Below are 57,671 nucleotides of genomic sequence, written 5' to 3'. Positions count from 1 at the left end.
TGTTGTTTTGACATCGAGACTGATGCGTGACAGGCCAAAGGGTTCAGTCGGCTCTACGTTAAACCGCAAAATAGTTCTTTGCTTAGGAACTAGTTTGACATTGCGCTCTCCCTCGGCGATTTTCAATAGTTTATCAGCGGAGAGTTTGATGTTAATGCTCTGTTCGCCTTGCATCATATTCGTCACGTCGAGCGCGAATGTCGAGGTATCACCAGGGCCAATAAAGCGTGGCGTCGCGATCTCGGCAACGATAGGTGCACTGACTACGACTTCTTTATCGGCGCTACCATAAGCATCGTCGGTCGATGCAACAACCATGACGCGCAAAGTACCATTAAAGTCAGGAATATTGAGCGGCACATCGGCTTCGCCTTTATCGTTGAGCTGTATGGGGCCCGAGAAAATATCAACCAACTTCACTTTTTTAGGCATGCTCTTGATATCGCGTTTGCCTGCGTCGCCACCCCATTTTATTTTGCCTGGCGTACCGTCCATACGCTCAATCAATTTGCCGTAAATATCGGTCAACTCGGCGCTGAAGCGATGTTTGCCGAAGAAGAAATCAAATGGATCTGGCGTTTTAAAACTGGTGATATTCAGAATACCAACATCGACTGCGGAGACCGTCACCATCGCTTTTTTGCCCGCCGCATTCTCGACTTTCACTTTAGCGATCATGCGTTTTTCTGGCTCGACTTGCGCAGGCGTCGTCACACTTACTTTCAACTTGCGTGTTTCACGTGCCAGCGGTAACCAGGTTAAACCCACTGCGCGTGCAGGTGTTACTTTATCGCCCTGACTACCGGGACGGAATACCACAGTAGAGATGTACATGTCCGAACGATTCCAGGCTTTATCAATGGGAATACTCACCGTCGTTCCGTCAGTGCTGACAGAAACGCGCTTACTCCATAACACTTTATCAGCCTCGACTAAGACCAAGGCTTCCCCATCATGTGGCGGGATGATCTTGAGTGTGACATCGTTACCCGGTTTGGCTGGTGCGCCTTCTAATTGCATGCGTACCCGATCAGGACGATTGCCTACGCTTTCACTATCTTGGGCATTCCAACCAGCATAGAAGAAATAACGAGCGACTAGATTCGTTTCGGGATCGGTGATTTCTAAACGATAGCGTCCCCACTTCACCGGCACGGTGAGTTTGGCACGATTTTTTAATTCTAAAGCGCCTGCGTGTATGGTTTCTTCCGCTTCGGAATAGCCAGAATGCCATCCGCGGCCCGCGTCATAGCGCCAGTAATATTCGCGCTCTTCTCGTATTAATTTAAACGGTGCTTGTTTGAGTACAGAGAACTTGCCTGAAGTATTCACACGAATAATTTCAAACTCCGCCATACTGCCTTCTCGTGCTACGTTTTTTTCAAACAAGGGGCGTATGCCTATCATGTATTGCGCTGGCCACCAGACGCGTTCTATCGAGCGCACGACCGGACGACCACCAGATTCCAATAAACTAAAAGCGGCGCGCACTTTCAATGGTGATTTCGCATTCGCGGTAAAAGGCACATCGACTTCGGCCTTACCGCTGTCATCCAAAGCGGCTTCTTCTAATTCAGAACGATTCTTGTTGGTATCATCGGCAAAATCGCCAAAGATAAATCCCGGCCATTCTTTAGCAACAGGATTTTTGAAACGTTCTTGTGCCACGCTGCCGAGCAGACGATTGCCTGCGGCGGGCGCACCGTATAAATAATCGCCTTGCACCGCCACGCTAAAACTGCTGGTATCGGCCAACGGTGTGCTCTCCGATTTCAAACTCAGCTTCATGCGTTCTGGTAAAAATTCTTCGACTTGGAAAGTGTAGATTGAGTCCGGACGTTTCGCAGTTGGATCGGCTCGGAACTCCAAGCTCCATTTGCCTGTTGCAGCATCGGGCGGCAAATCTATCGTATTCTGCAAATAGCCCGGCGTCTTAGAATTGGGTTGCCAGATACTAGAGCTAACGACATCACCACTCGGCTTTTTCAAATCGACTTTGATAGGTGCTGGTGGTAAGGCGACACCTTCGGCGGTACGCGCCATCAAGGATGCGGTGAATTTTTCACCCGGACGATACAGATCACGACCCGACCAAGCGAAGAGTTTTACATCACGTGGCAAATGACCGCCGATATCAAATTCGGCTAAATCCAGGCCAGGCTCTTGCAGAGCAATGATAGAAGTTTCTTTGCCGCGCTTGGCTAATAACAATTTAGCGCCATTCGGCAAACCCGGTAAAACGCCATGACCATCGCCATCGGTTCTGCCGCGCAGTAGAACTTTGCCGTCGTCACCCAAGACTTCCAACTCAATACCACTCTGTGCTTTGCCATCTTTTAATGAAGTCGTGAATACATCTGTTTGTTTGAGCTGGCGACGTACGTGCAAGCCAATGTCACTCACGTAAAAATAAGTGACCTGGTAATCGTATTCATAGTAACCAGGGCGGCGCATGACAGCGACATAGATGCCTGGCTCTTTAAGCTCGGTAATTTTCTCTACCGGTAAGAAACTGATTTTGCGGCTGTTTGGCACCTCATTGGTGACAAAGCGATTTTGATACACGCTATGAGCTATTCCTTGTAAGGCATTGAGTTGCCAGCCTGAGGTTAGCCCTTTTAGTTTATTACGATTGCTGTAATAGTCGTAGTAATACTCACCATCGCCGTCTCCCTCGCTATCTCCCTCTTCACTTTGTTGTCCGCGATTTTTGCCGACGACCATATCAATGAACTTCGGCAAGTTTTCTGGCGAGATGCGCAAAAATTCCACGTCAACTTCGGGAATATTCACCGTCACCACTGGCAGTCCGCCATTCAAACCTGCGGGCAAAACCGTACCTTTGCTGGCGAAGAAATAAGAGGGTGCCATCTCGTCGCTGATCACTTCGCAAGTCTGCGCTTGATCTAATTTTTTACCGGCACTGGAGACTATTGCTGCGCTCAAATTCACTTTGTATTTGTGACCTGCTTTGACGAAAGGAAATAGCAAGACATGCGGATTATCTGAGACTATCCAACCACCTTTAACTAATTCAATTGGCTTAGATGCGGCGGTCGCTGACGCATCGACTTTTTCTGATTTTTTAGACGTCTCTTTATCTGATTTTGTATCGCCAAGATCAGATACTTCTATCAGTTTATCAAGCGCTTGATCTGCATCGACACTCTGCGAAAACATGACTGCCAATGCCGGTTTATCGTCATGTAAGCGCGCCGTACAACTGCCCATCGCGAATGGTGCACTGGGATTGGTAACAATCGCATCACCACCGACTGGAAGATGTTGTTTTTGTTTTTTCATCCACCAGGCTCCCGCGGCGCTTGCGCCTACGGCGGCGGCCAACAGAATTATGCCTATGGTTTTCGTTGAAAATTGCGCCATATCCCATCCCAATAAATTAGAAACTTACACAAATGACCATTCACGACCAAAATTTGCCGTTTCGCCACAAATCAGGGCCGTCGCGAAACCATAGCAATATAGCATTTTGTTCTCGCCTACAGTGACAATAGTAAAAAGATTGAATCTGTAGTTTTTAATTTTCCAGAAAGAAACATATATGTGCCTTTGCAACATTAAATTGCAATAAATGCACAGTAAAAACAACACTGTGTGCGTTCAGATTTGCTCGGAAACGATGTGCTCATGTAGTATGACTCAGCCAGTTTCAATGACGAAACCTGCATACCAGTTGTAAACGCACGTTGCATGACGCACCCCGTCTGTAGCGATTTCTAAATAAGTGGGAGAAAAAAATTGAACAAGAAATCAACTGAATCCAACAAAATCGGGAAAAAAGAGGTGTTTGTAAAGAGCGCTGTCCAGGTAGCGATTTTGTTATTAGCCACAGGCTCTATGGTGCACGCGCAAGAAGCGACACCAGCAAAAACAAGTGAAAAAGCCACCCCACCACAAGAAGTACAAGTGGTTGTGGTGACCTCAACTGGTACACGCGGCTCCCAACGTACCGTGATTGATACCCCAGTGCCAGTAGATATTTTGGCTGCGTCAGAATTAACAAAAACAGCGCAAGCCTCACTCGACAAAGCTTTAGCATTCCGCGTACCTTCTTTTAATACCGTACAAACACCCGTCAATGACGCAACTTCTTTGCTTGATCCTTACGAAATTCGTAATATGGGTCCTAGCCGTTCTTTGATTTTGATTAACGGTAAACGCAAAAACTCCAGTAGTTTGGTGTACACACAAACTTCGCCAGGTCGTGGTGAAAGTGGTGCGGACATTTCTGCGATCCCACAAGACGCGATTAAGCGTATTGAAGTCTTACGTGACGGCGCCTCTGCACAATACGGTTCAGACGCGATCTCGGGCGTGGTTAACATTATTTTGAAAGACAACCCAACAGGTACATCGATCACTGGCAGAACTGGCGTTACCCACGAAGGTGACGGCAAAATGCAAGCAATCAGTATCAATCATGGCTTGGCTTTGGGTGATAGTGGCTTCGTCAATATGACTGTCGATTTTTCTAAGAATGGCTTAGCGTCACGCTCTGGCATAGTCAGCGCGCGTGGTGAAGCAGCGACTTTCGGCGACGGCCCAAGTACCTTTGCAGCTGACTTAGCGAAAGTAAATGCCTTCTTGGCGAAGAAACCTGACGCTGGCAATATCAATGGCTCGCCGGATACTCGCGCCGCAAAATTCCTGATCAACACACGTTATGATTTTGCCGGCGGTGCATCCATGTATGCTAACGCAGCCTATATCGATAAGAAAATCGACAGCTACGCAAACTATCGTACGCCATACTGGCGTCCAACTGACTATGGTCTGTTGACCCCAAGTGGATCAGCATACCAAGGTTATGTCCCTGGTTTCTTAGGGGCGTTAAAGGATTACAATGCTACCGTCGGCGTTAAATTTGATGTGGCTGGCTGGTCATCTGACGTCAGCTTGACATTCGGCGGCAATGAACAAATGTACACGGTCACTAACTCCGTGAACCGTGGTATGGAAGATGCTTATCTAGCGGCAGTCGCTAACAAGACAACACCATTACCACCGCATGGTCAAACCCGCTTTGATGCCGGTGGTTCTAAATTTAACCATACCGTTTTCAATGCTGACTTCTCAAAAGATATTGCCAAAGGTGTGAGTGCTTATTTCGGTACTGAAATCCGTGCAGAACAATATACATTGCTCGCAGGCGAGCCTGCATCATGGTTGTATTCTGGCGCCGATTCTTATGCTGGTAACACACCAACCAACTCCTTCACATCAACCCGTTCCAACTACGGTGTATATGGCGGAACGATGTTTGACGTCAGCGACGCTTTGGTTGTCGATGCAACTGCACGTTTCGAACGCTACAGCGATTTCGGCAATGCGACGATTGGTAAGTTAAGCGCCAAGTACAAAGTGAGTGATGAAGTGACGTTGCGTGGCTCTTTGTCAACCGGCTTCCGTGCACCATCTTTGCATCAGATCTACACACAGAAAACACAGTATTCATTCTCTGGCGGCTCAATTCAAGTTTCTGGCTTGGCAAGTAACGTATCGGCAGAAGCAACAGCACTGGGCGTACCAAAACTAAAAGCAGAAAAATCCACCAGCGTCACGTTGGGTATCGGCTACAAGCCCAACAAAGATACCAGCATGACTTTGGACTACTACAATATTTCTCTCAAAGATCGCATTATTTTGGGTAAAGAAATCAAACCAAGTGGCGATGCGACAGCTGAATTGGATAAGATCCTGAAAGCAGCCAACATCGTTTCTTTGAGCTTCTTCGCGAATGCCTTAGATAGCAAGACTTCTGGTATTGATTATGTGTTCAATCACAGAAATATGAAGTTAGGCGATGGCAAATTAGCGTTCAATCTGTCAGGCAATTACTCTTTGCAAAATGAGCGTGATGGTGCGGTCAACAATCCTGCTGCCATTGCTAAAGCGAATCAATCTGTTTTGGATATCACGCAAGAAGCTTTGATGTTTACTTCACGTCCGAAGTTTAAGACTATCATCGGTTTTGATTATGATATCAACGACTTCAACTTCTCTTTGAACAACACAGTATTTGGTCCAACTAAATTCAGAAATGCCGATTTGGATCAAAATCTGGAAGTTGTATTCAAAACGAAAGCTGTGACGGATTTTTCTGTCAACTACCAAATCAGCAAAAACATGACTTTGGCGTTCGCTGTGAACAATATGTTTAACGTGACACCATCATGGAAATTGCAAGCCGCTGGTGACAAAGCAAAAGGTCAGGCGATTTTGGATAGTAAAACATTGGATTACTCTGGTCGTACACCAACTCAAATCCAATCTGACAACATCACATTTGACCAACGCTACTCTATGGTCACATATGATGGCTCTCATTTCAGTCAGTTAGGCCGTATGTACAATCTGTCTTTGAACTATCGTTTCTAAACATTTGCACTCAGCTTGCTAAGAGCTGGTTGACACAGAAATCTCTGTGTCAACATAAAAAAAGACCGTATTTTATGCGGTCTTTTTTTATGTTTCCTTTGTTTTCAGAGCAAACTATATCTCTAATTTCGCCAGGTAACTTAAGCCCTGAATCGCCCGGCTACCATACCAAGACAACATTTCACCATCCACTAAAATAACAGGCTTTTGAATTTCACGCTGTAAGGCTTCAGCATGCTGTACCGTAAAGCTATACGGTTCGGTAGATAACAAAACACCATCGACTTGCTGCAAGCTCGCATCACTCCAGTCAAAGATTGGATAACGTTGCTGCGACTGACCAGACTGCCATTGTTGCCAGCCACGAGCCTGTAACAAATGTGCGATATAGGTGTCGCGACTGACTGTCATCCATGGGTCTTTCCAGATGCAATACAACACCTGTCGCGCTTGTGCATTTAGTTTTTGAACGGTCTGCAATTGTATCCATTGATTTTCAAACGCATCGCACAATGCTTCAGCACGTTGGCTGACATTAAATATCGTCCCCAACAAACGAAACAAAGTCAGGTTATCGCGCGGCGTAATCGGATGCGTGACCACCACATGTGGAATAAATTCGGCTAATTGCTCGACCGTCGGCTTTTCATTTTCATCGATATTCACGATCAAATGCGTTGGTGCCAGTTTGCGGATTTTTTCTATATTCACATCCTTGGTACCACCGATTTTAGGAATCGTTTGTACTAAGTGTCTAGGATGTATGCAAAATCCGGTACGGCCAACCAGACTCTGATGCAGGCCCAGATCACACAATAATTCGGTAATCGAGGGCACCAGACAAACGATGCGCACAGTCTCACCTGAACGGATGGCACGATGAGAATTACCATAAGCATCAATTAAACCAGTCCTAGGATTAACATCAGAAAATTTTGTACTCATATCCGCTATTTGGTTTCACGCGCTTTGCGCGGCGCATTAGAAAACGCCATGTCGTAGACGAAGTTAGGCAATGCACGCAAAATTTTTGCCACTACCCCCATCTGCCATGGAATAACGCGGTAGCTAAGCCCTGTTGTGATGCTCGACACAGCCCTGCTGGCAAACTTATGTGCCGGCAATAAAAATGGCATAGCGTAAGTATTAATTTTCGTCATAGGCGTATCGATGTAACCTGGTGCAATTGTCACGACCTTGATACCACTGCTTCGTAACTCCACACGCAAAGATTCACAATAACTGATTACCGCCGCCTTGGATGCACTGTAAGCACTGGCTCCAGGCAAACCACGTATGCCAGCCACACTGGCAATCCCAACCAAACGACAAGGCTCTTGCTGTGCATGCTGCTTCATATGTTCAATAAATGGCATAAAAGTAGCGACTGTGGCTAACACATTAGTTTCCATTACGCGCCGGAACACAGGCAAATCCTCGCTCAATTCACTCAGTGTGCCAACCGAGATACCTGCGCTGGCAATTACTACATGTACTTTGCCAGCGTGCTGTATGAAATCATGGGCTGCGACTTGCAAGGTTTGATGTTCGTTGACATCGACTGCATACAAGACATGGCGCTCAGGCTGCGGCAAACTATCTCGCAATGCTTGTAAGCGTTCGAGATTGCGACCAACCAAACCCAAGATCGCACCTTGCTGCGCATACTCTCTGGCCAAGGCCTCACCTAAACCTGATGAAGCACCAGTAATAAAAACGGCTTGCATATTATTTCCATTTCATCTGCGATTTAGCATGTGCGTTATTGGCATCGACAAGCTTCGATACAAAAAAAATCCGCCAAAACGACGGATTTTTTTACTGGCAATTGCTATCAATTAATTGCTATCAATTGCTAGATTAAGAACCTACTTCTTCTTAGTGGCAGGCGCTGGTGCTGTCGGCGTAGCGGCAGGTGCAGCTTTGGCTGGATTTTTTTCTTGATAGACTCTTTCGACTACCCAATCCATCACTTTCAGGCCCGCGTGGGTAGCAGGATCAGTCGATGGATTGCGTGATTTTGCATGTAAGTCAGCAGGAGAAACGACGAAACGTCCATCGATCACGACGGTAGGCACGCCATTAATTTTATAGTCGCTCATCAATTGTGCCGCACGGCTTAGTTTCGATTGAATCGCAAATGAACTGTAGATATCGGCAAATTTTTTCTTGTCTAGACCCACTTTTTCCACATATTTCATCACTTCCGCATCGGTAGATAAACGGTTGCGATCTACGTGAAAAGCATTGAAGGTTTTTAATTGATAGTCATCTACCTTACCCATTGCTTCCAAGGTGTAATACAGCTTTTGTTGGGTAACCAGTTCGTGGAAATTAACGTGCACACGCTTTACAACAATACGATCACCTTGCTTCTTAATCCAGCCTTCCAGGTACGGTTCGAACGCATTACAGGCGGGGCAGAAGTAACCAAAAAATTCCGTGACCTCGACTTTTTTGCCCGCTTCAACTGGTTGCGGACGATCCAGTACCGTGTATTCTTGTCCCAAACGAGGTACATTTTGTGCACTGGCTGCGATGGCGATAAAACTTAAGCTGATCAATAACAACTGACGAAATAGACGCATAATTTCCTCTTAAAATAGACTGCAGAATCGATATTTACTTGGCACTGCGAACAATGACGGTATCCACGCCACTCTCTGACAACTTAGTACGCATTTTGTTCATTGCATCAACATGATCAAATGGGCCAACGCGCACTCTATGCAATACTGCACCTTCATTATTCTTTTCACTGACACTAGCCTCAACGCCAACCAGCGCTAACTTGGCACGAGCGCTTTCTGCTTCTGCGACTTCTTTAAATGCGCCAACCTGTAAGAAATAAATGTATTTATCATCGACAACATCCGGCTTAGATGCAGCAAGCGCCTGAGCTACTGGCGCAGAAGCAGTCACTGCTGGCACTGATGCAGGCGTAGCGGCCACCACAGCAGGTTTTAAAGCCTCGGCAGCTTTGCTATCTGCAACCTCTTTGGCGGCCTGATTCACGGCATCTTTACTCGCATACATAGGTTTGTTCGGATCTTGCATCTGCGCTACCGGCAGATCTACCTTATCGTTTTTACCATTTTTATTAGTAAATGGCGTGGACGTTTTGGTAATCACTAAAGCCACCACTACCGCGATACTTAATCCGATTACCAAACCAATAATGATGCCAGTCAAAGTATTGCCTAATTGGCGTCGTCCAAAAACTTTTTGCGAACTCATGTCTCTCCTATCCGAGGCTATTTTTTCTTTGTTTGTAAGGATTTCTACGCTGCCTATATCACCTGCTTACATTTGATTCGGCGCGGAAACTCCGATCAAACTCAAGCCATTACGCAAAACCTGACGGGTTGCCAAGATTAACGCTAAGCGTGCCAGTTTGGTTGGCTCATCATCGACCAGCACACGCTCCGCATTGTAATAGCTATGCAATTCACCGGCCAAATCACGTAGATAAAACGCCACCTGATGCGGGCCGAGCTCTTCCAAGGCTCTTTCCAGCATTTCAGGGTACTCAGCCAGCTTTTGCAATAATGAGGCTTCACGCGCTGCCATCAAAGGCGATAAATCCACGTCTTTTAAAGCAGCTAAATCGCTGTCGGACTCACTATACTGCGCCAACATACGGCAGATCCGTGCATGCGCATAATGCACATAGTACACAGGATTTTCATCGGACTTGGCCAAAGCAACGTCAACGTCAAATACAAATTCGGTATCCGCTTTACGTGAAATCAGGAAGAAGCGCACGGCATCACGCCCTTTTTGCACATCACCGCCGCCTGACCATTCGATCAAGTCACGCACCGTCACATAGGAACCCGCGCGCTTGGAAATTTTTACTTCCTCGCCGTCTTTCATCACGGTGACCATTTTGTGCAAGACATAATCTGGGTAGCCTTGCGGTATGCTCTGATTGACGGCTTGCAGACCGGCGCGCACACGAGCAATCGTACCGTGATGATCGCTGCCTTGCACATTAATCGCCTGGCTATAGCCACGCTGCCATTTCACGACATGGTAAGCCACATCTGGGACGAAATAGGTATAGGTGCCATCCGACTTCTTCATGACGCGATCTTTGTCATCGCCATATTCAGTCGTGCGCAACCATAAGGCACCGTCTTGCTCATAAGTTTTACCTGCCGCGATCAAAGCCGCGACTGCCGCTTCAACTTTGCCGTCGGTGTAAAGCGAAGATTCGAGATAATAGTTATCAAATTTTACACCAAATGCCAGCAGATCAATATCTTGCTCATTACGCAAATAGGTCACGCCAAATTGACGGATAGAATCAAGATCATCAACATCACCGCTACCGGTAACAGGCTCGCCATTGCTGGCAGACACTGTTTTTTTCGCTAAGAAATCTTGCGCAATTTCGGCTATATATTCACCGTTATAAGCCGACTCTGGCCAGCCGGCATCACCTGGCTTGAAACCTTTGGCACGCGCTTGCACCGACATCGCCAAATTACCAATCTGCACACCGGCATCGTTATAATAAAACTCACGTGTCACTTGATAACTTTGTGCTTCTAACAGCGCCGACAATGCATCGCCGAGTGCGCCTTGACGACCGTGACCAACATGCAGGGGCCCGGTTGGATTGGCAGACACAAATTCGACGATCACTTTCTTGCCAGAACCTTTAGTACCTCTACCGAACTGATCTTGTTGCTGCAAAATGGTTTTGACCACGGCTTGTTTGGCGGACGCCGTCACACGCAAATTAATAAAACCAGGACCGGCCAACTCTGCGCTAGCGATCAAAGGATTATTTTGTGCCAACAAGGCATCGACAATCTGTTGCGCTAGTTCACGTGGATTTTTTTTCAAAGGCTTAGCAATTTGCATCGCAATATTACAAGCGATATCACCGTGTGATGGATCACGCGGGCGCTCCAGCGCAATCGTAGGTTTAAGTTCAGTACCAGCAAGAACTGGCGCGACGGCGCCTTTTATTGCTTCGAGTATGTCTAATTTTTGCTGAGCTAACATGATGTTTGAATAGGTGTTTTTGCTGTGCGTGAAAATCACGATACATACAAATATTTTGGAGAAATGATCCAAGCATTATACCCGCAGGACTTGGGTTATCCTCAGATTGAGTATGGCGCATCCATTTTTTCCAGCAATTTTATAATTTGTTCTTGGATGAAATGGAGTTAATTTCTTTTAATGCAATCAAATGAAAGTGCACTTTGACCGCAAATCGACTTTCTTAATCCACTTTGGTAAAAACAAAAAAGAGATAAGTACGCCCTTATCTCTGCTTGATCTTATTATTTCTAAAATCGAAGATGTCTTTATTTTTCCGGATATTCTTTTAACCTACGCGCTGCCATCATATAGTCAATTCGATGCGCCATTCCCGATGCAGTCGCATTCTTCCAATATTCCCTTGCTTTTTTCAAGTCGCCATCTAATCGCATCTTCTCGCCAGCGAAAAAATAGATTTGACATAAGCTACCCAGGTTAATGTTCTGTGAGTCAAACTGTGCTTGCAATTGGGACATTGATGTTTTTCCTAAATAGTATTGCAGCAATGCGGCGACAATTTCATCGGAATACTTATCATCAATTTGTTGCTTGATGAGTGACTCATCATTAACACCAGAATCTCGATTTGCAAGGTAGCGAAGCAAACCCAAATAGGCATATTGTGTCTCGCGACTCCCAAGTTGTTCACCGCTCATCGACACTACATCGAGGAAATCCTTGCGAAGATAAGCCAAAATCACTTTCAACTCACCAATGTCTTTATCATGCGGCGCGACTTCAACAATTTGCTTAATAAAATCACTCGCAGCATCATCTCTTTCCTTTGCGATCGCTATCAAACTAGCCATCTTCAACACGGTTAAATCGGGTTCAGCACTAAGACCAAGTGCTTCATTAATATCCTTTACACTGTAGTCATATAAGCCTAAATTTAAAGTCGCCTCAGCACGCGCGGTCAGCGCTTGTTTTTTAAGTTCTGGGCTTAAGCGTCCTGAAGCAATCATCGCATTAATATACAAAACAAGAACCTTTGAAGACTCATGTAGTGGAATAGTCACCATACGGCTACTCGATTTGATCGACTTTATTTCCTTCTCCAAATCTTGCAAACTCTCTTTTGTTAAGGCATGCGCCTGCAAATTCCCAAAGAAACGAGGTCGTACCTGCTTGATTTTATCGCTATAGGAGCGCCACTGCGCGGGACTTACAGTGTTAGTCAAATAACGCAGTTCGCTGGACCACGTTGCCAGATTGGGCGTAGCGACATAACTACCATTCAAGGTAAAATTTGCTTGTCCATCCACAAATTTTTCCTCCTTATAAGCATCCATTAAGTCTTCGGAAAATTCAGAAATAATTTTATGCTGATAAACACCTGCAGAAGGAATTTTGTATGCGGTTTTTCGATTGACGTCTTTAGGCGGATTCAATTGTTCCTCCAAGCTCCAAAATGCTAATTCAGCCTTCAAGATGTCATATTTTTGAAACGCCCAAAATTCGCGCAACGTAAAAGCCTGAACCAATTGCACTGCATTCTGATCTTTCAGTTCAAGAATTTTCAATTCGTCATTGAAGCGTAATTTTGGATATGGTCGTAAATAGGGCTTAGCGTAGTTCGCCTGTACTTCTGAGATCGGTGTATGCGCTAAATAATCTCTCATACCTTCAGCTACAGCGCCATAATAAGTCGTGGTGGAAATTAGTACTGCGTCATTTTTCATCGTCTTTAAGGAAAATTTGTCTTCCACTACACTGTGCAGTTCCTTAATGGAGGAAGGTGTTAGCTGTAATTCGTTTGCCTGAGCATCTGCCAATAAGACTTTGCCGTAATCGCGCACCTCACGCGCTAATGCAGGCCCACTTTGCTGATCACGTGTCGCATCGAGCCAAATTCGTTTATCATCAAGCTCGACTTGAGCGATGACGTGGTTGAACGCCAATGGACTCGGCAAAAGCTCACCCGTATCTTCCCTAAATGTAGTGGACACAAGTACTGGCTTGGCGACTATATTCATCGCTTTCAACAAGGCAATGAGGAGCGTCGTTTTATCCTTACAATCACCATACCTTTGAGCAAGGACCTTATACGGTAAATTGGGTTTGTGACTGTTTACCCCAATTTCTGTGCCAAAGTAGCGCACATCTTTTTGCACAAAATTGAGTGCGGCATTTAACTTTTCTTCATTCGATGCTAATTGCATCCATGCATCAACATGTTGAGACAGCTTATCATTTTGCAAATAAGCAATACCAAATAATTGCTCTCCCCAACGTGCAACCTCAGCCCAGTCAGCAAATTCAGACAATTGCACCAGTTGAGGTATATAGGCGCTGACAGCCGCCCCTTCTTCGAAACTATTTTGTGGAATATTTTTGTGTGTAAGGATTAACTCGTTACCCAATTCAGTCTTAATGTTCTGCACTTGAATTGGCTTTGAAAAACGAGAGTATATGCGCCGCTCCTCTGGATAAATCACGCGCAACTGATACATCGCGGTTGGTCCAATAGAGCTTCCCGCATAGTCTACATAGGCAAATTTTGAATCAAAAACTGGATTACTTCCACGCACTGTGTACGAATATTCGATCACATCACCAATCCGGACATCATCTAAAACAATAGACGCTGTGACGCGTCCATCATACATCCGCGCTTCTAGTTGCTTTTCCCTCTGCAGCAGTTGGACGCGCTTCACGTCGAATTTATCGATTCTGGTCGAACCTCTAATCAACTCGAACTTATGCAATATCAGTTCTTGATATGAAGGGTCAAATTCAATTTGGATTTGAGATGCCAAACCCAATCCTGCGCTAGCGTTGATTTGCTTTACTACATGATTGAAATAAAGAGCACGATTCTTCTCGACTTTAATTTGTTCGTCGCTTAATAAGATCTGAATAGGCGCATTTACCAAAGCCTCGGCTTTTCCATTGGGAACCACTGCTTGAACCCACGTAGGTACCGCCTCCAGGGCATAGGAAAATCCGCTGGTATTGATTTTTTGGATGTTAGGTTCTTTAGTCGGTTTGCTTAGCGCCTTTTTATCCTTATTTATTCCTGCGTTCTGAGCCAATGCTATATCCGAACAAACAATACCAAACAGTATTGCGAACATTCCAAGTAGTTTCATTTACATATCCAAAAATAATTTGTACTTACTCAATTATATGACTTAAGCCTTGGTTTAATCATAAGATTAGCAAGGCGAATAGCATTTCGACTACAGGTCACAAAATTTATTTTAAAGTTTCGTAAATCCTGACATTTTGGATACAGAGAGCAGCACTGAACGTGTAGAATGAGCCGCTTTTCCTCTATCTGGATTGCACATGTGGTTTAAAAATTTACAAGTTTTCCGTCTTCCTGCGCCTTGGAAAGTCGATGTTGAACAATTGAATACACAATTGGGATCTCAATCTTTTTCTAATACAGGTTCGGGCGATATGCAAAGCGAAGGCTGGGCTTCTCCTCGAGGCAACGACCGCTTGATTCATAGCGTGAATCAACAATTGCTACTGCTATTACAAACCGAAAAGAAGCTATTGCCCTCTTCGGTAGTGAGTCAAGTGACCAAAGCACGCGCCAAAGAATTGGAAGAGCAACAAGGTTTTGCTCCTGGCCGTAAAGCCATGAAAGATTTAAAAGAGCGTGTCACGGATGAATTATTACCACGTGCGTTTGCCATTACCCGTCAAACTTGGGTGTGGATAGATCCAGTGAACGGCTGGCTCGTTGTCGATAGTTCTAGCCCAAGCAAAGCGGATGAAGTCATCAAATTACTCTTGAAGTGCGACAAAATTCCTATGGAAAGTTTGCGCACCAAGCTTTCTCCACAGACCGCGATGACCGATTGGTTAGCTGGCAACGAAGCGCCTAAGGGTTTCACCATTGATCAGGACACTGAGCTGCGCGCGCACACTGAAGACAAGGCAACGGTACGCTATGTGCGTCATTCGATTGATCCGGATGATGTGCAACGTCATATTGCAGCAGGTAAGCAATGCACGAAACTGGCGATGACCTGGGATGACAAAATTTCCTTCGTATTGTCAGAAAATCTGGCTATCAAACGTATCAAGCCTTTGGATATTTTGAATGAGGACAAAGATCAACGTACTGCGGATGAGAATGAACGCTTTGATGCGGACTTTTTGCTGATGACCTCGGAATTGGCGAAAATGATAGATGACATCGTTTATTCTCTGGGTGGTCAGTTGGCAGATCCTTTAGCTGCATAAAGCAAATTCAAGTGCCAAATAGAAAATGCCAGCAAATGCTGGCATTTTTTTTGCGCCGTCTATTTTGCACGGACGAAAAAAAACGCGCCTTAGCGCGTTTTTTATTACAACTTGGCGGAGCGGACGGGGCTCGAACCCGCGACCCCCGGCGTGACAGGCCGGTATTCTAACCAACTGAACTACCACTCCGTTTTTAAAACGTGTCTGCATCAAGCAGTTATTTGATGGTGGGTGCTGAGAGGCTCGAACTCCCGACCTACGCCTTGTAAGGGCGCCGCTCTACCAACTGAGCTAAGCACCCATATACTACTTGCTTAGTTCAAATAACCGTTCGTTTTGTCACCAACGAATACAGAAACAAGATTATAGGTAAGATTCTGAAGTTTGTCTAGGGGGACTAAGTGATTTTTCTGAATTTCCCTAAAAAATCTTTTCTTTGCTTAGATCTTGGCCGCTCGAATAAGTAGAGGCGCCACAAAAAATTTAAGCTACGCTAACTTCCTGAGCGGGGCCATTCACCACCGCAATTTCTATCATGCCTTGTTTAATCGCCGCAGAAAAATCCTTTTCCAATTCAGGCAATGCTTGCTGATAAGGAACGAGCAAGCTCAATAAACCATAAGCACGATTACGCCCATTCATTTTCCCGAGATACAAGGCCATATCGGCCAACTGCATCGCCTTTTCCCAGTTACAGGCTTCCTCTGGCACACCCGAGAACGGCAAGGAAATATAACCGGCACTAACCGTAACAGGAATTTTATTATCACCCACCATCACCGGAACTGAGCCTATAGAGCGCAGTACACGTTCAACCATAGGCGTTAATTGACTAGGCTTAGTCTTGGGTGCGAATATCAAAAACTCCTCACCGCCCCAACGTAGCGTCATGTCTGAATCACGCACCGCACTGCGCAAACGCTTTGCCACTTCGATCAAAACCGCATCTCCGGTTGAATGGCCCCAGGTATCATTGATATGTTTAAAATGATCGATATCCATAATCATTAAACAATCAGGATTATCGTCGTCATCTTCACGACGCTCTTCCGGCACTCTGGTATCACGCTGATGCATCAACTCCAGGAAGGAACGGCGGTTATAGAGTCCCGTTAAAGGATCCCGCACGGAATGGAATTCCAACTGCTGATTCACTTCTTCCAATTTGGCATTAGTTTGTTTCACTTTGCGATACAACATAAAGATAAACACACCAACCATAATCGTAACCATGGCGCCGAGCAAAGTAATGATTTGCTGCAAGCGACTGTTCTTAATGTCCGCGTCTTTGATTTCATTTTCACGCGCTAGTAATTCAATTTGCTTCTTTCTCTGATCCGCATCGAACTGTTCTTGCAAGGTCGCCACCGTCTTGGCGCGATCAGCACGGAATAATTCGTTGCTGATCTTTTGCTGCTCTCGAGTGTATTCCAACGCTTCTTTATACATTTTGGCATTTTCATACATACGGCTAATTTCGCCGACGGTAGCTTCAATGTCTGCCTTATCACCTAATTCCCTAGAGTGTTGCAAAACAGGATTCAAGTACTCCATCGCCTGAGCGACCTTGCCTTGACCGCCCAAAGCAAAGCCTATGTTTGCTTTGGCATTATTAATCGACAATTCATCATTAATGGCCTGCGCTTTGACCAATGCCTGGCGGGCTACTATTTCTGCTTTAGGAAAACTATGAGTACGCAAGTGCGAATCTGCGATATTGCTCAAAATCAGCGCTTCCAACTTAGGCAGATTCGCTTCTTGTGCCGCTTTTAAAGAACGCTCATAAGCAACCAAAGACTCTGGATAACGTTTCAAATCACCTAGTGCCATCGCTTGATTCAGTCTCAAACTAGCGATTAGTCTTGGCGAATCGACCTGTGCTGCAAGTACCAGGGCTTCATTAGTCACTATCAGTGTTTGCTCTGGGTTTTGCATGGTCAAGTACAGGCCAGCTAAAGTCTGTAAGCGACGTATTTTAGAAATTAACTTTTTTTGCGTCAGGCTTTCGGTAATCTGCAATGCTGCCAGATAGTGACGCAAAGCCAATTCAAATTTACTGGCAGCATGATATACAGCGCCATAAGACAACTCTAGACGCATCAAATTGTCAGGACGAACAGAGCCTTTCAAGACGCTAGCAATATCATCCAATTTAGCGATGGCCTGATCGAACTTACCTTCATCTCGCAGCTTATAGACTGCCGACAATTGCATTAATGCGATCACTTCTTTATCGTTATTGGCATTCGCCAGTTTGAGGATTTCTGCCTGAATTTGATCACCGGCCGCCAAATCCCCCGCATCATAGTAAGCCGACGACAGCTCGCGTAAGGTATCGACTTTTACGTAGTAATCAGTTTGTGGATTGAATTGTGCGTAGAACTCTTTCAACTGCTTTAAGGCAGCCTGATTATCTTTTTCCGATAAAATTTGAATTGCTTCCAGTCGCGCCATGTCGCTACGGACATCCGCCAGAGCGCTACAGGACAAACAAAATGCGCAGGCTACAACTAGGTATTTCATGGTATTCACGTACGGTATGGACATAAATAAACCTTCATCTCACTAGATTGGTTCCGCAGAAAGTAATTGCAATACAGAAATATGGAATTATCTTAACACTGAATAGGATTTGGCAAATACAAGTATCCGTGCGATTCACCGAAAAAACACGAAACGATCCCGCTTCAAATAATGATATAAATCCAAAATTACATCGAACTTACAAATTTCCATAGATAGACTAGTCAGCCCTTATTTTTAGATCTAAACCGCGCCATCATAAAGCGCATCCGGTATATAAATCTTAGACATAGGTATCGCGCTTTCCATCACAATACTCAGCGCCAACTGAGGTTCAATTAAGCCCTTGCTGGCAAACAGTATTTCTTGAATCGCGACGCCAAATACTACCGGCCAATCACTGGGACTTTTACAAAAACTTTGGGCCAGGGGGAATAACTTTGGCCACAAAAAACTCACATAATTTAGTGGCGTTTCTTTTGCACTATGGCTTGCCGCTGTACGTGGCAGGCCAAATTCTGCACTCCCTAAAGTATCAGTCACATGTTTAAAAATATCGTGCAAATCGATCAACTGCTGCAGCCCCAATTTTTGGGCGGCTCCCGATGCGAGCGACCAGACCGAATAACGGCTTTCGGCCAAAGGCTTATTCAGTAAGTCGCCAAAATAATAAGTCACGCCATTTTGCTTACTATTCACCACGATGAAGACTTCTTTCTCGGGTCGTCCCTGCTGCACGATAAATACTTCACGCACACTCATTTGACAGGCATAACCCGCCAATGCCCCTAAGGCGCTAAGTAGCGATTCCAGATGTATGCCATTATCGGTCGACATCGCTGCAAATAATTTGGAAGCAACTTCTTTACCGCCTTTTTTGACGCCGAATAAAGGATCCTGACTTTGCGTCAGATTGCCGGGCTGCACTAAGCCATCGTTAGAGGCAACTTTGGCGGTGCTTGATGTGGCAACGCCTTGTGATGTACCGAACACTTTACTAAGCAAATTCTTAAACACCACGCCCCCTTAATTGAATAAGCTCTCTCCAGTTTACATTTCACCCTAGTGGTGAGCGAGCTGTGATTTTGGATTCTACCTGATACTTGAAAAGCTGCGAGTCGGAGTCAACCGCCCAAAAAATGTTTTACTTAAACGCCCACAATTTACTACCGCCAAAATTCCAGCATAAGACCAATCCCGTGGTCAGCACTTGAGCGTACCAATGCCACCACTGCCAGTGCTCAACCAAAAGCGTCATTAAGCCCAGATTAATACACCAGCCCACACCCAACACGGTGAAATATTTACTGGCAGCTTCCATGTGGGATTTACCACTTGCAAAGGTCAGAAAATAATTCAAGATGTAATTGACCACCGATCCTAACAAATAACCAATGGCTGAACCGGTCACTGCCGCCGACTTATTGAATAAGCTCAATTGCAACATCACCGCGATTTGTATGCAGGCATATTGCACAGCTGTTCCGGACAAACCGACAGCGGCAAATTGTATAAATTGACGAATGGGGAGATTTTTCATTGCAAGGTATTGACCTCAAATTAACAGCCAATATTATAGCCGCAGCTGCAAAGCAGTCTTAGAAACTATCTAGCATCAGTTAAAATGATGAAGGTGTTCGCTATCGACCACCTGATTTGCGTAACCGGAGAAGCCATATGAGTGTAGAAGAACGCATCATCGATTTAGAAATTCGTTTGAGTCGCCAAGATGACTTGGTCGATACTTTAAATACCCAAGTCTATCAACAACAAAAGAAAATCGATGAGCTAGAAAAACTCTGTGTCGCACTGGCAGGACGACTGCGCGAATTGGCGATCACGGCGAATCAAAGGCAAAGCGTGGTAGATGAACGCCCACCACATTATTAAATCTGCTATGTAACCCCACTTTCAAGATCGACTACCTACACGACCCAGGCGCCATCGCGAAACACGACTTGTTCGCCTAAAGTAACGGATTCAGTCACAGCAAATACATCAACATGGTATTTGCCGTCCCCGCGCTTAAAATTGGGCTTGCCATAAATACCGTGTTTTGCGCCCAAAGAGAGATGGATGCCGCACATGCGCTCATAGGTACCAATATCGCTGACCAGACGTTCCCGATTGAAAGTCCGATTCAGGCCAAAACCTAATTCTCGCACCCACACTACCGATTCATCGGCTTTAATTTGTGCAATCACTTCATCAAAAGCGGGAGTCGAATCGATGACGTCAACGACTTGCCCTTGTTCAATCACGAGCGTAATCGGTTGGGGAGGTTTGTTCACGGAAAAACTGGTGTCACCAAACACAAAAATACGCACACGGCCATTCACTGCCTGAAGATCTTTTGCTTCAGTAAATACCTCACCGATAGGAAATTGGCCGCCCCAGTTTTTCATATCGCTGTAATCACCGATATTGAGCTTGGCCTCTTCGAACGGCGAAGCGTACACCAATTGTGCGCCCTCACCACTATCGACCATGCCACATGGTGCATTATCAATCAAACGTTTTAAGCCCCGCCCTACACCGCGATAGTAGTCAATGTCGTAAGCCAGAGCATCGATGTAAGCTAAAGCCTGCTCGCCGGGCATACGCCCCAGATGCGGATGCTCTATCACTTTCAAGTCGCGTTTGAATAATTCAACACGAATGCGGTAAGCGTCCATACGGAAATTCGTCGATTGCACCAAAACGACTAAGTCACCCGCGACCAAATTCTCAAAACTGGCCAACACTTGTTGCGGCGTGTTGTCATCAAAATTAATAAAGACTGCGTCTGGCAAACAGCGACGATAAGCTTGCATCAAAGCCGTCGATAAATCGGTACGGAGATCGAATACCACGACCGCAGCATGAGCAGAAGGATGTTGAAAACACAAACGCAATACATCACCTAAATGCCGTGCTGCGGTTGCTATTGCTGACTCTGGCAATGGAACTATGGACCCTGCTGTAGTCGCAGACACGGTCATGCTCTTGTTGCCAGACTGACGCTCAAACGAAGTGGAATTTATCATCCTGGAATCCTCAGTTGGACGAGTTCTAGTCTGTATTTCCGCATGATTCTGGCGAAGCGTGACGAGCAAGCAAACTTCACCTTGATAGTAGGAGCAACGAAGTTCAGAAAGGCAAAAAGGTACGCAATCGAATTGGTAGCACTGTCACCCAATTGGTAAACAGAAAAAGTACCGTAAAAGTTAATATTCATGCGCCTTCCAAGACGCCATTATGCGGTCAACTGAGGTTTTTAGGATCATAGTGCGTAGCGATTAAAGACGGCATTGGTTTTCTGAAACTGATCGAAAACGCTATGACGTAATCGCCTAAAAAATGGAGGCTGTTTGGGGGCGCATAACATCGATACTTATGCGTGCCAGCTTAGGCCTAAGCCTCCATTTTAGCGGAACAAGGCAAAATGCTTACAAATACTTTGTCATACCAAACTGAGATACACCAAAAAGAATTTATTTTTCCATACGTTCATGAGCACCACCTTGCATGCGTCCGTGCATACGATCGTGCATGCGCTCTTGCATTCTATGTTGCATGCCACGTTGCATGCGATGGCGCATGCGTTGATGGCTATCATCAAAGATTTTTTGCTGTTCTGGTGTCAATACGGCATAAAACGTTTTCAGTGCATCTAGATGTTTTTGCCTTTGTGCCAAGCGTTCTTTCGAATGCTCTAACATTTTTTCCATTCTGGCAGGCGTTGATAAGCCCTCCATTGCTTTTCTGTCAGCTCGCATTTCCTCACCATGCTCTATCATGGTGGGCTTGGTCGCTTCGATGAAAGTCTTCCAAGCGCCTTCTTGTGCAGCAGTGATCTTCAATTTGTCGTGCATCATGTTGTGATGCTTTTCCATACCTGCCTTCATTTTCTCCATCATCTTGGCTTGATCCATGGGGGGACGTGGCGTGGCACTCTGCTGTGCAAACACCGATGAGGCCAGGCTCAAAGAAATTACGGTTAAACCTAGATACAAACTATTTTTTATCGATTTCATGATGTTATCCTTTAAGTTTTAAATGCATAAAAAGACTGGCTGCGTTGAACTAGACCTAGTCATGTGCATTGCACATATCGCACATATTGCGCTTCAAATGTAAGTAAGAAGTGACAATCTAAGTTGAATGTGTATCGATCTGTAACCCGAACAAGCACTGTAGAAGTAATTCTGGCTCTGCATGTGTCATATTGTTTCAATCTCAATTTATGATAACAAGTCGATACAAAATCAAGCGCCCGGCAACATCCTCTTATCAGATAATAGAATCATGGATACACAAAATACTGTATTAATTGTTGACGATGACCGGGAAATCCGCAGCTTATTGGCGGACTATCTGGAAACACATGGTTACACTACCTTGATGGCGGCGGATGGTCACGCTATGTGGAGTTGCTTAGAAAAAAACCCTGTGCATCTGCTGGTATTAGACCTGAATTTACCGGGCGAAGATGGCCTGACCTTGTGTCGAAATTTGCGCGCCAAATCCAATCTGCCTGTCATTATGCTAACTGCCCGTGGTGAGCCTTTAGATAGGATTCTCGGCTTGGAGATGGGCGCCGATGACTATTTGCCTAAGCCTTTTGAGCCACGTGAACTATTGGCCCGAATTCGTAGTGTATTACGCCGTACGCAAAACAATGGCGGGAGCGAGCATGATGAGAGTCCCAAAAAATTACGTTTCGGTGAGTGGACACTGGATTTAGTCGCACGTCACTTAATCAGTCCGGATGAACGAGTAATCGCCTTGTCTGGCTCAGAATACCGTTTATTAAATATTTTTTTAGAACAACCCAATACTGTACTCAATCGCGATCAGCTATTGAATATGACACAAGGACGCGATGCCGATCCGTTTGATCGTTCTATCGATATTCAAATCAGTCGCTTACGCCAAAAACTCGGTGAAGACGCACGCTCTCCACAAATTATTAAAACAGTGCGCAATGGTGGCTATGTGCTATCCGTCAACGTCACTGCGGAAACCCACTAGCATTCACCGGATGATGTAATCTCATTATGGCAAGCTTCAATTTTCGATTCATTTCTCGCTTTGACTCCATCTCAGGTCGAATTTTTTCAGTACTTTTATTTGGCATTATTTGCTCAGCCGCGCTGACGTGGTGGCTGGCATTTGGCGAGCGTCAAAATACGATTAGCAATGAGCGTAATAATTATCGCGCCGACCGAGCCAAACATGCAGAACAATTAGTGCAGGCGATTGATGCACTACCGGCTGCAAATCGCGAAGGCTTGTTAAAAGCGATTCATCGTTTTGGATTGAAAGTAGTCCCCGTCCCAGCCAATGTGCCTGAGTATAAAGCGAGTACGCCTTATGGCATTGCACTCAGCGAGCGTCTGGGTAAATCATTCAAAATTATTCCGCTGCCGCCCGCGCCAGAAAACTGCCTGATGCGCAGCGATGATCGTGGCCCGGCCGAAGCTTGTGAAGCGCTGATTTTTGTATTGAATGATGGCAGCGGACTACATCAGACGATTTTCCCTGCGCGTCCGCCCACTGCCCCAATACAACCGGAAACCTACTTCTATCTCGGCCTGTTTTTAGCTTGCATCGCTGGTCTGGCATTGTTCGTATCACGCATGACCATACGTCCTTTGCAACAATTGGCGCAGGCAGCAACCGATTTAGGTCACGATATCAATCGTCCCGCACTGGCAGAGCACGGACCGAAAGAAATTCAACAGGCCACACGTGCTTTTAACTCCATGCAATTGCGAATTCGTGACCATATCCAGCAACGCACACAAATGCTAGCGGCAATTACCCACGACTTACAAACACCCTTGACGCGCTTACGGCTGCGCTTGGAGAAAGTGAACGACCAAGAGTTGCACGACAAGCTAGTGGGCGACTTATCCAGTATGCAAATGATGGTCAAAGAAGGATTAGATCTGGCTCGCAGTATGGATAGCAATGAAGCATTACAAGCGCTCGATATCGACTCTTTACTCGACAGTATTTGCGCGGATGCCAGCGATGCAGGACATGATGTCAGCTTACTCGACAAATCTAAAGCCACCGTCATGGCCAGACCTCAGGCCTTACGCCGCTGCCTGAATAACTTGTTAGACAATGCCATCAAATACGGACATAGCGCCAAACTGCACTTGATTCAAAGCACAGAAGCGAAGCAACAATGGTTGCATATTTGCGTGCGCGATCAAGGCAACGGCATTCCGGTCGATCAGCAAACCCGTGTCTTTGAACCTTTCTATCGCATGGAAACTTCGCGCTCGCGTGAAACCGGAGGGACCGGGCTGGGATTGACCATTGCACTGAATATCGCACGCCAGCATAACGGCAAACTAAGCTTAAGCAATTTGCCCGAGGGTGGCTTAGAAGTGCGCTTAAGCCTGCCAATAAAATCTTGATGCTTGGCGATAGCCGCTGAGAATGTGAAATTAAATCAGGCCAAGCCAACCCAGTATGGCACCGATCAGCAACAACCAAAGTAAATGCAATCGGGTGCGCCACACGACGATGGCGGACAAGGCGGTCACACACCATACTGGCCAGTCGATTCGCCAATTGCTATGCGCACTCGCCATAAGCCAACCCGTTGCCACCAGCAAACCAATAACAACAGGTGCCATACCCAATTTAAAACTGCGCACGGCAATTAAGTCGCGATTCTTATGACTCCAGTTTGCAAAGCACAAAGTCAAAGTTGCACTTGGCAAAATGATGCCCGCCATGGAAATCAATACGCCTAGCAGTCCTCCCCATAAACTTCCTGTATTCACACCAACATGCCATCCCATCAAGGCGACAAATAAGACATTCGGCCCAGGCGCTGCTTGCGCCAATGTGACAGAAGCATTAAATTGCGCCTCCGTGATCCAATGCTGCTGCATTACCAAGTACCTATGCATGTCAGGCAAAGTGGAAACAGCGCCGCCCACCGATAGCAAAGACAACAAAGTGAAATGCAAAAACAAGTTGCACCAATCCAACCAACTCAGTGTCAGAGCAATTTGACTGAACTCAGGCATCCGCGTCTCCCGCCGACTCTGCACCTGATTTAATTTGCTTAAGTTGACGGTAGACCAGTGCAGTGCTACCACCCCCTAATAGCAACAAAATAAGAACCAGGGGGAAATGAAAAAAAGCGATGCCGATAAAACACAATACGGCGATCAGAGCACATAAGACCCAGCCCAAAGGGTGCTTTTGCAAAGCGGAAATCAGACGCAAGCCGCTCGCGATTATCATGCCTGCGGCGACCGCGCTCATACCACGCAGGGCACCAACCACACCTGAATTTTGGGCGACTTGCGAATAGAAAATTGCCAGTAGCAAGAGCAAGATCAGTGGAAAAGTCAGCATACCTGCCAAGGCACACAAGGCACCACGCAAGCCGAAGAAGCGATTACCTAGAATCATGGCAAGATTAACGACATTCGGACCGGGCATGACTTGTGCAACAGCCCATTCTTCGACAAATTCAGCCGCACTCAACCATTGCTTTTTATCGACCAATTCACGCTGGACTATTGCTACCACACCGCCGAAGCCTTGCATGGCGAGCAAAGTAAAAGACCAAAACAACTCACTCAGAGACTTAGGTTGAGGTCGCACCGGTGGCGAAGCTGATGTTGGTGCAGTATCTGAAATAGGAACCGACATCATGCGACCAAGATCATTCAGGTCGGCTTATGGTGCTGCCGAATCCGTGCGCGCCATTCGCCGATTGCCGCTAAAGCAGCTTGAAATTCGCGTTCTATCAAATCTGCTTCAACATTGGTAATCACTCTGTCCAACATCGCTTCAGAAACCGCTTCTGCCGCATTGCCGACCTGGCTCATGACACGGCAAACTGTTTGTGATAAGTCGTCATCGGTAAACTCTTGCGGTTCTGGCACCAAAAAACCCGCCATGCCATGCCGCGCCAAAAAAGCATGCACCGGCAACAGAGCATCTTTCACACCAGCCGCTTGGCATAGGCTGATAATCACCGAGGTTTCTTCAAAAGAGGGGTAATGCGTTTCTATGCCTGGTGCTAATTTGTTGCGCAAGACATTGACAGACATCTGCATCTTCGCGGCTAAGGCATCTAAACCACCAGGATAAGCACGAGCCACTTTATATAAAGCGTCGTGCTGATTCATATCGGAGTATCGGCGTGTCATAAATTTATTTTCTTTCTTTGCGATCCGAGGCAACAGGCTATTTATTAAATGCAAACTCGAATCATTGATTAAAAAATGATTGTACCGAATCGATACAGAAATTACACTACTTTCCAATGCATGCCCATGCAAGTTGGAACCTAGAGTTAGTTCACGGAACCAATACGTTGAGTCAATAAGCGCAACCACCGATCAGAACCTTCTCCATCGCTCACCACCAAAGCGAAATCGGTGACAGTACGAGCTGCGCGTTCTAACAACTGAATGTCGGCTTCATGTTGGCGCGCCACATGCGGATCTTCCAAAAACAAAATACGCCGGATTTTCTTCTCCAAAACTAACTCTGCAATCTGTGCATCACCGCCCATAGGTCCTGACAAAAACGGCTGCACCCAATGTCGCCCTGCATCTTCACCTTTGATTTTTTGTGCCAATTGATTCAATAAAGAACCGGTGGTTCCTGTCGCATAACGGTGCGCGAATTGATCCAGTAATGCAAAATGTTTTTCGGCGATCTGCAACATGTTTTGTTTCAAAGCATCATGTGCGATCAGAGCAATGCTTTCCTGACTCAGGTCAAGGCCAAAATTCGTTGGCAACTTGTGTTGAGCGCCGACGGCAGTTGCTTCTAACTCCAGCCATTCACATGCTCCGGCCAAAGTGGATAAATAGGGCTTGCCATGGATCACACATTGGCGTTTCAAGGCTAATGCTTCAGGAAAAATCGATGAATGGTCAACTGGGTCTATCAAATAAATCACTGCGTCGACCGAGTTCTCAGGATCGTGATTTACCACATGCGCGACTAATTTCATCAAGCCACCATCTCGACCATAGGGAAATCGTTTGTGAGGATGGCAGATTTGCTGCAAACCATGGCTATGAATTGCATCCAGAGTTCTACCGACTACCACCCACTCAATATCCAAAGCCATAATAGCTTCGCGGGCACGTACAAATAACTGCACCAAAGCAGAATCGGCGGCATCTTGATGCGCTCGATTGGCAATCAAACCTATGCGCAAACGCCGGCGATTTTCAGAAAGAGTGACGGATAGACTTTGGGTGGACGGGCTAGAATCTGAACTCACTTTATACGTTTCCAATACTTAAATTTAAACACACAAAAAATACGGCACAAGCTCACGCACCGCGGTTTGCCACTCAAAAGCTTTACTTGTAATCCGCCTTTACAACCGTTCCATGCTAATTCTATGGAATTCTTCACACCAGGCCAAAAGTTTTTCCCCTGGCATAGGATGGGCGAAATAATAGCCCTGGATATCATCGCAGCCCATCAGGCGCAAAGTATTCAAGGTTTCCTCCTGCTCGACACCCTCTGCCACCACAGACAAGCCAAAGTTATGCGCTAATCCAATAATACTTTGCACGATCTGTTTATCTTGCGGCGAACTGCTCATACCTTGTACAAACAATTTATCGATTTTTAACTCATCAATGGGGAAACGACGCAGATACGCCAATGACGAATAACCAGTGCCGAAGTCATCAATTGAGAGACGAAAACCCAGACGTTTTAATTCAAATAGCAAGGCCGTCGTATGCTCAATATCATGAATGAAAGCGCTTTCAGTTACTTCTAGGCCAATGGCGGTAGCAGGCATATTCCACACATTCAGACTTCGTTCTAACATCTTCGGTAATTGTGGCAATGCTAACAGGCGTGCCGACAAATTGACCCAGACCACTACATGCAAACCCTTGCTCTCCCAGCTTGCTGCTTCTTGCAATACTTTATTGAAAACCTGCATGGTCAATTGTTCGATCAAACCATATTGTTCCGCGATATCAATTAACATATTGGTGGCCAGCACTTGCGCATGATCACCCGGCCAACGAACCAAGGCTTCTACCGACTTGATACTTTTAGAACGCAAATCTACCTTAGGTTGATAGCGCATTTCCAAGCCATTGTCATCTAACACTGCTTTGATCGCTTGTGGTAAATCATCGGGGCGACTACGCTGGTCACGTTGCACTTGCGCCATCTCGAAACGGAGATTATTCAGTTGCGCATTTTTCTTCGCCTGATCGGCAATACGCGCCAATTCATATGAATTTTTTGCGTGCAAAGGTGCGCAAGCAATGCCTATCGTGGGATGAAAAAAAATAGTCTGCGACTCAATGGTTAACGGCGAACTGAGTGCAGCGAGCAAACGATGTACCGCCAAGACAGCCAGCGCCTCGGAAGATAAATGCGGCAACAAAAACCAACACTCGTTTTCAGTTGCAAAAACAAATCTATCCTTATCGCGCAAGCTAGGATAAATACATTCACAAAAATGCTGTTGCACGATGTGCGCGTATTGCACTTGCAATAAGGCTTGGATCCGGTCAGAGCGTTGTAAGGACACGACCAACAAAGCCATCACGTGATGTTCATCGACTGTTGCAAGCTCGGCATCGACCAGGCGCATGAACTCACTTATTTGTGGTACGAATGCGTTTTTTTGCTGAGTAACCATCGCTGCATCTATACCTTATAAAAATCGTGACACACCAGACCGTAGGCGCCATCCGGCAAGCCACGCATAATACTGATACGCTCGCCATCCCCCAGTAAATCCTGCTGCATTAAATCTAACATGATGGGTTTTTCCAGCAAACTACGATCCGCCTTGGTCAATAACAACACTTTAGGGTCAAGGCGTTTCAGTTTATTGTGTTCCAACACAATCGCCACTTCGCCGGTGGTGAGTTGAATTAGGCTACCTACTGGAAAAATGCCAATCGCCTGCACAAATTCTTCAACCAAAGGCGCATGTAGCTGCCCTTCAGCCATCCTGAATAACTCCTTCATGGCATCAAACGAAGAACGGGTGGCGCCATAAGGGCGTGCCGACGTCATCGCCGCAAAACTATCAGCAATCGCAGCCATACGACCAAAAATACTGATTTCTGCTCCTGCCAAGCCACGCGGATAACCGCTGCCATCCATGCGTTCATGATGTTCGTTGATACCCAGTCGCACATTTTGACTCAAGGGCTCCTGCGCTTCCAATAACTGTATGCTGGCATTCACATGTCGACGCATGATGGAAGCCTCTTCCACCGACAGTTTGGCTGGCTTTTGTAGCAAAGCGGGAGGAATTTCTAACTTGCCGATATCCAATAGCAGACCAATAAAACCCAGTTCTATAAGCTGCTGCTTAGAAAAGCCAATATGGCGCCCCAGCGTCAGCATATACACCGCCACTTTCAAGGCATGCGACACCACGCCCATATTTTCTGAGCGCATACGCAATAACCACATCAGTGCAGAAGGATTGGAAATCACACTTTCAGAAAGTAGTTGAACTGTAGGCAGCACTTCCTTCAATTCCAGGGACTGCATATTTTGCAAATCGAGCTGGAGTTTTTTAATCAAGGCATCGGTTTGCTCAATTACCACGCGTGCGCGCGACAGTTCGTCAGGCATAGAAACCTGATCGCGGTAATGAACTAAATGTAGGTCTTCAGGCACATAATCAGGGCGTCGCCTGAGTTTGCTTGGTTTCGGTCGATTCCATAAAGAACGGTGCAGATGTCGCCCTTGCTCACCCCAGCGCAGCCATCTTTCCCACCAATTCAAATGCGACAGAGTCGCATCTCGTGGTTCTATACCTTGCATTTTGACGGCAAATTGTCGAACTGCTTCGGTATGGGTTCTATTTAAAGTATTCAAAGATTGATCGTGCGGATCCGCTTGCGCTTCTTGTTCAAAGCGGGCGAAATCTGCACTAGCATGTACTTGTGTTTTGGACTTGTGTGGATGCAGTGTTTTCTTTGCGGGGTGATGACGAGCACGTTGGGCGTGAGCATAATCCGATTTTGCAAACTTACTATGTAACCAGCTAACCACACGCTCCAGTTGATTTTGTTGCTGATCAAGGACTACCCGCAATTCCGCCGAAGATCGGGATACCAAGGTTTTCCCTATCGTTTCTACTTCTTTCACTTCGTACAAAATATCAAACGGTAAATGCAATAAGGCATGTGAACTACTACGATGTGGATCAATCACTAATTCTTTAACCAAGCCACGCAGTGTTTGCAAGTCCAAGTCTTCTATCAGCAAAAAGCCTTGTAGCAGAAATGGCGTCTGTACCCAAGGTCTATCCAACTCAGTGATAAACATTCCCAAACGTAAATCATCAACACGGATGCGTAAGGATTCACACAATTGATGCGTCTTATTTAACACTACATTAACACTTAAAAGAATCGTAGACAGGTACAAAAAAAGGAGTCTGCTTAAGCTTATAGTTATGCAGACTTGTATTTTCATATCATAACGAGTTTCTGTTCACTCGCGGGATAGGGACGAAAAAAAACCCGCAATGTGCGGGTTTTTTCCTACATTAAGTTTTCCGCAGCCAGACTATGGTTTTTCATCCATGGCGGGCAAGACCTGCACTTGCAAAGAACTTATCTTACTACCACCACGGTAAAGGCGATGATTGGCTTTAATGAAATCACTTTCCTTGGCTTCGAAAATATTATCAACAAATTTTTGAGGATTGCGATCAATGAAAGGGAACCAAGACGACTGCACTTGTATCATGATGCGATGGCCACGTTGGAAAGTATGCATCACGTCATTAATAGCAAATTTGACCTTAGTCGGCTCATTTGGCACGAAAGCTTTAGGATGTTCAAAACTATCGCGGAAGCGGGCTCGGAAAGGCTCGCCACGCACCAAGGTCTGCTGTGCACCACGATTAGGCTCGCCTGGCGCGGCGTCCATTTTGTTAGGATTAACATCAATCAGTTTCACCACAAAATCTGCGTCACTGCCCGTCGTACTGACAAACAAAGATGCTTCCAAAGGTCCTGCAAAAGTCACATCGCGATCCAAAATTTCCGTTTGATACGTTAAGACATCTGGACGACTGCTGGCGAAGCGTTGATCTGCAGCGACGTATTGATTACTCCAGCGATTCGTAATTTCGGTTGTATAGGGCACCGGTTTGGCCGGATCGCTGACATATTCATCATATGCACCTTCACCCGCCTTCGGCATCTCAAAACTAAGCTTGCCATCGGCATTAAAATATAGAGATTTTGTTTGCGTATTGGCGGGTGGCCACGCATCAAAACCGCGCCAGCGATTAGCGCCCGTTTCAAACACCCAGGCTTCTGGCAAAGCAGGTTTATCACCACCTTTTAAGTGATGTTTAAAGAAAGCAAATTCTAGCGGTTGATAGGTGTAGGCGGTCTTGAAGCCAAAATTTGTATTACCAATTTTTTCGCCCGTTGTGCCTGTCCAACCACCATGCACCCAGGGACCAATGACCAAAGTATTGCTGATACCAGGATTGTTTTTTTCTATTGCTTTGTACGTTTGTAATGGACCATACAAATCTTCAGTGTCATACCAACCACCTACCGTCATCACGGCCGCTTTGATATTTTTTAGATGCGGCAATAAGTTCTTCGCTTGCCAGTAGCTATCGTAATTCGGATGTTGGGTCAGCTCATTCCAAAATGGGATAGCATTTTTCAGATACTTAGAATTTGCATTCGATAAAGGACCTAATTCTAAGAAAAATTGATAGGCGTCTGGCGTGCCCCAATTGAACGGAGGCTCGTTATTGACATCGGTAGGCACAGGTCTTGGTTTACCAAAGCCACTGAAGAAACTGAACGCGAGTTGCACGTTGAAGGCACCATTTCTATGCATATCATCACCGCGAAACCAATCTGCGATTGGCGCTTGGGGCGACACTGCTTTTAAGGCAGGGTGTGAGTCAATCGCACCTGCAGAAGTATAAAACCCCGGATAGGAAATACCCCATTGACCGACTTTGCCGTTATTGTTTGGTAAATTTTTTATCAGCCAATCTATGCTGTCGAAAGTATCGCTACTTTCATCAAACTCGTTCTTACCCATCTTTTTATCAATGTGAGGGCGCATGTTAACGAACTCACCTTCCGACATATTTTTGCCACGTACATCTTGAAACGCAAAAATAAATCCTTCTTTTTCATACTGCTCAGTCGGACCTAAACGCGTCTTATATTTATCCGTACCATATGGTGCCACGGTATAAGGTGTGCGCACCAATAAGATAGGATAGCGCTTACTCGGGCTTGCATCATTCGGGACATAAATCGATGTGAACAACAAGGTGCCATCACGTGCCGGAATACGGTATTCAAATTTGGTATAGTTCTTACGAATGTATTCAGCGCGCTGTGCGGCCAAATCTTTCTCGTCCACGGCATTGGCTATCACAGCCACGTTGCCATTGGTCGACGTCGCGGCAACGCTCGACTGTATACCACCCAAGCTTGCCAACATGAGTGAAGCAAATAACAGACTAGGGACACGAGCATTCATAGAAGTGCTACCTTTCAAAGGATTTTTTGTTAGAGAAAATAGACTGCTGATTGGCGTTTATTAAAGTTTGATTTAAAGTCTGATCCTGCGCAGACAAGTTAGCGTCAGACTCAATAACAGGTGAATAAGTTCCGATAGAATGAGACTGCTAGGCCTAGGCTTGATTGGGGTCGTAATCAGGGATCTCGGCATCAACCTGCACCAAAGAATCCACACCTTTGTCTCGTGCTTTTTGTAAGGCATCCTGCGCCCTTGTTAGGACTTTTTCTGCTAGATCGCCGGGTGCATTGGGCGTTAGCCCAGTACAAAAAGTCACCTGCAAATTATCGGCAATCTCATCCCATGCATAAGCCTGCAAATTTTCTTTGATGCGTCGAATCGCGACGATGCTTTGATCCAGCCAAGTGGTAGGCATTACAATCGCAAATTCCGTAGCACCTATACGTCCAAAAGAGTCCAAACTACGCAGAACGTGAATGGCCTCCTTAGTCACGATTTGCAAAATACGTTTAGTGACATCTTGCCCGTGCGTTTCCATAATTTCAGGTAGACGATCTATACCAATCAAGGCCACACTAAAGGTATGTCCGGTGCGTTTAGAGCGCTGTAGCTCGCCGTCGAGTCGTTCTAGCAAAGTGTTGCGGTTTAAGGCGCCGGTCAAATGATCATGCGTTGCAAGCGTTTGCAAATGTGACATTACCGCCTCTAATTTCGGCAACACATCATTCCGGTCACTACCATCCTTAATCTGAGCAATCGCTTCCAGCAGTTGTTGCTGGACAAATGGTATGGTCTGTTTGGTATTTCTTGGCATATTGGAGATTTCCAAAAAAGTCTAGGGGCAAACCATGTCATGAATCGACGAAAGCCGTCGCGCTATGGGCGGACCAGCTTACAATAGCTACTTTACCACCTTGTTGAGTCTGAGCAAGTTTCTATGGCTTTTTTGTCGCATTCATCACCGCTAGAACCAGTAAGAAGCTCGCTTTTCCCACACATACAGTTGTGGATCAAACGCGATGACTTGTTACATCCCACCGTCTCTGGCAACAAGTTTCGCAAGCTAAAGTACAACTTAATCCAAGCAGACGAGCATCGTCCTATCTTAGTTTCTATGGGTGGCGCATGGTCGAACCATTTGCACGCACTGGCACATGCGGCTCAATTACACGGTTTATCGAGTATTGGTCTGGTACGTGGTTTACATGCGGCTAAATCACCACTCAATTCCACCCTCACCGATTGTCAAAACGCGGGTATGCAATTGCATTTTGTGTCACGTGACGATTACCGCGATTTACGTGATTCCTCCTCGGCGTGGCAGCAATGGGTGGACGGTCATCCTGACCGATACTTATGGTTACCAGAAGGTGGTAGCAATGCCCAGGCAATAGCGGGAGTGGCTGAGTTGGCCCAAGAACTGATTGAGGATTTAGGCAGCACCCCAGATACCATCATCCTGGCCTGTGGAACTGGCGCGACATTAGCTGGCATTGTGGCGGGCTTAAAGGGAAGTGCCCGAGTCATCGGTATCGCGGCAGTGAGCAATGCGACTTACCTGCATAGCCAAGTACAACAGCTCTTACGCGATGCCGGCTTCCCGGCGTATAACAATTTTGAAATTTGGCACGATTTCGCACAAGGCGGTTTTGCCAAAACCACTCCAGCACTAATGCAGTTTTGTAACGATTTTATCTCGCAAACACAGATACAGCTTGAGCCCGTCTACACGGGAAAAATGTTTTATGCGCTTGCCGAATTATGCCGCCTAGGGAAGTTCGCACCAAACGAACGGGTCGTCGCTATTCACACGGGCGGTTTGCAAGGTTTAAGGGGCTTTCAAATCACACAATGAAGATACTTTGCTTCGATATTTACGCCAAGTACTCATTCAAAAACGATGTTCATCCACCAGATGTTTGTTGAAACTGTACTTAGTGCCACCCTGCAAAATATCCACCATTTTTTTTGAATTGGCGGCTGAAATGAACACGTCGGCAACACCATCTTTGACCCGAAATTTAGTGGCGGGGCTGAGTATATTATTCGGCTTTATCATCAAATGACGAATCAGTCTGGCTTTCTCGTTACAAATTAAGAAATGGCATTCTTTCTTGAAATTAGCCAGTGGTATATTTAACCACCAGCCTTCATCATTGACATAACGAACCAATTGAGAAAACTGAGTATTGGCATCGTTCAAGATACTTGCACGCAAAGATTCGTTGGCAATTTGTATGGCTTCGGATTTATTCATCTTTAATCAATCTAAAAAAGAAAAAGGGCGAAAATTCGCCCTTTTTCGTTCATCCTTCACCGCTATTACTTACCCCAGTAAGACAAATACTTAGCGCGGAAATCATTCGATGGATCAAACATATCTTTCTGCCCGCCATCGTAAGTAATATTTTGTAAGGTTACTAAATGCAGGGGTGCATTATAGCCACTAGGCGCGACTTTGGAAAATGCGCGATTCAATTCATCAACCAATTGCCAACCGTGCATATACAGCGGTTCTGGCACCGTGCTAATTTGAAGATCGCCTTTACGGATACGTTTAAACGCATTTGGGGAACCATCACCAGCAGATATGCCACGCAATTTATTCGACGCTACCAATTTTTCGATATCGGGTTTATCCATTAAATCAAAATAGACATCGTTGACAGCAATAACGTGTGTCCATTTATTGCCATTGCGCTTCACCAACGACTCGATCAAACCATGAAATTTCTTGCGTGACTCTGCAATTGGCAAATCTTCGACACTCAAAATCCGGCATGCATCACATTGACGCAGCACTTCTACAATCGCACCAGATTTAGTCGCCATATACGGCGTAGAGGTGTCGGTAAAAACCACGATACCGGCTTTATTACTCGATTCAGAAGCGCCAAACAAGGCGGCAATCTGGGCAGCATCCTTAGGATCGGTGGTGATATTCGTGAATAAACCAGGTACCGCTCCTGCTTTGAAACTAGCATGCCAGCCAACTACAGGCACTTTGGCATCACCAGCAGCGGCAAGCCCTTTGGTTTGACTAGCAGCATCAACACCGGCCAGGACTATGCCTTGTGGCTTCATGTCTAAAGCTTGCAATACAACGCCAGCACCTTGATTACATTGACCACGGCAGTCAATCGACAACACTTGCCAACCTGTCCCAGCTACTGCTTCTTTTATTCCGTTAAATACGCCATAAGTGCCCGCATCGCTCATGTCATGGGCGATAAAAACAATTTTTTTATCTTTTTGGAGCTGTGGGCCAGAGGTCGGCCCCTCCCATTTTGATTTTAATGCCGACGCTTTCGCGACTTTGGCATTGGCGGCACTCACGAATTGCATGGTGTTCTGCTGAGCGTGCGCACTAGTCATGAAACAAGTTGCAAACAATAATGCCAGTAAGCTTTTACATTGAACAGTAGTCATAAATCCGGATCAGTCAGGTGAACGAAAACGGCTACACAAATATATCCGCATCTTGTGTTTGAATATATGAAGATAGCAAACGCTCAAAGATTATCGTAGAAAAGCACGTAGCGCAAATAAAGACGAATAACTATCTGGTGAACTGTATGCTTTTCACTGCAATTGCTCAATTATTAGGCAATGCCTGTCTGAATTAGCGTTCATTTTAGAATGTATGTGCAATACACCAAGAATGGAAGCTTTCATTTGTCACAAGGGTGATTCCAATAGGCGGCTCAAGGAACTGGATAAAATGAAGCCGTATGCTAATAGCCCTCCTAAGCTGGAAGAACATACACTGACATACGGCTACCAGCAACAAATTATGGTTTTGCTGGAGAACTAGTGATAGCACTCGCTTTCGTTGCAGTTTCAGTTGCAGCTGCCGATACTGACGCTGACGCTGAAGCGGACATTGTTTGCGGAATCGGCTTCACCGCATGAGAGCGAATAATTCCAACGCCTAGTGCTGACAACAATAGACCAAACATAATCAACGCTATACCGAATTTCAATAAAGTTTTCATCGTATTTCTCCTCAATCAAACATGAACAGTTGACTCGGCACGTGCTGGTGCACGCAACAAAGAGACTGTCCAGAGCAAGTATTTTCCGAAACCAATCACGGTTAACCGTGTCAACCAAAGGCAGAGTAAGAGCAGACCAGTCGCTCCGATCAGCAGGCCCATACCATAGAAAAAGTGACGACTCTCCATGTTATTTTTGATGTGCAACATACCTGGGCGATTATCGGGATGAAATACCACCTCACCACTATTCTCTGGCAGATGGATCAATTTATCAGCCCGCTCTTTGTTCACCAAGATACCTGATTCACTAATATCTACCGTGACGTTCCCCATGTGCGGGCCGCGTAAATGATGGCCACGATGTTCCATTCCGTGAGTATGGTGATTAGGAATTCTAAATTCCATCTCAGGAACACCGGACAAGCTGGCGGCAATGATTACCGTTCCCGCCACGTACAACACCATAGAGCTCATATAGGCGCAAAAAAGAAAAGCGCCATACAAAAACGCGGGGATCAACATAAAGAAATTGAAGATGACGACGCCGATCAAGGCGACAAAAAATCCCAGAATATTGCCGGGACCAAAATTGCTCTTTAGATTTTGGAATCTGGTATTTGCTCTTTGTTGTGCGGCGACCAGACGTGGACTGGCCAATTTCTGGATTATCTCCGTTTCGCTTAAACCTTTTGCCATGTCATTTTGAAATTTCTGCTGATAGCTAGCCAGCGTTTCGGCAATTACAGAAGCAGGCAGACCCTGCAATTCTTGCTGCAAGGTATTCATGTATTCTGTCTTATTCATGGCATTCTCCCTGATGAAATTCTCAAATTTTGTGCATTAGCGCATGGTGTCACTGTAAAGAGAAAGGGAAAGAAAGCCTATGCCATAGCGACATAGTGCAAAATTGCAGGGATAGATGGCAAATAGCGCCGACGAGAAGAAACCGATGCGATGAGGCTGTTCAGTTTAACAATGATTGATGGGAGATCCAATCATCCAATATCTGCTCGGCATCCGCGCTTAAATGGAGTCCCAACTTGCTACGCCGCCACAAAATATCTTGGGCGCTCATCGCGAATTCGTGAATCATCAGGTAGTGGATTTCACATGCATACAATCCCGGCAAGACCTGTTCACCCAAAGCGTTTTCCTTATCTCTTTGACCGAGGATTTGATGAATGCGACTACCGTAAGCCATCGCCAAGCGCTCGATCAATGCAGTAGGAAACCCGGCATACTTTTGGCAACAAGCCTGGATAAAATCATGACGTTTTTGCACATTCACATTATCGGGAGTCGGGGAAAAAAGATCCCCACCAGGCAAAACCGCTGACTTCGTCCAGTTTGCGGCTGTACATGCCAGAGGCGCTGCGATCAAAGCTAAGGCATCTTCCGCCAGGCGTCGATAAGTCGTTATTTTTCCACCAAAAACATGCAGTATCGGCGCCTTACTGAGATCAAGCTCCAAACGATAATCCCGTGTCACAGACTTACTATCAGAATGTCCATCGTCGACTAAAGGACGCACGCCTGAATAAGTCCACACCACATCTGTCGCCGAGATTTTTCGTTCAAAGTACTGATTACTTAGTTCGCATAAGTAAGCGATCTCGTCAGTACTAATATCTGCCCTAAACTGATCTGGCGTACCGCGATAATCCACATCGGTAGTACCGATTAAAGTAAATTCTTTTTCATAAGGTATCGCAAATACAATGCGCCCATCAGGATGCTGAAATATAAAAGCATCGTCATGTGAAAAAAGTCGCTTAACGACGATATGGCTACCTTTCACCAGACGCATTTTTTGCGTACTTGCTTTCGGTGCGAACTTGCTCTGCATATCGGCGGCCCAAGCGCCTGTAGCATTGATCACACAAGCCGCATCGATTTCGATCATCGACGACTGCATGTGACCATCATTTTTGTCTCTAATCATTCTTGTGGAATTCAAACGCCTGAGTGTAGCTCGCCAACGACCATTTTTCGTTTCCAAGTGTTCACAGCGGGTGCGCGTGAGAATTTGCGCGCCGCGTTGCTTAGCATCCATCGCATTCAAGACGACAAGCCGTGCGTCATCCACCCACGCGTCTGAGTACCTGAATCCGTATTCCAGCTTGGACTCGAGCCCCTGTCCTACTTCACTGTTATGTAAATGCAGCGACTCTGTTCCAGCTAAGAGATCGCGTCGTGCCAAATGATCATAGAGAAACAAAGCACATCGCAAGATCCAACGAGGCCGCAATCCGGCGACATAAGGCATAACAAAACTTAAAGGACGAATAATGTGAGGTGCGATGCGCATTAAGTCTTCGCGCTCTAATAGCGCTTTCCTAACGAGCGAAAATTCATAGTATTCAAGGTAACGTAAGCCGCCGTGAATTAGTTTGGAGGAAGCTGAAGAAGTGTGAGCTGCAAGATCATCCTTTTCACACAGAATCACACCTAGGCCACGCCCAGCAGCGTCTCTGGCAATTCCAGCACCGTTAATTCCGCCACCTATGACAAGTACATCACAACTCAGTTTTGTGACTGATTTTGTGACTAATGGTGCACTAAGGCCTGAAGTTTCTTGTCGCATGAATAAGAAAAAAATTGATCTATCGCAAAGTTTAACGATGCTTAACAAATGCCACACCGATCGTATGGGACTATTTACCTATAGCCTTTCGCATGAATTAAATCTAAAGTAGCTTGGTATTAATTTGCATGTCAAATACACATACACAAATATCACATCAATTGCCCCTGAAAACGACAAATATTTGTTTTTTTTAAATTGTCACAAACTATAACTACTTTTTTCGGGGCAATGGACATATTTTGATTGTCATTTACAAGTAAAGTTGATAGTTTATTAGGTGAGTAAATAAATATATGAGGATTAGCTGCACGTAAACTTAGTAACATAACGACAACCGCAAGGAGGAGACACAATATGGGTAACCCGAATGTTGCATCATCAGAAGGTATGACCAAAGAAGAGCGAAAAGTCATTTTTGCATCTTCATTAGGAACAGTATTTGAATGGTATGACTTTTATCTATACGGTACGCTGGCAGCCGTTATCGGTAAAAAATTCTTCACTGCACTAGATCCCAATTCACAAATGATTTTCTCCTTGCTGGCATTTGCAGCAGGCTTTATTGTCCGCCCCTTTGGCGCCTTGGTGTTTGGTCGTTTAGGCGACATGATAGGTCGCAAATACACTTTTCTAGTAACGATAGTGATCATGGGTGGCTCAACCTTCATCGTGGGCTGTTTACCCGGTTACGAAATGATAGGTATCGCTGCACCTATCTTGCTGATCGCCCTGCGCATGCTACAAGGCTTGGCATTAGGCGGCGAATATGGTGGCGCGGCAACTTATGTGGCGGAGCATTCACCAGCCAATAAACGCGGCTTCTTCACATCCTGGATTCAAACTACAGCGACTCTGGGCTTGTTCCTGTCACTGTTAGTTATTTTAGGTGCAAGAACAGCCGTCGGTGAAGAGCAATTTGCCGATTGGGGTTGGCGCATTCCATTCTGGGTCTCAGCTTTATTGCTGATTATCTCGGTCTGGATTCGTATGTCCATGAATGAATCGCCCGCTTTCGCTAAAATGAAATCGGAAGGTAAAGTTTCTAAAGCACCGCTAACCGAATCTTTCGGCAAATGGGGCAATCTGAAAATTGTTATCCTGGCTTTGGTCGGCTTAACGGCTGGTCAAGCAGTGGTTTGGTACACAGGACAATTCTATGCATTATTCTTCCTGACCAATACGCTGAAAGTTGACAATGCGACGGCTAACCTGATGATCGCAGCATCACTCATCATTGGTACCCCTTTCTTTGTGATCTTCGGAGCCCTATCAGACAAGATTGGCCGCAAGCCTATTATTATGGCAGGCTGCCTGATTGCGGCATTGACCTACTTCCCGCTCTTTAAAGCTTTAACGGAAGCTGCGAATCCAGCCTTGGCAGCAGCACAAGCTGCCAACAAAATTGTCGTCACTGCCGATCCTGCTGAATGTTCCTTCCAATTCAATCCTACAGGAACTAAGAAATTCACCAGTTCATGCGATATCGCCAAGCAAGTCTTAGCAGCAAATTCCGCCAGCTACGAAACGGTTGATGGCACGGGCTCTGCGAAAATCGCGATTGGCTCCACTGTGATCGAATCGTATTCGGCTGATGGTATGGCGGCTGCAGATGCAAAGGCAAAAGATACGGCATTTAAAAAATCTGTGGTTGATTCTTTACGTGCTGCTGGCTATCCAGCCAAAGCTGATCCCGCTGGCGTGAATAAGCCTATGATCGTCTTGATTCTGTCCATTCTCGTCATTTACGTCACGATGGTGTATGGCCCTATCGCAGCAATGTTGGTAGAAATGTTCCCAACCCGGATCCGTTATACATCCATGTCTCTGCCTTACCATATTGGTAACGGTTGGTTCGGTGGATTATTGCCAGCAACAGGCGTAGCGATCGTCGCGCAGACCGGTAATATGTATAACGGTTTATGGTATCCGATCGTTGTTGCTTCGGCGACTTTTGTCATTGGTATGTTGTTTGTAAAAGAAACCAAAGACGTTGATATTTACGCAAATGATTAAATATTTACGAACGCTCTAGGCAAAAAGAAAAACGCTCAATCCGCAATGATTGAGCGTTTTTTTATTAAGGATTTAGGACTTCGCAATCAAACGACAGCCCTCGATGTGGCCGTATTTATTCTGTCTCCATGAATTCCATATATAGTTTTCGGGCCAAGGTCGCAATCGGACCGATAGGATAGTCACGGTTTTCGTAACGAGTACAAGGCAATACCTTGGCAAAATTCCCTGTGTTAAAAATCTCTTGTGCATCTAGCAGCTCATCTGGGTGAACGCTACGCTCTTCAACTTTAATGTTTTGCGTCGCCAATAAGGCAATCACCCGTGCGCGCGTAATGCCCGATAAGAAACACCCATTTGCCACCGGTGTAATCACTTGTCCTGTCTGATTCACAAAAAACAGATTCGCGGTAGCGAATTCCGCGACATGACCGTTGATATCGCAAACGACAGCATTGTCATATCCTCGCTCTTTTGCATCACGTAATGCGCGTGTAGTGTTTGGATACAGACAAGAGGCTTTTGCGTCGGTCGGTGCCATCAAAGGACTAGGCCTCTGCAAGGTCGACAGGCATGCCGAAAAACCTGTGAATACAGGTAAAGGCGCATCAAATAAAGTTAAAGCGAATCCAGCGCTAGTCGGAATAAGCAGCCCCTCAGTACCAAATATCAAAGGTCGAATATACAGCTCCGCATGAGCTGGAAATTTTGCGACACCATCGCGACATAGCTGCTCCATTTGATCAACGGTGTAAGAACAGCTTAAACCAAGTAGCTCGGCTGAACAAAGCGCCCGAGCGAGATGCAAACGCAAATCAGGCAAGTGCCCTTGAATTGACCTCGCCCCATCGAAAATGGAAGATCCAAGCCAAACCGCATGATCCATCGCTCCTAAAATAGGTGCATTACCTTCATGCCAAACATCATTTACAAATGTTAAGTGCATAATTACTCTTTCATAAAAGAATTTCTATCCAGCGTAAACAAAGTGTTCGTCCAAAAAATAAAACCCGCCAAGGAAAACCTGACGGGTTTACAAGGATAAAACAAAATCCTAACTGACTATTCCAATTTCCAAACGAAATCGACTTTTGCCCACAGCTGATCGGGCTTACCGTCTTTAGTACCTGGCTTAAATTTACACAAGCTTAATGCAGACAAGGCGGCCTTGTCTAAACTCTTAGAACCGCTGGATTTTTCGACTTTTGATTCGACTACCTTACCATCTGGGGCAATCAAAAATCCCATCGTCACTGTACCAGTTTCCTCATTCATCAATGCCGCTTTGGGATACTTTGGTTGTTCGCAAGACTTAGCATCCATCACAGGTGCTACGTCGGCTGCATAAGTAAAACCTGAAACTGTTAATAACAAACATGACGTGATTGCGGATAATTTAACGTTCATAAGCAAACTCTTTTAATTAATTAGTAAAAAACCGAATCGAAAAAACTCAAAATTTCCAAACAAAATCTACTTTGACCCACATCTGCTCTATCTTGCCATCTTTTGAGCCTGGTTTAAACTTACACAGGGAAAAAGCAGCAATTGCAGCCTTATCTAAGCTCTTAGAGCCGCTCGACGTATCGACTTTGGATTCGATCACCTTGCCCTCTGTCGATACCAAAAATGCCATTGTAACAGTTCCAGTTTCTTCATTGATCAAAGAGGCCTTAGGATATTTCGGCATTTCACAAGACTTATTATCTATAACGGGGCTGACCACCGCTGCGTTGGCATTCCCGATAAATAAAATACTCAATGACGCAAAACATAAGACGAGCATTGATCGCATAATGATTACCTCATAATTAACAACTAAGTCCTGATTTCCGATCATTCAAAAAACAATTAAAACTCTTCCCAATCATCTTCGCTAGGTTTAGCCGGTGCCGCTTTTTTCGGTGCAGGTTTGGCCGATGGTAATGACTTTACGGTCGCTTTCGGTTTTGCTTTAGGTGTAGCTGCCGGTTCGACACGACGTGGTGTTGCAGGTGCCGGGCGATTCGCAAACGCAGTCTCGGCAGCACTCAGTTTGAATATGCTTACCACCTTAGCCAACTCACCAGCCTGGTCTTGCAAGCTTTGGGCAGCTGCAGCAGCCTCTTCAACCAAAGCTGCATTTTGTTGTGTCATACCGTCCATCTCTATGATGGCTAAATTCACCGCTTCAATACCTGAGCTTTGTTCCTGACTTGCTGCACTAATCTCCGCAATAATGTCGGTCACGTGACGCACACTCGATACAACTTCGTCTATCGTCGCGCCTGCCTGCCCTACCAGTTTACTACCGATTTCGACTTTCTCAACCGAGTCACCGATCAGAGTCTTAATCTCTTTGGCAGCTGCCGCACTGCGTTGCGCCAAGCTTCGAACTTCCGACGCGACTACGGCAAATCCACGTCCCTGTTCACCAGCTCGCGCCGCTTCTACTGCTGCATTCAAAGCGAGAATATTAGTTTGAAAGGCGATGCCATCGATCACACTAATGATATCCACAATCTTCTTCGCGGATTCATTAATAGAGCTCATTGTATTAACCACTTCAGCAACCACTTCACCACCTTGACGGGCGACATCGGAGGCGGACGCTGCCAACTTATTCGCTTCACGTGCATTGTCTGCATTCTGCTTCACCGTGGTCGTCAGTTCCTTCATAGACGCCGTGGTTTTTTCAAGTGAACTTGCTTGTTGTTCGGTGCGAGAAGATAGGTCTAAATTGCCAGTGGCGATTTCACGCGATGCAGTTGCAATTGTGTCAGTACCAACGCGCACTTGGCCTACGATGTTGACCAAACTATCACGCATAGTCTTCATCTCGGCAACTAAACTTTCGGAGTCGCCACTCTTAGTATCAATGATGCCTGCTAAATCACCAGCGGCAATTTGACTAGCAATATCAGCGGCATAGTCAGGTTCGCCACCAAGTTGCTTCAACAAACTGCGCGTGATAATTACCGCCGCAATCACACCCAAAACCACGGCCAAGCTGCCCAATAACAACAAAAGATTGCGAGCGTTACTAAATGCTGATTTAGCTTCTTCAGCCACCAAGGCATTTTGTTTATCTTCAGTCGCCACCAATTCATCTAATGCTTTGAGCCATTCTTCTTGCACGGGACGAACTTTTTTAATCAAAGCAATAGTCGCGCCTTCAGGATTATTCGCGAGCCCCAGTTCTTTCGCCGCGTTTGGCAAGGAGGCAGCAGCTTTTTCTTTTTCTTTTAGCTTCGTTAACAAGGTACGTTCTTCTGAAGACGAAGTACTTTCATTCTTCAACATTTCGGCTAATTTTGCCTCTTTTTCGCCGTAGCTCTTTGACTGTTCATCAATCTTTTTCAGATCTTTGGCCATATCATCGATATCAGTCAACAGCGTCAAATTGCGTAAAGATACTTGACGATCATACACAATGGCACGCATGTCAATAATCAAACGGCTCTTCACATTGCTCACGTTTACAATGTCTTCAAGTCGATCTTGAATTAGCGACATTCTAGAAATACCCAAAGTCGTAACCGCAATTAGTAAGACCAAAACGAGTGCGAAGCCGAGCCCTAGGCGCTTACCCACTTTCATTGTAGTTAAGTTCATGTTTATCCAGCCATGTAATGATTTAAATGATTTAAATTTCTCAACCTACGAGAACGTCGTTTAATGCAACGTCTGAAACTTGAGGCTTGTAGCAATGTTTACTGACAGCAATATTGGAAATTAGTTCTTGCTGGAAAACCTGGAAGCCTGCGATATATTTCACGAGTCTAACTGCTCGCTTAGAATATACTCCATTTTTGCCCAAAGGTAAGGCACCACGTGGTAAAAAACCACCGCAATTTGCCTGTTCTAAGGAAATATTCTGCGAAACAAACATTTCTCAGTGGCAATTTTACAAACTACTTAAATTCTAGATCACAACTTTTGTGATGTCGGCGATAGTCGGGTAGAGCGCAAGCGAATTTACGCAAATTGTTGATGCTGCATAAGCTGCAAAAGCTCCTGTACCTGCCTAGGGTCATAAGTGCGCAAAATCTTTTTTGCGCTCGGCTCTAATTCTGCGATATTGGTGTTCAGGATTTCTTGTTTTATCTCTGGCAATAATGCAGAAGGCATAGACAATTCACGGAAACCCATCGCAATTAAAAGCCTGGTTAACTTTATATCGCCCGCCATACCTCCGCAGATTGCGACCGGAATATTTGCTTTATTTGCGGCGCTCACAGTCATATCCAATAATTGCAAAATTGCCGGATGGGTATCGTTATACAAATGTGCGACCTCATGATCGGCACGATCGATGGCTAAAGTATATTGGATCAAGTCATTCGTACCGATGGACAGAAAATCAAGCTTTTTCACAAACATTGGCAAACTCAATGCCGCAGCAGGAATTTCTATCATCGCGCCAACTGGAATTTCATCATCGAATGCAATTCCCTCTGCACGCAATCCATCCTTAGCTTGTTGTATCATCGCCAGGGACTGGTCAATCTCAAAAGCATGCGCAATCATAGGGATTAAAATATGCACATTACCAAATGCTGAAGCGCGCAGAATGGCCCTTAACTGAGTCAAGAAAATTTGCGGTTCTTTCAAGCAATAGCGAATCGCGCGCAGGCCTAAAGCGGGATTCAAAATATTGTGTTCGTTGTGATCTAAAGGTTTATCCGCACCAACGTCCAAAGTACGTATCGTGACTGGCTTGCCCTTCATGGTCAACACTGCTTGCTTATAGGCGACAAACTGTTCTTCTTCGCTAGGCAGCTGAGTCTCGACACCGGTGCGCCCCATAAATAAAAATTCTGAACGAAACAAGCCAACGCCACTCGCTCCTGCTTCCATGGCAGCATGAGCGTCTTCTGGCAATTCAATATTCGCCAACAAGCTCACTTCAATACCGTCGAGGCTGACAGCGGGTGTCTTTTTTAACTTATGGAGTTTTTTTCTGGCTTTTAGCAGAGCCGCTTGGCGGTCACGGTATTGTGCAATCACCAGTGGCGATGGCGCCACGATAACAATACCTGCATCACTGTCGATAATTAGCCAGTCATCTTGCACGATTAAATGTGAAGCATTGCCTAAGCCAACTACCGCAGGTATCCCTAAACTACGCGACACAATCGCAGTATGGGAATTAGGCCCACCTTCATCGGTCACAAAACCTGTGAAAGCGACATCCCGAAATTGCATCATATCGGCCGGCGAAATGTCTTTCGCAACAACAATCATATTGGCATTACGCTCATCAACGCCAGCTGCGCGTGGTAACTGATGCGCGGTGCCCGTCAATACCTTTAATACGCGTTCGGCAACTTGCTGAATATCAGCTTTACGTTCACGTAAATATTCGTCCTCAATTTCATCAAATTGCGCTGACAAGGCATCGACTTGAGTGACTAAAGCCCATTCAGCATTGTAGTGACGGGAACGGATAATATCTAAGGGAGCTTCTGACACCATAGGGTCAGATAAAATCAAGGCATGTACATCGAGAAACGCGCCAAGCTCGGTTGGCGCATCCGATGGCAAATCAGACCAAATCGTTTGCAATTCGAGCTGTACTTGGGCAATTGCTTTTTGCAGACGAACCACTTCAGCTTCGACCTGCTCCTGCGCCACCAGATAATGTTTCACGTCCATTGCAGCCGGACGTAATAGATGGGCTCGGCCTATGGTGATGCCGCGCGAAACAGGGATGCCTTGTAAAGTAAAAGATGCCACTTAGTCTCCCTCGTGTACTGCTATTGGTCGTTACTAATTTATTGTTATTAGCTATGTAAATGTCGTGAACTATAAATCTGGTATGAAGCTAGCCTTACTCACCTTCACCGAAACGATCGTTAATCAATGCGGCTATCGCGTCGAAACACGCTTGCTCATCTTCGCCATTGGTTTCCAATAAAATTTTGCTGCCCTTACCTGCTGCCAGCATCATAACGCCCATAATTGATTTACCATTAACACGGCGATTATTTCGAGTGAGCCAAACCTCACTTTTAAATTTGCCACCCAGTTGCGTCAATTTCGCGGAAGCGCGAGCATGTAAACCGAGTTTGTTAATAATTTCTATGTCTTGTTGAATCATTTTGCATTCACTTTAAGTCTAAATTAATCAGTTCTAAGAGAAAATTTCTTAACTCTCCGCGATCCGAATTCGGTTTTCTACCCGCGTGGCACCATTTTGGCCGCCAGCCAAAGCCATTTCCACTACCACATCTAAGGCATCTTGGCGGTAGGTTATGGCGCGCAATAGCATAGGCAAACTAATCCCGGCGATCACAGCAACCTGACTTGGCTCGCCTAGCTGACGGCAACAATTTGAAGGTGTACCACCTAGAATGTCCGTCATAATCAAAACGCCGGAACCATCATCGAGCCGACGCACCGCCTCACGCGCCAAGCGATTCACTTCTTCAACGTTTTGATCAGCCACAACATCGATCGCTTCCAAACGTTCAGGATTACCACGAAATACATGAGCCGCGGCCTGCAGGAATGCGGTCCCTAGCGGCGCATGCGTCATTAAAAGTAAGCCTACCATCCCATTATCCTAAACATGGCGAAATCACAAAACACTGGCCGGTATCACGCATTTTAGGTAAATACCGAAAAGCAACAATCATGCCTTAAACCTAACTCAAACGAGGACACGCTTTTCTAAGGCATCAATAAACAACCCCGCCACATTAAAGCCCGTTTGTTGAAAAATCTCTTGGAAACAAGTTGGACTAGTCACATTCACTTCAGTCAAACAAGTTCCGATTACGTCTAATCCTACCAGCAACAAGCCACGTTCGGATAGTTGCGGCGCCAAGCTTTCCGCAATTTCTCTGTCTCGCGCTGACAATTCTTGCGCTACACCGACCCCACCTGCAGCCAAATTACCGCGAACCTCGCCATTTTGTGGAATACGCGCCAGGGCATATGGCACCACCACGCCGCCGATTAGCAAGATACGTTTATCGCCATGCACAATTTCGGGGATATATTTTTGCACCATAATGGTACGCGTTTGATTATTAGTCAGGGTTTCAATCACCGAACCGAGATTCATACCATCTTCACGAATCCGGAATATGCCCGCCCCGCCCATGCCATCCAAAGGCTTTAAAATAATATCGCGATGCTTTGCAAAAAAAGTCCGTATCCTTTGTTCATCACGCGTCACCAGGGTTGGTGTCGTAAATTGAGGAAACTGAGCAATGCTCAATTTTTCATTGTGATCACGAATCGCTGACGGTTTATTAAATACTTTCGCCCCTTGGCGCTCTGCCAAGTCCAAAAGATAAGTCGCATAAATATATTCCATATCAAAAGGAGGATCTTTGCGTTGCAAAACAGCGTCAAATTCTTGTAAGCGCAAATCTTGAGATTCACTCAAGCGATACCAGTCATTTGTATCGCCGGTCAGGCTGATTTCTTGTACTGCGGCGCGAACCTCACCGTCGTCCAACACCAAATCCGCTGGGCCGAAAGCAAAAATGCGATGGCCACGTCCTGCTGCTTCCACCATCATCGCGTAGGTCGAGTCTTTATACGTTTTGAACTGTGCTAAGGGATCGGTAAGAAAAGCAATTTTCATCATTTATCCAAGGCAAAATAATCGTGAAACCAAACTAAAGTCGAGATAGTAGTGGTTAATAAATTTCGGGATTAGGGTCTGTTTTTTCTAACTCTAATGAAGCTGCTAATAGAGCCAGACGCGCTACTACACCATACATGTAAAAACGATTCGGCGCAGCAGTACCCGGCTTGGCACGCATATCCGGTACCGCATGTTGTTGCGCGAAGGCGAGTGGTACGAATTCCATACCCGGCGCATTCAGATTTTCATCCACGCCACGATCTTGATGCACACGATAAAATCCGCCGACAACATAACGATCTATCATGTACACCACAGGCTCAGCGACACTTTCATCGATTTGTTCAAAGGTGTAGACACCTTCCTGCAAAATGTAGTCATGCACTTCGCGGCCATCTTTTACCACCGTCATTTTATTGCGCTGTTTGGAATTTAAATCACGTACTTCGCGCGAATCACGTACTGTCATAATACCCATGCCACAGGTACCCGCATCCGCTTTCACTATCACGAATGGCTTATCTTTAATACCGTACTCTTTGTACTTTTTACGAATCTTGGCGAGAATTGTATCGACGGTCGTCATCAAGGTCTCCAGACCTGTACCCGCCTCGAAGTCAACGCCACTACATTTCGCAAAAAATGGATTGATCAGCCATGGATCGATATCCACCATTTTGGCAAATTTTTTCACCACATCATCGTAGCTGGAAAAATGATTCGTTTTACGTCGCTTCGCCCAACCAGCATGTAGCGGTGGCAACAAAGTTTGTTCGTGGATATTCTCTAAAATTGCCGGAATATGGGTAGACAAGTCATTGTTCAGTAAGATGGTACAAGGATCAAAATTTTTCAGTCCCAGCCGACGCCCATTTGCCGAACGCTGCAGAGGCTCCAGCAACAAACTACCGCCATCAGGCAAAGCAATAACTGTCTCTTGTTGACAGCTTTCATCCAAATTACCGAGCCTGACATTCAATCCAGTCTGACGATAAATCTGCATTTGACGGGCGATATTTTGCCAATAAGAGGCGTTACAAGGCCGACCTTCTGGGATCAATAGTAAGTTGCGCGCATCGGGGCAATATTTTTCAATCGCGGCCATCGATGCCTGCACTGCCAATGGCAGCATCTCAGAGCCTAAATGATTAAAGCCTCCTGGAAACAAATTAGTATCCACCGGTGCCAGCTTGAACCCAGAATTACGCATGTCCACGGAGCAGTAAAACGGTGGCGTATGCTCTTGCCATTCGAGACGAAACCAGCGCTCGATCGAAGGCGTCGCTTCTAAAATTTTTTTCTCGAAATCAAGTAAGGGACCGTTTAAGGCCGTGGCAAGGTGGGGAACCATAATAACCTTTACATACAAAAAAAGAAGACGCTGTATCTAGCAATACGATGCAGCGTCGATGTGCAACTCAGCATGTGCACTTAGTAACACATTGAGTATCACAATAAGCAGTTCTTACAACTTGGGGCAATTTCTTGATTCTCAAGATAACAAAGCCTTGCACTTTATAAGTGAATTAATGATTCGATTAAATAATTCTCTTAAATCGATTTAGCCAACAAATCAAAGTGCTCTACCACAGGCGGAGCTGCGAAAAAAGATCCCACAATGCTACGCCACTCGGCAAACGCAGGCGATTGGCGAAAATCTATCGTGTGATTTTCCAAAGTATCCCAAAATATCATCAGCACATAGCGCTCTGGCGACTCTATGCCCTTGTTCACTTTAAATCCCCGGAATCCCTTGGCATGCGCTATTACCTCATGCAAACCGCGCATGATAGCCTCATCAAAAGCCTCTTGTTGTCCTTGATGTATCCGTATATCTGCTAATTCTAAAATCATGGTACTACGTCCTCTCATTCTATTTACACCAAACCACGTTCGCTTAATTCCTTCTTTACATAGGAATAAAACACCGGGGCAGCGACAACGCCTGGCAAGCCAAACAAAGTTTCCATAATCAAGATCGCAACCAATAATTCCCAGGCCTTGGCATTGACTTGCGAACCGATAATTCGCGCATTTAAAAAATATTCTAATTTATGAATAATCACCATAAACGCGAGAGAAATCGCCGCAATTTGCAAAGAATACGACAAACTGACAATCACGATCACCGTATTCGAAATAATATTACCCACAACGGGTATTAAGCCCGCTACAAAGGTTACTGCGATCATACTTTTGACCAAGGGTAAATGCACGCCTGCGAGTGGCAAAATAACCGCTAGAAAAATGGCCGTAAATGTCGTATTGATTAATGAAATTCTGACTTGTGCAAACACCACCCGATGAAACATGTCGGCCAGCGTAGCTATCCTTTGTTGTAATGCGGCAGCAAAGGGTCGGTAATGATGCACACTGGTCGCGTCTTGCAAAGCGACCATACTACCGATCACCATGCCTAATATTAAATGCACGATCAAATGGCCTGCTTCTTGTCCCAGCACTTTTGCTTCGCCCGCATGTTCACGCAAGGTATCCGTCAAAATACGCTTCAAAGACTCAACATCTTCGGGCAAATAAGTAGTCACCCACAGTGGTAATTGCTGACGTGACGATTCAATCAGATCGGCCAGTTTCTTAAGCAAGGTCTGCAAATTACCAGCGTCGCTGCGCAAAAATGCGACCACACCCCAAATGCCTAAACTGATGGCAAGAATGATCACTATCGACAAAAAAACCACCGCGATCATACGCGCCTGTTGATTGTTGAACTTACGCTGTATGGTGGGCACTAAGAGCCGCACCAAAGAATACACGAGCAATCCTGAAAACAAGGCCACTAATAGACCCGCTTTCAATACCAGGAATAAGGCCAGAGCGGCACAAACGTAGGACGCAATTAAAGGGACTGAAAAAGAGACTGAAGTTTTGGTGACAGTATTCATTGTTTTCCTGGATAAAGAAGAGTGACGACGCCACTATAGATGGGGACTTACAACAAAATCAACAGGGCAAAGCGTTCATTGTTTTTTTTAAGCCTATTTTGAGCTAGATTTGCGGCAATTTTCAAATCATACAAAAAGACAAACTAAGGTCATGCTAGCGACAATCGACGATAGATGCATCCTAATTGCAAAAACAAGCTGTTTCATTTTTATTCAAGAAATTTGTACTAGCCTCAAAATTGCTTGTCTCTCTAGGCTAAAGAGGTTCAAAAACGCAGGGTTTATAGTATGATCGTGGGTCTTAGCAAAACACTTTTTGCTTCAAGTCCTCCTCACCTCTCCTAAAAATACACGGCTATGAGCCTATGAGAAAATCATTACAACAATATATTTTATTGATATGGATTTCCCTAATTTTAATATTAGGATTTGTCGCGGTTTTGGCGACTAGCTATATTGTGTCGAAAGAGACTTTACAACGAGGCTTGTCAGAAAACACATTGCCGATTACAGGAGACAACGTTTATTCGGAAATTCAAAAAGATATCTTGCGACCGGTATTCGTTTCCGCACAAATGGCGCATGACACCTTTGTTAAAGATTGGATCATTAACGGTGAGGAAGACCCACAACAGATTTCCAAATACTTAAAAGAAATCAAAATCAAGAGTCAAGCAATCTCTAGTTTTTTGGTCAGCGATCTGAGCAAAAATTATTACTATGGCGACGGTCTACTCAAAACTGTAAAAGAAAGTGAGCCTCGCGATCAATGGTTTTTTCGGGTAAAGAACCTAAAGTCAGAATACGAAACCAATGTCGACGCAGATCTGGCAAATCGCGACAGTATGACGATATTCACCAATTATCGGGTACTCGACTACAGCGGAAAATTCATAGGTGCGGTCGGCATCGGTCTGACGCTTGATACGATGAAGCATTTGATTGATAGCTATCAATCGCGCTTTCAACGAACCATTTATTTTGTCGATAAAAAAGGCAATGTTGTTCTCTCTGGAAGTGCATTCAAACAAAAGAAAGGGAATATCGCGCAAATTCCCGGACTTGATCAAATCAGCAAACAAATCTTAAGCAATACAAAAAATGAATCGCTACATTTAGAGTACAGCAATAATACGGAAAGCGTTTTTGTTAATTCACGCTTCTTACCAGAATTGGGCTGGCACTTATTAGTAGAACAAGATCTAGCTGGTGAACTGCAACCTTTGCAGAAGTTACTGGCAGTAAATGCTTCTATCGGTTTCGGTATCACTTTGGCAGTTATTTTAATCGTCTTATTTTCAGTACGCCGCTATCAAAAACGTATAGAAAAATCTGCCGCAACCGATTCTTTAACCAAGCTGTTAAATCGTCAAGCCTTTGATTTTGTCTTTCAGCAGGCAATACTTGACAGTGAGCGTTCTCGCCAGCCCCTATGTGTGGCATTGATGGATATTGATCACTTTAAGAAGATCAATGATAAACAAGGTCATTTAATCGGTGATCACGTACTGCGTGAAATTGCAGCAATCGCGAAACGTTCTTTACGCGAAAGCGACGTGATCTGTCGCTGGGGTGGCGAAGAATTTTTACTCTTATTGAAGAACTGTACTTTAGAAAAAGCCACTTCAATTGCAGAAAATCTCCGTACCACAATTGCGGCAAATGATTTCTCGCGTACCACTGATCTTGCGAAAACAAAACTGTCTCTGACAGTTAGTATGGGAGTCGCCGAATGCAAATTGCACGAGAGCGAAGACAGTGTTTTCGAGCGTGCAGATGTGGCCTTATATCAAGCTAAAGAAAGCGGTCGTAATAGCGTCTATTTTTCTGAATAATTTTTGAGTCATTACTCAAGATAGCTGCCGCCAAGTTGCGCAAAAAAATTGGCCGAATGGGATTTGCTTTGATTCTTATTAATGTATTTTCTTTTGCGCTAAAGCCAGCGTTGGCGCAACAAAAGCTTGATAGATGGCGCCCCTCTGCGTATCCCAGGCAGCGACGACTTCTTGTTGGTAAGCCACAGTCTGCATGTCGCCACGCTTGATGGGCCCCGTCAATGCAGCCGCAGGTCCCAGATTGAATACATTCTCTAAGCTTTTGCTTGAAAGTGCTTGCGCCATTTTATGCGCGGACTCTGCCGGTATGCCAGCAGCACAATAGGCTTCAATCGCGACGTCTATCAGTGTCACTAAGTAATTGCTAGCAAAAACAGAGGCTGCGTGATACAGCATTTTTGCATCGGGTTTAATCGTAATCAGTTGCGCACCAATCCGTGCAAAGGCAGACTCCAGAACAGTCAATGCTTGGACGCTCCCCTCAATACTGCAAATAGTGCCAACAAAATCGTTCACGACTGCAGCGGGATCAGCGAAACTTCGTACCGGGTGTACGCTGGCTAGTTGAATTTGCAATCTTTCCAAGTCAGGAAGCTGTACTGACAAATCAAGTGAAGATTTTGAGCCGCTGCAGTGAAAGAGCACACTAGCTGATGACAAAGCATTGCGCGACAGTAGCGTCCGTGTGGTAGCAACTAGTTGATCGTCAGGTACAGCCAACAAAGTAATTTCTGCGGGTCGAATTTGGTCGATTTTGGTAACACCACTGCCAGAGCCAATAAATTCGAGCGCAAGTAAATTGCTCTGGTCACTTTGTGTATAAACCTGCGCGATCTCAAAAACCTGTTTTTCGGAAAACAAGCGAGCCAGGCTTTTTCCTACTCGCCCCGCGCCGATAACATTGATTTTTTGCATCAGGCTTTTCGCTTTCAAATAACCCGATTTTACTCGTATTTGAAATGAATCGAATACTTGCCTAACGAGACTCTTTAATCATACGACCCGAACTCTTCTGTAATGGGCGCGCATTCATAGGGTAAAGTCGCGCAAAGATCGCTAGTTGTTCGGGTGAGATTCCAATTGGCTCTTTCATCACCAACCAAAGAACACCTTCACTGCATGGGGGCGTCGTCAACGATCCCATGTACGTGTAGTAATCACGACGTTTGGGGAGTAGTTCCCCAAGATCGATATTACTCAGCGCTTTGATAGGCTCATTTTTTTCTAATGGCAAATTATTCCAGACCGCTTGAATGATTTTATTGGCCTCACCAAGCTCCATTAAAATAGCCACCACAGCCAACTTGCCATCACGGTCTTTGTGTACTAAATGTGCCACCATCTCTGCACCTTTGCCATTGATACGCTCTTCTGATGGGCGATGAAAATGCATCTGCAGCATTTCATAGGTTTTACCAGAGACATTCAAATAGTTACCAGAACCCGGTGTCATTTGTATTGTATGCCCATTATCTAGGACGGAAAACTGCACGGATTTGTAGTCGAAATTAATAGGATCAAGCTCGACCCTAATTCCATCGCGAATATCAATTGGAGATTGGCGCTCACCAAGATCGCATTTCGCATTTGTCTTGCTCAGTTTGCCCCAGTTTAACGGGCCCGCGTCGCCTTCATAAGACCAATGCGCAGCGTCGGCATGTGTAATAGCTTTCTTGGTTTTATCCACACCATTTTGGCTAGCTCTTCCTGGTACCGTGTAAGGACGCACATAAGGTCGACTTGCGGACTTGGGCACTTCTTCTTTCTCTTTGCGGATGGCGGCAAGGCGCTCTGCAATTTTTAAGGCTAATTCATCCGCTGCCTGCGCTTCTTTTTGTCGGCTAGCCTCACTGGCTTTCGACTCACGGGCAGATTTTGCTTCTTTCACCGGCTTGACATCTTCTTTCGCCTGAACGGATGCCTCGTCCTTAGCAGATGCTGGTTTGATAGGTTTTGTAATCGGGTCGTTGGCCTGTACGTTCAATGTGACGAACAAGAGACTAAGAAAAAGGTAACTTACTCGCATAATCGATTTCCATTAAGTGTTAAGTGCTTTACGGCAATTCCTCAATGAAACTTGAATGACTTAAACAATTTGATCACCTAAGCGACTAAATTCGGCTAGTCTTTCTTTCCTCTATGCGTGACCAGATCGCCAATTTTGTTGAATTACTAGCTTTACCCCAAACAATGATTTCATCCAAAGTGCGCAGGCAGCCATTACAGAGCTTAGTATCTTCATTGATTTTGCAAGCTTTAATGCATGGAGAAGCGACTTCTTTTTCGATAGACGCTTCACTAAGCATGTTTGAGGTTTCTGCTGCCACGTCAAATTTCCTTATTCATGTCAACTTCGTCTTGCTGCTGCAACCAGCGAAGCGCGCCCTGCGCTGCCGCCCTACCCGTAGCGAAACAAGCACTCAATAAATAGCCCCCTGTCGGGGCATCCCAGTTTAACATTTCACCAGCGCAGAAATTCCCAGGTAAGTTCTTTAGCATAAAATTTTCATCCAACTCATTCCAATTCAAACCACCAGCGCTACTAATTGCTTCATCAATAGGGCGAGCGCGAAGCAATCGAAGCGGCAATGCTTTCAAAGCCCGCGCCAACTGCACTTGATCATGAATTTGCTCAGAGCTCAAACATTCATAAACCAAAGCAGTGTGAATAGGATGTAAGCCTAGTTTGCTCCGTAGGTGGCTGGAGAGCGAGCGAGAACCTCGCGGTATGCTTAACTCTTTTTGTACACGTTCCAAATCTCTACCTGGCAAGAGATCTATATGCAGTTCACAACTTCCTGTTTCTCGAATCTGTTTTCGGATCTGCGCGGAAAGCGCGTAGATGAGGCTACCCTCGATACCAGTTTCACTGATGACAAACTGGCCTTGCCGTTTCGGGAGTGGTCCCAACCGGCTAACAACCGATACCGAAACCGATGTTAAAGGCAAGCCAGCAAAATGTTGCCTGAAGTAATCAGACCACATAAGCTCGAAACCACAGTTGCTCGCCTCCAAAGGAGCGATTGTCAACATTTTGCTTTGAAAAGGCGCTACCCAAGCACCGTCTGACCCCAGTCGTTGCCAACTTGCGCCGCCAAAAGCGAAAATACTTGCTTCTGCATTAACTAGCTTTGTACCCTCGGGAGAATGAAACATATGACCATTTTCCGACCAATCCTGCCACTTGTGACGCATATGGAATTTAACACCGGACTCACGCAGGCGATGTAGCCAGGCCCTCAATAATGGTGCGGCCTTCATATCGACCGGAAATACTCGTTGTGAACTCCCAACGAAGGTCGCTACTCCCAAGCTAGCCGCCCAATCACGCACTGCTTGGGCTGGAAAGCCATTTAATGCTGATTCTAATTGTGGAGCGCTATCATTATAACGTGACAGCAGATTCACATGATCCTCGGCATGTGTTAAGTTCATTCCACTCTTACCTGCCAACAGAAATTTTCGACCAACCGAGGGCATGGCATCGTACACATCAACGCTCAAACCTGCTTCCACAGCTCGCTCAGCTGCCATCAATCCTGCTGGCCCGGCGCCAATCACAATAAGTTTCTTTGTTTTTTCAGGCGACATTGTTGTGAATAATTTGAAATCGGACTAATGGAGGGCTGATTGTAGAATAGATTCAGAGTTCTATTGTAGAGCACAAAAAGCAAAAGCCCCGTATTCAGTGGAGAATACGGGGCATGCTGGAATAAAAGCCTGACGATGACCTACTTTCACACTGGTTGCAGCACTATCATCGGCGCAAAGTCGTTTCACGGTCCTGTTCGGGATGGGAAGGGGTGGTACCAACTTGCTATAGTCATCAGGCATAACTTGTTGATTTGCTGTGTCACGTTACTCTGTGATGGACAACAAATCCAATTGGGAAGAAGCAGTAGAGGCGCTTGGCGCACAAATAATCGGGTTGTGATGTGTCAAACAAGGTTTAACAAACACATTTTGTAATACTTGTCATAGAGTTCTATAACTGACCAAAGTTATAGGGACAAGCCTTACGGGCAATTAGTACTGGTTAGCTTAATGCATTACTGCACT

Annotated in this window: 48 protein-coding genes, 2 tRNA genes and 1 rRNA gene (1 of these 51 running past the window's edge); 8 read left to right on the top strand and 43 right to left on the bottom strand. The window is 45.5% G+C overall.

The genetic code is table 11. The features are described from left to right. Window positions 1-3,384 carry the 5' portion of an alpha-2-macroglobulin family protein gene (locus tag AC1RR2_RS06855; RefSeq protein WP_493221547.1) on the bottom strand. The gene continues 1,731 nt to the left of window position 1, outside the view, so the window shows 3,384 of its 5,115 coding nt (coding positions 1-3,384); it begins with the start codon at window positions 3,382-3,384; the stop codon falls past the left edge of the window. A gap of 375 nt (window positions 3,385-3,759) precedes the next feature. Here AC1RR2_RS06855 and AC1RR2_RS06850 point away from each other — a divergent pair, with 375 nt between their 5' ends. Beyond that, window positions 3,760-6,399: a TonB-dependent receptor plug domain-containing protein gene (locus tag AC1RR2_RS06850; RefSeq protein WP_493221546.1), complete on the top strand. Its 2,640-nt coding sequence runs from the start codon at window positions 3,760-3,762 to the stop codon at window positions 6,397-6,399. A gap of 114 nt (window positions 6,400-6,513) precedes the next feature. On the opposite strand, the gene AC1RR2_RS06845 is transcribed toward AC1RR2_RS06850, so the two are convergent. The 6 genes from AC1RR2_RS06845 to AC1RR2_RS06820 all read right to left on the bottom strand — a co-directional run bounded on the left by AC1RR2_RS06845 (window position 6,514) and on the right by AC1RR2_RS06820 (window position 14,549). Then, window positions 6,514-7,344 (bottom strand): helical backbone metal receptor, encoded by an 831-nt coding sequence (locus AC1RR2_RS06845; RefSeq protein ID WP_493221545.1) that lies wholly within the window; start codon window positions 7,342-7,344, stop codon window positions 6,514-6,516. A 5-nt stretch (window positions 7,345-7,349) separates the two neighbouring features. Next, window positions 7,350-8,126, bottom strand: coding sequence for an SDR family oxidoreductase (locus AC1RR2_RS06840; protein WP_493221544.1), 777 nt, complete (start codon window positions 8,124-8,126; stop codon window positions 7,350-7,352). A 141-nt stretch (window positions 8,127-8,267) separates the two neighbouring features. Next, window positions 8,268-8,987 (bottom strand): thiol:disulfide interchange protein DsbA/DsbL, encoded by a 720-nt coding sequence (locus AC1RR2_RS06835; protein ID WP_493221543.1) that lies wholly within the window; start codon window positions 8,985-8,987, stop codon window positions 8,268-8,270. 34 nt (window positions 8,988-9,021) lie between these two features. Further along, window positions 9,022-9,636 (bottom strand): SPOR domain-containing protein, encoded by a 615-nt coding sequence (locus AC1RR2_RS06830; RefSeq protein ID WP_493221542.1) that lies wholly within the window; start codon window positions 9,634-9,636, stop codon window positions 9,022-9,024. Between the two features lie 66 nt (window positions 9,637-9,702). Further along, window positions 9,703-11,415, bottom strand: coding sequence for an arginine--tRNA ligase (gene argS / locus AC1RR2_RS06825; protein ID WP_493221541.1), 1,713 nt, complete (start codon window positions 11,413-11,415; stop codon window positions 9,703-9,705). Window positions 11,416-11,723: 308 nt separating this feature from the next. Then, entirely contained in the window at window positions 11,724-14,549 is a 2,826-nt protein-coding gene (locus AC1RR2_RS06820; protein WP_493221540.1) for a DUF3857 domain-containing transglutaminase family protein, read from the bottom strand. A 199-nt stretch (window positions 14,550-14,748) separates the two neighbouring features. Between AC1RR2_RS06820 and AC1RR2_RS06815 the strand changes: the two genes are divergently transcribed. After that, window positions 14,749-15,657: a recombination-associated protein RdgC gene (locus AC1RR2_RS06815; RefSeq protein ID WP_493221539.1), complete on the top strand. Its 909-nt coding sequence runs from the start codon at window positions 14,749-14,751 to the stop codon at window positions 15,655-15,657. Between the two features lie 112 nt (window positions 15,658-15,769). Here the strand turns inward: AC1RR2_RS06815 and AC1RR2_RS06810 are convergent. From AC1RR2_RS06810 to AC1RR2_RS06790, 5 genes are all read right to left on the bottom strand, one after another. Next, a tRNA-Asp gene (locus tag AC1RR2_RS06810) sits at window positions 15,770-15,846 on the bottom strand. 36 nt (window positions 15,847-15,882) lie between these two features. Then, window positions 15,883-15,958, bottom strand: a tRNA-Val gene (locus tag AC1RR2_RS06805). Window positions 15,959-16,140: 182 nt separating this feature from the next. After that, entirely contained in the window at window positions 16,141-18,204 is a 2,064-nt protein-coding gene (locus tag AC1RR2_RS06800) for a tetratricopeptide repeat-containing diguanylate cyclase (RefSeq protein WP_493221538.1), read from the bottom strand. Window positions 18,205-18,423: 219 nt separating this feature from the next. Continuing rightward, window positions 18,424-19,197, bottom strand: a complete 774-nt coding sequence (locus tag AC1RR2_RS06795) for a hypothetical protein (protein ID WP_493221537.1) — start codon at window positions 19,195-19,197, stop codon at window positions 18,424-18,426. A gap of 127 nt (window positions 19,198-19,324) precedes the next feature. Beyond that, window positions 19,325-19,720, bottom strand: coding sequence for a GtrA family protein (locus tag AC1RR2_RS06790; protein ID WP_493221536.1), 396 nt, complete (start codon window positions 19,718-19,720; stop codon window positions 19,325-19,327). 137 nt (window positions 19,721-19,857) lie between these two features. Between AC1RR2_RS06790 and AC1RR2_RS06785 the strand changes: the two genes are divergently transcribed. After that, the gene (locus tag AC1RR2_RS06785) at window positions 19,858-20,070 is read left to right on the top strand and encodes a SlyX family protein (protein ID WP_314859803.1); all 213 of its coding nucleotides are present in this window, start codon (window positions 19,858-19,860) and stop codon (window positions 20,068-20,070) included. Between the two features lie 35 nt (window positions 20,071-20,105). Here AC1RR2_RS06785 and AC1RR2_RS06780 read toward each other — a convergent pair whose 3' ends face one another. Beyond that, window positions 20,106-21,161: a M29 family metallopeptidase gene (locus AC1RR2_RS06780; RefSeq protein WP_493221705.1), complete on the bottom strand. Its 1,056-nt coding sequence runs from the start codon at window positions 21,159-21,161 to the stop codon at window positions 20,106-20,108. 492 nt (window positions 21,162-21,653) lie between these two features. Next, window positions 21,654-22,196 (bottom strand): Spy/CpxP family protein refolding chaperone, encoded by a 543-nt coding sequence (locus AC1RR2_RS06775; protein WP_493221535.1) that lies wholly within the window; start codon window positions 22,194-22,196, stop codon window positions 21,654-21,656. 271 nt (window positions 22,197-22,467) lie between these two features. Between AC1RR2_RS06775 and AC1RR2_RS06770 the strand changes: the two genes are divergently transcribed. Beyond that, window positions 22,468-23,193: a response regulator gene (locus tag AC1RR2_RS06770; protein WP_493221534.1), complete on the top strand. Its 726-nt coding sequence runs from the start codon at window positions 22,468-22,470 to the stop codon at window positions 23,191-23,193. Window positions 23,194-23,219: 26 nt separating this feature from the next. Further along, entirely contained in the window at window positions 23,220-24,593 is a 1,374-nt protein-coding gene (locus AC1RR2_RS06765; RefSeq protein ID WP_493221533.1) for an ATP-binding protein, read from the top strand. Window positions 24,594-24,623: 30 nt separating this feature from the next. Here the strand turns inward: AC1RR2_RS06765 and AC1RR2_RS06760 are convergent, their stop codons facing one another. The 8 genes from AC1RR2_RS06760 to AC1RR2_RS06725 form a co-directional block, all read right to left on the bottom strand. Beyond that, window positions 24,624-25,214 carry a chromate transporter gene (locus tag AC1RR2_RS06760; RefSeq protein ID WP_493221532.1) on the bottom strand — a complete coding sequence of 197 codons (591 nt, stop codon included), beginning with the start codon at window positions 25,212-25,214 and terminating at the stop codon, window positions 24,624-24,626. Then, a complete protein-coding gene (locus tag AC1RR2_RS06755; RefSeq protein ID WP_493221531.1) occupies window positions 25,207-25,848 on the bottom strand; it encodes a chromate transporter in 642 nt (213 codons plus the stop codon). The genes AC1RR2_RS06760 and AC1RR2_RS06755 overlap by 8 nt, the downstream gene beginning before the upstream one ends. Before the next feature lie 17 nt (window positions 25,849-25,865). Further along, complete coding sequence (locus tag AC1RR2_RS06750; RefSeq protein WP_493221530.1) at window positions 25,866-26,351, bottom strand: phage regulatory CII family protein; 486 nt, start codon at window positions 26,349-26,351, stop codon at window positions 25,866-25,868. A 146-nt stretch (window positions 26,352-26,497) separates the two neighbouring features. Continuing rightward, window positions 26,498-27,376: a methylglyoxal synthase gene (locus AC1RR2_RS06745; RefSeq protein WP_493221704.1), complete on the bottom strand. Its 879-nt coding sequence runs from the start codon at window positions 27,374-27,376 to the stop codon at window positions 26,498-26,500. Window positions 27,377-27,541: 165 nt separating this feature from the next. Further along, complete coding sequence (locus tag AC1RR2_RS06740) at window positions 27,542-28,789, bottom strand: putative bifunctional diguanylate cyclase/phosphodiesterase (protein ID WP_493221529.1); 1,248 nt, start codon at window positions 28,787-28,789, stop codon at window positions 27,542-27,544. A 56-nt stretch (window positions 28,790-28,845) separates the two neighbouring features. Continuing rightward, window positions 28,846-30,555, bottom strand: a complete 1,710-nt coding sequence (locus AC1RR2_RS06735; protein ID WP_493221528.1) for a cyclic di-GMP phosphodiesterase — start codon at window positions 30,553-30,555, stop codon at window positions 28,846-28,848. Window positions 30,556-30,732: 177 nt separating this feature from the next. Then, window positions 30,733-32,694, bottom strand: a complete 1,962-nt coding sequence (locus AC1RR2_RS06730; RefSeq protein WP_493221527.1) for a CocE/NonD family hydrolase — start codon at window positions 32,692-32,694, stop codon at window positions 30,733-30,735. A gap of 154 nt (window positions 32,695-32,848) precedes the next feature. Then, window positions 32,849-33,508: a GGDEF domain-containing protein gene (locus AC1RR2_RS06725; protein WP_493221526.1), complete on the bottom strand. Its 660-nt coding sequence runs from the start codon at window positions 33,506-33,508 to the stop codon at window positions 32,849-32,851. A gap of 123 nt (window positions 33,509-33,631) precedes the next feature. Here AC1RR2_RS06725 and AC1RR2_RS06720 point away from each other — a divergent pair, with 123 nt between their 5' ends. Beyond that, entirely contained in the window at window positions 33,632-34,549 is a 918-nt protein-coding gene (locus tag AC1RR2_RS06720; RefSeq protein ID WP_493221525.1) for a 1-aminocyclopropane-1-carboxylate deaminase/D-cysteine desulfhydrase, read from the top strand. Window positions 34,550-34,585: 36 nt separating this feature from the next. Here the strand turns inward: AC1RR2_RS06720 and AC1RR2_RS06715 are convergent, their stop codons facing one another. The 5 genes from AC1RR2_RS06715 to glpD all read right to left on the bottom strand — a co-directional run bounded on the left by AC1RR2_RS06715 (window position 34,586) and on the right by glpD (window position 39,276). Next, window positions 34,586-34,951, bottom strand: coding sequence for a hypothetical protein (locus AC1RR2_RS06715; RefSeq protein WP_493221524.1), 366 nt, complete (start codon window positions 34,949-34,951; stop codon window positions 34,586-34,588). Window positions 34,952-35,016: 65 nt separating this feature from the next. Continuing rightward, window positions 35,017-36,039 (bottom strand): substrate-binding domain-containing protein, encoded by a 1,023-nt coding sequence (locus tag AC1RR2_RS06710; protein ID WP_493221523.1) that lies wholly within the window; start codon window positions 36,037-36,039, stop codon window positions 35,017-35,019. Between the two features lie 446 nt (window positions 36,040-36,485). Beyond that, window positions 36,486-36,689, bottom strand: coding sequence for a hypothetical protein (locus AC1RR2_RS06705; RefSeq protein ID WP_493221522.1), 204 nt, complete (start codon window positions 36,687-36,689; stop codon window positions 36,486-36,488). A gap of 15 nt (window positions 36,690-36,704) precedes the next feature. Then, window positions 36,705-37,496 (bottom strand): DUF1700 domain-containing protein, encoded by a 792-nt coding sequence (locus AC1RR2_RS06700; protein WP_493221521.1) that lies wholly within the window; start codon window positions 37,494-37,496, stop codon window positions 36,705-36,707. A gap of 160 nt (window positions 37,497-37,656) precedes the next feature. Further along, window positions 37,657-39,276 (bottom strand): glycerol-3-phosphate dehydrogenase, encoded by a 1,620-nt coding sequence (glpD, locus tag AC1RR2_RS06695; protein ID WP_493221520.1) that lies wholly within the window; start codon window positions 39,274-39,276, stop codon window positions 37,657-37,659. 357 nt (window positions 39,277-39,633) lie between these two features. On the opposite strand from glpD, the gene AC1RR2_RS06690 reads away from it, so the two are divergent. Continuing rightward, complete coding sequence (locus tag AC1RR2_RS06690; protein ID WP_493221519.1) at window positions 39,634-41,292, top strand: MFS transporter; 1,659 nt, start codon at window positions 39,634-39,636, stop codon at window positions 41,290-41,292. A 115-nt stretch (window positions 41,293-41,407) separates the two neighbouring features. Here the strand turns inward: AC1RR2_RS06690 and AC1RR2_RS06685 are convergent, their stop codons facing one another. From AC1RR2_RS06685 to AC1RR2_RS06635, 11 genes are all read right to left on the bottom strand, one after another. Then, complete coding sequence (locus AC1RR2_RS06685) at window positions 41,408-42,238, bottom strand: branched-chain amino acid aminotransferase (protein WP_493221518.1); 831 nt, start codon at window positions 42,236-42,238, stop codon at window positions 41,408-41,410. A 116-nt stretch (window positions 42,239-42,354) separates the two neighbouring features. Next, window positions 42,355-42,699 (bottom strand): energy transducer TonB, encoded by a 345-nt coding sequence (locus AC1RR2_RS06680; protein WP_493221517.1) that lies wholly within the window; start codon window positions 42,697-42,699, stop codon window positions 42,355-42,357. A 46-nt stretch (window positions 42,700-42,745) separates the two neighbouring features. Further along, window positions 42,746-43,087: an energy transducer TonB gene (locus tag AC1RR2_RS06675; RefSeq protein ID WP_493221516.1), complete on the bottom strand. Its 342-nt coding sequence runs from the start codon at window positions 43,085-43,087 to the stop codon at window positions 42,746-42,748. A 56-nt stretch (window positions 43,088-43,143) separates the two neighbouring features. Then, entirely contained in the window at window positions 43,144-44,886 is a 1,743-nt protein-coding gene (locus tag AC1RR2_RS06670; protein ID WP_493221515.1) for a methyl-accepting chemotaxis protein, read from the bottom strand. 363 nt (window positions 44,887-45,249) lie between these two features. Continuing rightward, window positions 45,250-47,010 carry a phosphoenolpyruvate--protein phosphotransferase gene (gene ptsP / locus AC1RR2_RS06665; RefSeq protein ID WP_493221514.1) on the bottom strand — a complete coding sequence of 587 codons (1,761 nt, stop codon included), beginning with the start codon at window positions 47,008-47,010 and terminating at the stop codon, window positions 45,250-45,252. A 94-nt stretch (window positions 47,011-47,104) separates the two neighbouring features. Continuing rightward, window positions 47,105-47,374, bottom strand: coding sequence for an HPr family phosphocarrier protein (locus tag AC1RR2_RS06660; protein ID WP_422997843.1), 270 nt, complete (start codon window positions 47,372-47,374; stop codon window positions 47,105-47,107). Between the two features lie 48 nt (window positions 47,375-47,422). Beyond that, a complete protein-coding gene (locus AC1RR2_RS06655) occupies window positions 47,423-47,830 on the bottom strand; it encodes a PTS sugar transporter subunit IIA (RefSeq protein WP_493221513.1) in 408 nt (135 codons plus the stop codon). Window positions 47,831-47,926: 96 nt separating this feature from the next. Next, window positions 47,927-48,871 (bottom strand): glutathione synthase, encoded by a 945-nt coding sequence (gshB, locus tag AC1RR2_RS06650; protein ID WP_493221512.1) that lies wholly within the window; start codon window positions 48,869-48,871, stop codon window positions 47,927-47,929. Window positions 48,872-48,926: 55 nt separating this feature from the next. Next, window positions 48,927-50,225, bottom strand: coding sequence for a glutamate--cysteine ligase (gene gshA / locus AC1RR2_RS06645; RefSeq protein WP_493221511.1), 1,299 nt, complete (start codon window positions 50,223-50,225; stop codon window positions 48,927-48,929). A 200-nt stretch (window positions 50,226-50,425) separates the two neighbouring features. Continuing rightward, window positions 50,426-50,728, bottom strand: coding sequence for an antibiotic biosynthesis monooxygenase family protein (locus tag AC1RR2_RS06640; RefSeq protein WP_493221510.1), 303 nt, complete (start codon window positions 50,726-50,728; stop codon window positions 50,426-50,428). Between the two features lie 23 nt (window positions 50,729-50,751). Continuing rightward, window positions 50,752-51,777, bottom strand: a complete 1,026-nt coding sequence (locus AC1RR2_RS06635) for an AI-2E family transporter (RefSeq protein WP_493221509.1) — start codon at window positions 51,775-51,777, stop codon at window positions 50,752-50,754. 365 nt (window positions 51,778-52,142) lie between these two features. Here AC1RR2_RS06635 and AC1RR2_RS06630 point away from each other — a divergent pair, with 365 nt between their 5' ends. Beyond that, on the top strand, window positions 52,143-53,612 hold the full coding sequence (locus AC1RR2_RS06630; protein WP_493221508.1) for a sensor domain-containing diguanylate cyclase: 1,470 nt from the start codon (window positions 52,143-52,145) through the stop codon (window positions 53,610-53,612). Between the two features lie 78 nt (window positions 53,613-53,690). On the opposite strand, the gene AC1RR2_RS06625 is transcribed toward AC1RR2_RS06630, so the two are convergent. The 5 genes from AC1RR2_RS06625 to rrf all read right to left on the bottom strand — a co-directional run bounded on the left by AC1RR2_RS06625 (window position 53,691) and on the right by rrf (window position 57,443). Then, entirely contained in the window at window positions 53,691-54,527 is an 837-nt protein-coding gene (locus AC1RR2_RS06625) for a Rossmann-like and DUF2520 domain-containing protein (protein WP_493221507.1), read from the bottom strand. 61 nt (window positions 54,528-54,588) lie between these two features. Beyond that, window positions 54,589-55,638, bottom strand: coding sequence for a carbonic anhydrase (locus AC1RR2_RS06620; protein ID WP_493221506.1), 1,050 nt, complete (start codon window positions 55,636-55,638; stop codon window positions 54,589-54,591). Between the two features lie 85 nt (window positions 55,639-55,723). After that, a complete protein-coding gene (locus AC1RR2_RS06615; RefSeq protein ID WP_493221505.1) occupies window positions 55,724-55,939 on the bottom strand; it encodes a DUF1289 domain-containing protein in 216 nt (71 codons plus the stop codon). A 1-nt stretch (window position 55,940) separates the two neighbouring features. Then, complete coding sequence (locus AC1RR2_RS06610) at window positions 55,941-57,203, bottom strand: TIGR03862 family flavoprotein (RefSeq protein WP_493221504.1); 1,263 nt, start codon at window positions 57,201-57,203, stop codon at window positions 55,941-55,943. Between the two features lie 127 nt (window positions 57,204-57,330). Further along, window positions 57,331-57,443: ribosomal RNA gene (rrf, locus tag AC1RR2_RS06605) — 5S ribosomal RNA — on the bottom strand. Window positions 57,444-57,671: the final 228 nt, after the last annotated feature.

Source organism: Undibacterium sp. GW821-FHT11H02 (assembly GCF_058808015.1).
Note: the sequence above shows the minus strand (reverse complement) of the source record. Positions and strands in the feature narration are given on the sequence as shown.

Coding starts and splice junctions, on each gene's coding strand:
- AC1RR2_RS06845 (WP_493221545.1), bottom strand. CDS start 7,344: ATGAGTACAAAATTTTCTGATGTTAATCCTAGGACTGGTTTAATTGAT.
- AC1RR2_RS06840 (WP_493221544.1), bottom strand. CDS start 8,126: ATGCAAGCCGTTTTTATTACTGGTGCTTCATCAGGTTTAGGTGAGGCC.
- AC1RR2_RS06835 (WP_493221543.1), bottom strand. CDS start 8,987: ATGCGTCTATTTCGTCAGTTGTTATTGATCAGCTTAAGTTTTATCGCC.
- AC1RR2_RS06830 (WP_493221542.1), bottom strand. CDS start 9,636: ATGAGTTCGCAAAAAGTTTTTGGACGACGCCAATTAGGCAATACTTTG.
- argS (WP_493221541.1), bottom strand. CDS start 11,415: ATGTTAGCTCAGCAAAAATTAGACATACTCGAAGCAATAAAAGGCGCC.
- AC1RR2_RS06820 (WP_493221540.1), bottom strand. CDS start 14,549: ATGAAACTACTTGGAATGTTCGCAATACTGTTTGGTATTGTTTGTTCG.
- AC1RR2_RS06815 (WP_493221539.1), top strand. CDS start 14,749: ATGTGGTTTAAAAATTTACAAGTTTTCCGTCTTCCTGCGCCTTGGAAA.
- AC1RR2_RS06800 (WP_493221538.1), bottom strand. CDS start 18,204: ATGTCCATACCGTACGTGAATACCATGAAATACCTAGTTGTAGCCTGC.
- AC1RR2_RS06790 (WP_493221536.1), bottom strand. CDS start 19,720: ATGAAAAATCTCCCCATTCGTCAATTTATACAATTTGCCGCTGTCGGT.
- AC1RR2_RS06785 (WP_314859803.1), top strand. CDS start 19,858: ATGAGTGTAGAAGAACGCATCATCGATTTAGAAATTCGTTTGAGTCGC.
- AC1RR2_RS06780 (WP_493221705.1), bottom strand. CDS start 21,161: ATGACCGTGTCTGCGACTACAGCAGGGTCCATAGTTCCATTGCCAGAG.
- AC1RR2_RS06775 (WP_493221535.1), bottom strand. CDS start 22,196: ATGAAATCGATAAAAAATAGTTTGTATCTAGGTTTAACCGTAATTTCT.
- AC1RR2_RS06770 (WP_493221534.1), top strand. CDS start 22,468: ATGGATACACAAAATACTGTATTAATTGTTGACGATGACCGGGAAATC.
- AC1RR2_RS06765 (WP_493221533.1), top strand. CDS start 23,220: ATGGCAAGCTTCAATTTTCGATTCATTTCTCGCTTTGACTCCATCTCA.
- AC1RR2_RS06760 (WP_493221532.1), bottom strand. CDS start 25,214: ATGCCTGAGTTCAGTCAAATTGCTCTGACACTGAGTTGGTTGGATTGG.
- AC1RR2_RS06755 (WP_493221531.1), bottom strand. CDS start 25,848: ATGTCGGTTCCTATTTCAGATACTGCACCAACATCAGCTTCGCCACCG.
- AC1RR2_RS06750 (WP_493221530.1), bottom strand. CDS start 26,351: ATGACACGCCGATACTCCGATATGAATCAGCACGACGCTTTATATAAA.
- AC1RR2_RS06740 (WP_493221529.1), bottom strand. CDS start 28,789: ATGCGCCTGGTCGATGCCGAGCTTGCAACAGTCGATGAACATCACGTG.
- AC1RR2_RS06730 (WP_493221527.1), bottom strand. CDS start 32,694: ATGAATGCTCGTGTCCCTAGTCTGTTATTTGCTTCACTCATGTTGGCA.
- AC1RR2_RS06725 (WP_493221526.1), bottom strand. CDS start 33,508: ATGCCAAGAAATACCAAACAGACCATACCATTTGTCCAGCAACAACTG.
- AC1RR2_RS06720 (WP_493221525.1), top strand. CDS start 33,632: ATGGCTTTTTTGTCGCATTCATCACCGCTAGAACCAGTAAGAAGCTCG.
- AC1RR2_RS06715 (WP_493221524.1), bottom strand. CDS start 34,951: ATGAATAAATCCGAAGCCATACAAATTGCCAACGAATCTTTGCGTGCA.
- AC1RR2_RS06710 (WP_493221523.1), bottom strand. CDS start 36,039: ATGCAATTCGTGAGTGCCGCCAATGCCAAAGTCGCGAAAGCGTCGGCA.
- AC1RR2_RS06705 (WP_493221522.1), bottom strand. CDS start 36,689: ATGAAAACTTTATTGAAATTCGGTATAGCGTTGATTATGTTTGGTCTA.
- AC1RR2_RS06700 (WP_493221521.1), bottom strand. CDS start 37,496: ATGAATAAGACAGAATACATGAATACCTTGCAGCAAGAATTGCAGGGT.
- glpD (WP_493221520.1), bottom strand. CDS start 39,276: ATGCGACAAGAAACTTCAGGCCTTAGTGCACCATTAGTCACAAAATCA.
- AC1RR2_RS06690 (WP_493221519.1), top strand. CDS start 39,634: ATGGGTAACCCGAATGTTGCATCATCAGAAGGTATGACCAAAGAAGAG.
- AC1RR2_RS06685 (WP_493221518.1), bottom strand. CDS start 42,238: ATGCACTTAACATTTGTAAATGATGTTTGGCATGAAGGTAATGCACCT.
- AC1RR2_RS06680 (WP_493221517.1), bottom strand. CDS start 42,699: ATGAACGTTAAATTATCCGCAATCACGTCATGTTTGTTATTAACAGTT.
- AC1RR2_RS06675 (WP_493221516.1), bottom strand. CDS start 43,087: ATGCGATCAATGCTCGTCTTATGTTTTGCGTCATTGAGTATTTTATTT.
- AC1RR2_RS06670 (WP_493221515.1), bottom strand. CDS start 44,886: ATGAACTTAACTACAATGAAAGTGGGTAAGCGCCTAGGGCTCGGCTTC.
- AC1RR2_RS06660 (WP_422997843.1), bottom strand. CDS start 47,374: ATGATTCAACAAGACATAGAAATTATTAACAAACTCGGTTTACATGCT.
- AC1RR2_RS06655 (WP_493221513.1), bottom strand. CDS start 47,830: ATGGTAGGCTTACTTTTAATGACGCATGCGCCGCTAGGGACCGCATTC.
- gshB (WP_493221512.1), bottom strand. CDS start 48,871: ATGAAAATTGCTTTTCTTACCGATCCCTTAGCACAGTTCAAAACGTAT.
- gshA (WP_493221511.1), bottom strand. CDS start 50,225: ATGGTTCCCCACCTTGCCACGGCCTTAAACGGTCCCTTACTTGATTTC.
- AC1RR2_RS06640 (WP_493221510.1), bottom strand. CDS start 50,728: ATGATTTTAGAATTAGCAGATATACGGATACATCAAGGACAACAAGAG.
- AC1RR2_RS06635 (WP_493221509.1), bottom strand. CDS start 51,777: ATGAATACTGTCACCAAAACTTCAGTCTCTTTTTCAGTCCCTTTAATT.
- AC1RR2_RS06630 (WP_493221508.1), top strand. CDS start 52,143: ATGAGAAAATCATTACAACAATATATTTTATTGATATGGATTTCCCTA.
- AC1RR2_RS06625 (WP_493221507.1), bottom strand. CDS start 54,527: ATGCAAAAAATCAATGTTATCGGCGCGGGGCGAGTAGGAAAAAGCCTG.
- AC1RR2_RS06620 (WP_493221506.1), bottom strand. CDS start 55,638: ATGCGAGTAAGTTACCTTTTTCTTAGTCTCTTGTTCGTCACATTGAAC.
- AC1RR2_RS06610 (WP_493221504.1), bottom strand. CDS start 57,203: ATGTCGCCTGAAAAAACAAAGAAACTTATTGTGATTGGCGCCGGGCCA.